Source organism: Porphyromonas gulae DSM 15663, assembly GCF_000378065.1.
In the GTDB taxonomy this organism is placed as follows: Bacteria; Bacteroidota; Bacteroidia; order Bacteroidales; family Porphyromonadaceae; genus Porphyromonas; species Porphyromonas gulae.
The window spans coordinates 1-56886 of the sequence record NZ_KB899152.1; the positions used below are offsets into that span (position 1 = coordinate 1).

The 56886-nt window shown below is 48.7% G+C and carries 45 protein-coding genes, 2 tRNA genes and 1 CRISPR repeat array; of the genes, 25 read left to right on the forward strand and 22 right to left on the reverse strand.

What is annotated here, in order from left to right; translation table 11 throughout:
• The 5 genes from F452_RS12615 to mnmH all read right to left on the reverse strand — a co-directional run.
• Positions 1-2900, reverse strand: a 2900-nt coding sequence (locus F452_RS12615; protein WP_316928566.1) for an RHS repeat protein, incomplete at its 3' end; no start/stop codon positions are given.
• A gap of 2408 nt (positions 2901-5308) precedes the next feature.
• A complete protein-coding gene (locus F452_RS0102810; RefSeq protein WP_018964732.1) occupies positions 5309-5746 on the reverse strand; it encodes a T9SS type A sorting domain-containing protein in 438 nt (145 codons plus the stop codon).
• Positions 5747-6353: 607 nt separating this feature from the next.
• Complete coding sequence (locus F452_RS0102815; protein ID WP_018964733.1) at positions 6354-7016, reverse strand: hypothetical protein; 663 nt, start codon at positions 7014-7016, stop codon at positions 6354-6356.
• A 139-nt stretch (positions 7017-7155) separates the two neighbouring features.
• Positions 7156-7770, reverse strand: a complete 615-nt coding sequence (yedF, locus tag F452_RS0102820; protein ID WP_018964734.1) for a sulfurtransferase-like selenium metabolism protein YedF — start codon at positions 7768-7770, stop codon at positions 7156-7158.
• Positions 7767-8801 carry a tRNA 2-selenouridine(34) synthase MnmH gene (gene mnmH, locus F452_RS0102825; RefSeq protein WP_018964735.1) on the reverse strand — a complete coding sequence of 345 codons (1035 nt, stop codon included), beginning with the start codon at positions 8799-8801 and terminating at the stop codon, positions 7767-7769. Before mnmH ends, yedF begins: the two co-directional genes overlap by 4 nt.
• A 79-nt stretch (positions 8802-8880) precedes the next feature.
• On the opposite strand from mnmH, the gene hflX reads away from it, so the two are divergent.
• The 9 genes from hflX to polA all read left to right on the forward strand — a co-directional run bounded on the left by hflX (position 8881) and on the right by polA (position 23023).
• The gene (gene hflX, locus F452_RS0102830; RefSeq protein ID WP_018964736.1) at positions 8881-10101 is read left to right on the forward strand and encodes a GTPase HflX; all 1221 of its coding nucleotides are present in this window, start codon (positions 8881-8883) and stop codon (positions 10099-10101) included.
• Between the two features lie 131 nt (positions 10102-10232).
• Positions 10233-12320 carry an RNA degradosome polyphosphate kinase gene (locus tag F452_RS0102835; RefSeq protein ID WP_018964737.1) on the forward strand — a complete coding sequence of 696 codons (2088 nt, stop codon included), beginning with the start codon at positions 10233-10235 and terminating at the stop codon, positions 12318-12320.
• A gap of 3 nt (positions 12321-12323) precedes the next feature.
• Positions 12324-14417, forward strand: a complete 2094-nt coding sequence (locus F452_RS0102840; RefSeq protein ID WP_033317131.1) for an alpha-L-fucosidase — start codon at positions 12324-12326, stop codon at positions 14415-14417.
• A gap of 135 nt (positions 14418-14552) precedes the next feature.
• A tRNA-Val gene (locus F452_RS0102845) sits at positions 14553-14627 on the forward strand.
• A 44-nt stretch (positions 14628-14671) separates the two neighbouring features.
• Positions 14672-14746: transfer RNA gene (locus F452_RS0102850), tRNA-Val, on the forward strand.
• A 79-nt stretch (positions 14747-14825) separates the two neighbouring features.
• Positions 14826-15710 (forward strand): DUF3078 domain-containing protein, encoded by an 885-nt coding sequence (locus F452_RS0102855; protein ID WP_018964739.1) that lies wholly within the window; start codon positions 14826-14828, stop codon positions 15708-15710.
• A gap of 178 nt (positions 15711-15888) precedes the next feature.
• On the forward strand, positions 15889-18192 hold the full coding sequence (locus tag F452_RS0102860; protein ID WP_018964740.1) for a cation:proton antiporter: 2304 nt from the start codon (positions 15889-15891) through the stop codon (positions 18190-18192).
• A complete protein-coding gene (locus tag F452_RS0102865; protein WP_018964741.1) occupies positions 18189-20192 on the forward strand; it encodes an alpha amylase C-terminal domain-containing protein in 2004 nt (667 codons plus the stop codon). The genes F452_RS0102860 and F452_RS0102865 overlap by 4 nt, the downstream gene beginning before the upstream one ends.
• A gap of 50 nt (positions 20193-20242) precedes the next feature.
• Entirely contained in the window at positions 20243-23023 is a 2781-nt protein-coding gene (polA, locus tag F452_RS0102870) for a DNA polymerase I (protein WP_018964742.1), read from the forward strand.
• Between the two features lie 100 nt (positions 23024-23123).
• Here polA and F452_RS12620 read toward each other — a convergent pair whose 3' ends face one another.
• Positions 23124-23192 (reverse strand): DUF1661 domain-containing protein, encoded by a 69-nt coding sequence (locus tag F452_RS12620; RefSeq protein ID WP_230587951.1) that lies wholly within the window; start codon positions 23190-23192, stop codon positions 23124-23126.
• Here F452_RS12620 and F452_RS12410 point away from each other — a divergent pair.
• The gene (locus F452_RS12410; protein WP_152566869.1) at positions 23161-23238 is read left to right on the forward strand and encodes a DUF1661 domain-containing protein; all 78 of its coding nucleotides are present in this window, start codon (positions 23161-23163) and stop codon (positions 23236-23238) included. The two genes, F452_RS12620 and F452_RS12410, sit on opposite strands and share 32 nt — an antisense overlap.
• A 234-nt stretch (positions 23239-23472) precedes the next feature.
• Here the strand turns inward: F452_RS12410 and F452_RS0102880 are convergent, their stop codons facing one another.
• The 12 genes from F452_RS0102880 to F452_RS12625 form a co-directional block, all read right to left on the reverse strand.
• Positions 23473-23655 carry a (2Fe-2S)-binding protein gene (locus F452_RS0102880; protein WP_018964744.1) on the reverse strand — a complete coding sequence of 61 codons (183 nt, stop codon included), beginning with the start codon at positions 23653-23655 and terminating at the stop codon, positions 23473-23475.
• Positions 23656-23938: 283 nt separating this feature from the next.
• A complete protein-coding gene (locus F452_RS0102885; RefSeq protein WP_026292136.1) occupies positions 23939-25213 on the reverse strand; it encodes a DUF2851 family protein in 1275 nt (424 codons plus the stop codon).
• A 31-nt stretch (positions 25214-25244) separates the two neighbouring features.
• Entirely contained in the window at positions 25245-26330 is a 1086-nt protein-coding gene (locus F452_RS0102890) for a mannose-1-phosphate guanylyltransferase (protein WP_018964746.1), read from the reverse strand.
• 243 nt (positions 26331-26573) lie between these two features.
• Positions 26574-29807, reverse strand: coding sequence for a UvrD-helicase domain-containing protein (locus F452_RS0102895; RefSeq protein WP_018964747.1), 3234 nt, complete (start codon positions 29805-29807; stop codon positions 26574-26576).
• A complete protein-coding gene (locus F452_RS0102900) occupies positions 29804-30664 on the reverse strand; it encodes a lysophospholipid acyltransferase family protein (RefSeq protein WP_018964748.1) in 861 nt (286 codons plus the stop codon). The genes F452_RS0102895 and F452_RS0102900 overlap by 4 nt, the downstream gene beginning before the upstream one ends.
• 44 nt (positions 30665-30708) lie before the next feature.
• Positions 30709-31635 carry a CDP-alcohol phosphatidyltransferase family protein gene (locus F452_RS0102905; RefSeq protein ID WP_018964749.1) on the reverse strand — a complete coding sequence of 309 codons (927 nt, stop codon included), beginning with the start codon at positions 31633-31635 and terminating at the stop codon, positions 30709-30711.
• Between the two features lie 11 nt (positions 31636-31646).
• Complete coding sequence (locus F452_RS0102910; protein WP_018964750.1) at positions 31647-32378, reverse strand: SDR family NAD(P)-dependent oxidoreductase; 732 nt, start codon at positions 32376-32378, stop codon at positions 31647-31649.
• 5 nt (positions 32379-32383) lie between these two features.
• Positions 32384-32842, reverse strand: a complete 459-nt coding sequence (locus F452_RS0102915) for an adenylyltransferase/cytidyltransferase family protein (protein ID WP_004585592.1) — start codon at positions 32840-32842, stop codon at positions 32384-32386.
• A gap of 21 nt (positions 32843-32863) precedes the next feature.
• Positions 32864-33961 (reverse strand): 4-hydroxythreonine-4-phosphate dehydrogenase PdxA, encoded by a 1098-nt coding sequence (gene pdxA, locus F452_RS0102920; protein WP_018964752.1) that lies wholly within the window; start codon positions 33959-33961, stop codon positions 32864-32866.
• A gap of 42 nt (positions 33962-34003) precedes the next feature.
• Entirely contained in the window at positions 34004-35062 is a 1059-nt protein-coding gene (locus F452_RS0102925; protein WP_018964753.1) for a DUF4837 family protein, read from the reverse strand.
• A gap of 90 nt (positions 35063-35152) precedes the next feature.
• Positions 35153-36211, reverse strand: a complete 1059-nt coding sequence (gene rlmN / locus F452_RS0102930; protein WP_080637677.1) for a 23S rRNA (adenine(2503)-C(2))-methyltransferase RlmN — start codon at positions 36209-36211, stop codon at positions 35153-35155.
• Positions 36212-36291: 80 nt separating this feature from the next.
• The gene (locus F452_RS12625) at positions 36292-36552 is read right to left on the reverse strand and encodes a hypothetical protein (protein WP_235317549.1); all 261 of its coding nucleotides are present in this window, start codon (positions 36550-36552) and stop codon (positions 36292-36294) included.
• 10 nt (positions 36553-36562) lie between these two features.
• On the opposite strand from F452_RS12625, the gene F452_RS12630 reads away from it, so the two are divergent.
• The gene (locus F452_RS12630; RefSeq protein WP_235317550.1) at positions 36563-36637 is read left to right on the forward strand and encodes a DUF1661 domain-containing protein; all 75 of its coding nucleotides are present in this window, start codon (positions 36563-36565) and stop codon (positions 36635-36637) included.
• 207 nt (positions 36638-36844) lie between these two features.
• Here F452_RS12630 and hisS read toward each other — a convergent pair whose 3' ends face one another.
• The 3 genes from hisS to F452_RS0102945 are packed head-to-tail and all read right to left on the reverse strand — an operon-like array spanning position 36845 to position 39598.
• Entirely contained in the window at positions 36845-38209 is a 1365-nt protein-coding gene (gene hisS, locus F452_RS0102935) for a histidine--tRNA ligase (RefSeq protein ID WP_018964755.1), read from the reverse strand.
• Positions 38210-38269: 60 nt separating this feature from the next.
• On the reverse strand, positions 38270-38758 hold the full coding sequence (locus F452_RS0102940; protein WP_018964756.1) for a dihydrofolate reductase: 489 nt from the start codon (positions 38756-38758) through the stop codon (positions 38270-38272).
• Between the two features lie 45 nt (positions 38759-38803).
• Positions 38804-39598 (reverse strand): thymidylate synthase, encoded by a 795-nt coding sequence (locus tag F452_RS0102945; RefSeq protein WP_018964757.1) that lies wholly within the window; start codon positions 39596-39598, stop codon positions 38804-38806.
• A gap of 240 nt (positions 39599-39838) precedes the next feature.
• Here F452_RS0102945 and F452_RS0102950 point away from each other — a divergent pair, with 240 nt between their 5' ends.
• From F452_RS0102950 to F452_RS0102975, 5 genes are all read left to right on the forward strand, one after another.
• Positions 39839-40636: a M48 family metallopeptidase gene (locus F452_RS0102950; protein ID WP_026292139.1), complete on the forward strand. Its 798-nt coding sequence runs from the start codon at positions 39839-39841 to the stop codon at positions 40634-40636.
• A gap of 160 nt (positions 40637-40796) precedes the next feature.
• Positions 40797-41675 (forward strand): hypothetical protein, encoded by an 879-nt coding sequence (locus F452_RS0102955; RefSeq protein WP_026292140.1) that lies wholly within the window; start codon positions 40797-40799, stop codon positions 41673-41675.
• A gap of 369 nt (positions 41676-42044) precedes the next feature.
• Positions 42045-43016 (forward strand): methionyl-tRNA formyltransferase, encoded by a 972-nt coding sequence (fmt, locus tag F452_RS0102965; protein ID WP_018964761.1) that lies wholly within the window; start codon positions 42045-42047, stop codon positions 43014-43016.
• Positions 43017-43185: 169 nt separating this feature from the next.
• Positions 43186-45738, forward strand: coding sequence for a glycosyltransferase family protein (locus F452_RS0102970; RefSeq protein ID WP_018964762.1), 2553 nt, complete (start codon positions 43186-43188; stop codon positions 45736-45738).
• 3 nt (positions 45739-45741) lie between these two features.
• The gene (locus F452_RS0102975) at positions 45742-47673 is read left to right on the forward strand and encodes an LTA synthase family protein (RefSeq protein ID WP_018964763.1); all 1932 of its coding nucleotides are present in this window, start codon (positions 45742-45744) and stop codon (positions 47671-47673) included.
• Positions 47674-47987: 314 nt separating this feature from the next.
• Here F452_RS0102975 and F452_RS13220 read toward each other — a convergent pair whose 3' ends face one another.
• On the reverse strand, positions 47988-48080 hold the full coding sequence (locus tag F452_RS13220) for a DUF1661 domain-containing protein (RefSeq protein ID WP_394358153.1): 93 nt from the start codon (positions 48078-48080) through the stop codon (positions 47988-47990).
• Between F452_RS13220 and F452_RS10670 the strand changes: the two genes are divergently transcribed.
• The 9 genes from F452_RS10670 to cas2 all read left to right on the forward strand — a co-directional run bounded on the left by F452_RS10670 (position 48049) and on the right by cas2 (position 56350).
• Positions 48049-48267 carry a DUF1661 domain-containing protein gene (locus tag F452_RS10670; protein WP_369684653.1) on the forward strand — a complete coding sequence of 73 codons (219 nt, stop codon included), beginning with the start codon at positions 48049-48051 and terminating at the stop codon, positions 48265-48267. The genes F452_RS13220 and F452_RS10670 overlap by 32 nt on opposite strands.
• A gap of 155 nt (positions 48268-48422) precedes the next feature.
• The gene (cas6, locus tag F452_RS0102985) at positions 48423-48986 is read left to right on the forward strand and encodes a CRISPR-associated endoribonuclease Cas6 (RefSeq protein WP_235314619.1); all 564 of its coding nucleotides are present in this window, start codon (positions 48423-48425) and stop codon (positions 48984-48986) included.
• Positions 48987-48994: 8 nt separating this feature from the next.
• Positions 48995-49696, forward strand: coding sequence for a type I-PGING CRISPR-associated protein Cas5p (gene cas5p / locus F452_RS0102990; RefSeq protein ID WP_235317543.1), 702 nt, complete (start codon positions 48995-48997; stop codon positions 49694-49696).
• On the forward strand, positions 49693-51225 hold the full coding sequence (gene cas8c, locus F452_RS0102995; RefSeq protein WP_018964767.1) for a type I-PGING CRISPR-associated protein Cas8c/Csp2: 1533 nt from the start codon (positions 49693-49695) through the stop codon (positions 51223-51225). The genes cas5p and cas8c overlap by 4 nt, the downstream gene beginning before the upstream one ends.
• A 10-nt stretch (positions 51226-51235) precedes the next feature.
• Positions 51236-52249: a type I-PGING CRISPR-associated protein Cas7/Csp1 gene (cas7p, locus tag F452_RS0103000; RefSeq protein ID WP_018964768.1), complete on the forward strand. Its 1014-nt coding sequence runs from the start codon at positions 51236-51238 to the stop codon at positions 52247-52249.
• On the forward strand, positions 52239-54542 hold the full coding sequence (locus tag F452_RS0103005) for a CRISPR-associated helicase/endonuclease Cas3 (protein ID WP_018964769.1): 2304 nt from the start codon (positions 52239-52241) through the stop codon (positions 54540-54542). Before cas7p ends, F452_RS0103005 begins: the two co-directional genes overlap by 11 nt.
• Before the next feature lie 19 nt (positions 54543-54561).
• Entirely contained in the window at positions 54562-55074 is a 513-nt protein-coding gene (gene cas4 / locus F452_RS0103010) for a CRISPR-associated protein Cas4 (RefSeq protein ID WP_018964770.1), read from the forward strand.
• On the forward strand, positions 55071-56087 hold the full coding sequence (cas1b, locus tag F452_RS0103015; RefSeq protein WP_018964771.1) for a type I-B CRISPR-associated endonuclease Cas1b: 1017 nt from the start codon (positions 55071-55073) through the stop codon (positions 56085-56087). Before cas4 ends, cas1b begins: the two co-directional genes overlap by 4 nt.
• On the forward strand, positions 56087-56350 hold the full coding sequence (cas2, locus tag F452_RS0103020) for a CRISPR-associated endonuclease Cas2 (RefSeq protein ID WP_018964772.1): 264 nt from the start codon (positions 56087-56089) through the stop codon (positions 56348-56350). The genes cas1b and cas2 overlap by 1 nt, the downstream gene beginning before the upstream one ends.
• A gap of 245 nt (positions 56351-56595) precedes the next feature.
• A CRISPR array of direct repeats spans positions 56596-56886; the repeat unit is 30 nt; unit sequence ATTTCAATTGCACCATACAGGAATTAAAAC.

The following is a 56886-nucleotide window of genomic DNA, read 5'->3' on the forward strand; positions in this document are numbered from 1 at the left end:
ACATAGGGATCCGGCGAGAGGAAGCGTCCGATAGCAGGGTCGTACAGTCGGGCATTCATATTGACCAATCCAAACCAGGGAAGATACTCGTGCCCTGTATAGCCCCGTCCGAGCAGGAGCAGTCGGTCATAGTCGGTGGACAACTCTTCGCTTCGGGTATAAGATGTACCGTCGGTATGCAGCAATTTTCCCCATGGGCTGTATCGCATGCGGTGTACCACCGTGCCGGAGGCATCGGTAATATCCGTCACGCTGCCTTGATAATCACGATAGATATAATGCAACTTCCACTGTCCGGAATTGACCCGCACATAGACGGCCGGAGCCGAATAGGCATCTCCGCCGATATAGTAACGCTCGATATTCTTCCTTTGCGTACCGTATGAATCAGCTTCATAGTTGCCGATGTAAGTTCTTTTGAAGAAAGGTTGTTTGAGTTTGGGGGATCTTACCGTCATAGTCGTACGACTATAGTCATCGGCATAGGTCAGCGTTGCTGTATAGCCGTTCCCTGAGATCGTAAGCGGCCGGTCGAAGGAGGCGTACGAGATGTTTTGTCCCGTAGTATCAGCAAATGCTTCCGCTCCCATTTTCAACCCCATATTCACTATTCGATATGGGCTTTGAGTAGAATATATGAATTTCCCAATGTTGCTAATTTCCGTGACATTTCCATTAGGAGTATAGGAGAAAGACGTTAGTGTCGCTATGCCGAGGTCGCCGTTCGGTCTGTGTTCCGCTGCTCTGGTCAATCGATTAAGTCCGTCGTAAGAAAAGTTTTCACATCTACCGGAATTCTTATCGCTTCGCATCAGGAGATTTCCCGTTTGAGGATCGAAATCGTAATTGAATCCACCCACGCCGGTCGTAAATCGCTCGGTAGGTAATCCCACGGTCGAATACTTGTATTCGCGAGTGCGGTTGCCGGTCCTTACTTTAGTAGGCAGTCCCATCGCATTTTCCTTCAAAAGCTGCCAGATCAAGCTACCGTCCTGCAGCGTTTTGCGAGTCAGTGTACCACGCGTATACTGATAAGTTTCTGTCACAGTCGCTCCCGTCGGCAAAGTCGCTGTCTTGCCCTGAAGCTGTCCGAGGGTATTGTACGAGAGTTGTTCGATGAGATTTTTTCCTTCGACTGTCTCCTCTGTGCGAATGAGACGATCCAAATGGTCATAATCATATGTGCGCGAATAACCGCTGGTCGTTATGGCTGATTTGACCAAATCCTTGTCATAGGTATAATTGGTGGTGAATTCGGGGGTCACGGTTTTTTGGAGTCTCCCGAATTCATCATACATAGATGTAATAACCTTTTTACGGGCATCTTTGCGGATGGTTGTACGGCGGCGGCCGGTCCACGTTTCAGTCGTCTCTATTCTGCCCGCACTGGGGTCGATGATAGCTCTCTGACGTCCGTATTGATCATATTCGAATAGGGTCTTGACATTGCCGGGGGCTTTTATCTCCGACGGTTGTCCGTCAGGTCTGTAATGGTATGTGATTTCGCCACCGAGATCGGATACCGATTCCAACAGTCCACTTGCATCCGATACGCGTGTAGTCGTGATTGCTTCCTTGGTTTCGGACACACGTCTTGGTGTATATGCCCATGTCTGCACTGCTCCTGATGCCATGGTCTGCTTCACAGGACGTTTATAGCGGTCATACTCACAGGTATTCCAATGTAAAGGCGTATTTCCTTTGAAAGGCAAGGACTCCCGCTTGAGCAGGCCGGCTGCGGTATACTCTTTGGCCGAGTACAGCCAACTGCCGTCGAAACGCAGCACCCCAGTCTTCACCTCACGACCGTATGCGTCATATTCTGCCAGAGTCTTTCCTCCATCGTTCGTTGATGTTATGACCTGAAAGTTACGGGGATATCCGTTTGTCAGTAATTGGCGGCTATATTCTTCCTTGGATCCGTCGGCTTTCCTTATGGAGGCGATATTACCCCAGAGGTCATAGACTGTACGTACCTCATTGCCTCGGTCGTCACGAATAAGGCATGGGTGCCCATACGCATCATACTCCCCGTAAATAGTCTTCTGCCCGAATATATCGGTTTCGCTTGCAAGTCTGCCTTTGTTGTCATAGGTATAGGCCTTGCCCCGGAAATCGGTGGCATCGTATGGAGCACTCTTCTCCGCCGTCATATTGCCTGCATCATCGTATTCTCGCCTTATTTCTCCCGTTTTGAGGGTTCCGTTTTCACCGGTAAATGAGGTGATACTGATAGGAAGAAAGGTATCGTTGTATGCAATCGTTTCTTTCTGCATCCATCGGTTGCCATTTCTTTTATGAGTCGTAGTTTTGGTCAACGGCAGTCCAAGGCGATAAGAATTGCTTTGCTTGATGTGACGGTAGGTTTGCTCAATAATAGTCTGTACCCCTTCGCCATTGTCTTCCGTCGTCTTCACAGGGAAATCTTCAGAATCATAGGTGTAAGTCCTGGACAGCGTGGTGTTGTTGAGCAGATCCGATTCTTGGGAGGAGATGAGCAGGGGTTTTTCCTTCGGCCCTGTCTGTCCATTGCTTTGGTAGACGAAAGTCGATGTTTTGATTTTGGCCGAGCTATTGAAGCCAATTCTTGTTGTGGAGCTAAGAGGGACTCCTTGCTGCAATGGATCATATAGCGTAACGGTTTCCACTCCATCTCCAAAAGCATAATCCCATGAGGCATAGGTTTTCGTCTCCTTGAAACCGCAAAAACCCAGACCGTGACGATTGATCACACCATCCGAGAAGGTGTATTCTGTCAATTCCCGATGCGGCTCCCCCTTTATACCCTTGGAAACCTTGGATACAGTCTTTAGCGGAAAAGAAAGGTAATTATATCCATCCGGAAGAGGCGGGAAAGTATAGCCGGATTTAGGACTAGCATATTCGTTGGTCTCGATCAATCCGGTACTGCTTTGTACCCCGGTAATAAGGTGGCGGGTTTGTTCGTCACAGGAAACTTCAAAAAAAGAACCAGTGTTATTTTTATCAATTGAGATGATCGAACAACTCCGAATCGGACACAAGTTGTTCATTTGAACCAGCTCTAATGGTTCGGTAATATTGCCATGTAAAAAATCTTCTGATAAGATATAGTCATCTGGGTGAAACTCTCCATTACGATTCAAAAAGATTCTTATTCCATAGCTTGGGTTTTGGATCTCTTCATTATACGGGTCTAAATCTTTATGTCGAGCAGTCTCCACAATATCCGGAAGACCGTCTCGATTGATATCCATCAAATAAAAGTTGCTATGTTCCATTTGGTGGACTAAATCAATCTCTCTAACTACAACCTTTTCTCCATCGAAAGATTTAATCTTCCATTTTTTCCCATTGTCTATAAAGGTGTATTCGGAGGCTCGAGTCGGCTTATTTATTTCAGCTGTGTCCGCAGCACTGACGTCATTGGGATATGGTTCGGGAACGATGACTGTAGTATGGTAAGATCTGTAAGGCTCAATAAGTTGGTCAAGCTTGCCATCTCCATTTATATCTGCGACATGTCTGCTACTGACTGGATCGAAAAAGTTGAGATTAGTTTTGTCTACAACAAAATCTTTGATATTATCCGACCATTTGAATGTATTGTACAGAGAAGATGAGGATAGGGTGGAAGATAACAAAACAGCTTTCCCTTCTCCAGAAATATCCATAAAAAAACAACCGCGAAACTTGTGACACCCATAAATATGTTTAGAAATATAACATTTCCCGTTTTTCATATCTAAAAAAGAAATCTTAAACTGCACCAAATCATCGATTGTCGACTCTTCCGGTATGCATATGAGAGCCTCAACGGCTCCATCTCCATCTGCATCTCCATACATAACGGTTATACTTCCCTCGTAAGATTCATGAGATATCCGATATTGCTTTTCTTCTTTTTCGAATACACCATTTCGAAAATAATATATATTGCATTTGAGATCTTTTTTGTCGCAAAGGAAGGGTATTGAATTCTGAGGGTGACTCATGCAAATAATCTCATCTACTCCGTCTCCATTAACATCTGCTACTTGTATGCTTTTTGTATACGGATCGACACTCAACATTATAGGAGAATTGGCAAATTCCTCACTTGGAACAACTGCCATTTGGACATCATGATAAGTCTGCCAAGTGGTATAAATTTTTTTGGGGAAAGCCACAAAACCTTCCTTGTTGCTACCTTTAAAAAAGCGGCCTCTTATGCGTTCAGTACTGCTATTGTTGAAACTGATGAGGTCGAAAACCTCAGTGGTTTTATATATTTTATCCTCTTGAGAGGAGTCGAATCCATATACAAAAGAGAGAGGATTTAATGATCGATTGTCTGTTATGCAAGAAATTTTGTGTAATTGAGATTTCTTGTGAGATTCTTTATAATCCAAGATGTAAGTACGCAACAAGCTTCCTTGCCCATAAGAGCGAATATGCTTGAGACGTAAATTGCTTTCATACGATTGTCCTGAGATATAAAGAACTGCAAAGTCTGGTCTGTCTTCATATTCCAAATCAATACGGTTGAAGTGACTATCGGCTGTCCGTCCTCCGTAAGCGACTCTGGTCAGAAAATATACGTTTCCGGACAACCGATAAGAATAATCTATCCGGTAGCCGCGAGCATCTACATAAGACGATATAGGATATGAGGCACGAGTCGTTGCATTATCATCAGGCAGACCAAATGTCGCTCTCCCTCCGTCCGGCATAAGGACATCAAAAGAAACCAAAATATCATCATTATACTTAGGCTTTATTCGCACTTTTCCTTTTAAAGTTGTTCCGGTTATGACTCTATCTCCATCTAATGAGAAAGCGTATGTACTTGGTGCGGAAAAATCAGCGGCACAGCTATACCCGTCAAAATAAAGCGTTCGATTCACCAGTGTAATCGCAGATGCTCCCACGAGATTCCATCCGACACCTGCAATCCCTCCTGCAATCGATTGGCTGTTATACGAAAGAGCTATTGTTGGCTTCGCTCCGACCGATGGAGCAGTGAAGATCGGTACAGAATAAGTCTTGGCTCCCGAAGGGCTCACTCCGGATTGATAAGAAATCTCGCCCGGATCCACATCCATATAGATGGGGAGGTTGTCTAACCCAGATATGGTTGCTGCTGCGGCATCCGCTGCTGCTTGAGCCTCTCGCAGTTCACGGATCGAGGTCGCTTTTTGTCTCTGCGATAAGGAGTCAAGAACTTCCAGCGAGAGGATGTCGGCTTTGGATGTAAGCGGAGAGCAGAGAAAAAATGAAGAAAGGGAGAGAAGCGAGGCGTAAAGTTTTTTCATACGTCTATCCTAAATGTTTTAAAGTAAAAAAAGTTTTATTTCTTAATGATTTTCCATGTGGACTGCTCTTTACCGATAAAAAGGCGCATCGCGTAGTTGCCGGCAGGAAGTCGACTCATATCAACTTTCGTATCTCGATGATTGAACGATCCCTGTAGGACTAAGGAGCCATGCATATTGAAGATAGCGTACTTCCCTTTATCCTCAAGAGAGCTGATGGATATGGTCAAAACAGATTCTACCGGGTTCGGATACAGTCTTATCTGTGTGTCTCCCAAAATCTCATTGAACTCTTTAGGTTCGTCTCTTTCTTCTTCGCTCGGCTCTTCACCTGTCGCAATTATGGAATTTATAATGATAACTCTTGCAACCCGATTGCCGGATGCATCATAAACAAAAGAGAGTGTCTGCTGAGCTTTCGCTCCCAAGCACCCCAGAAGAGAAAGAAAAAGCGTGAGCAATAAATGTTTCATAGCCAATTATTAATGATATTTTGCTGCAAAGGAAATATATTTTTCATTATTATAAGCGAGATCGTCTTGATTTTGTGTGTTTTGGGATCCTTTTATTCTTGGCATTTTTCTTGTAAGCTTTTTATGTCGCTCTGTGATAACGGCCTGAATGTCATCCTGTGATGGGTGTGGAAAGAATGAGTTTTTAGGGAAAAAGACAGCCCAAAAAAGTTTTCAAGAATGAAGACAAGCTTAGAATCATTCTAAATAAGCAGCTGAAAGAGAGGAGGACGCGAGGTGAAAAAGAGGAGAAAACGGACTTTTGCAGATCGATATTTGCTTTCCAGGATTCTGTCTGACGATCTGTATATAAACCATTTTCGATTTATATATAGATCGTTTCCAATTTATATATAAATCGTTTTCAATAAATATATAGATCGTAAACGGTTTATATATAAAACCCAGCCTCCAAAAGGCCTTTTCGGGGCATGATAAAAAGAAGACACCCGTCAAGTTCGTGACAGAACCTGGCGGGCGTCGTATAGGATAGGAGCGAAAGAGGGTTGCTCCTTATTTATGCTTTATCGGAAAAGCTTGGAGACTTTGGTTGATTTGAGAATGGGCTTTATTTCTCAATTTTAAAAGGCATAAAGGCCGTTAGATCACCGAATTCGAGAACACATGGACTCGGTTTGTCGAAGGGGTTGGGCTTGCCGTCGGCTTCATACTTATCCCCTTTCTGCAAGTGTACAAGCAGCAATCGCAATTGAGCGTCATTCACTTCTTGGTTAACCCGAATATAACCCGTGAATCCGACCGGGGAATCCAAAAGATGTCCATCGATAAAATCCGAATAATAATAGCTGATCCCTTTGTTGATTACGCTTTCATCGCTCAATAGGTTGAAGAAAAACTGATGTTTTTCGATTTGGTCCGGTTTCAGGAATTGTTGGTTGATCGGGTTGTTTTTTCCATCGAACAGGAATATCTCCATCTTATACCATACTCCTTTTTTGAATTTTAGAGGGGCATTGTCCGGCAAGGGGAAAAAGCTCCCATAGAAGTCCGTATTTAAGTGCTGAATAAAAGGATCTGAGGAATGAGCAACGAATGCTGATGGATTGACGTTGATACTGCCGGCTCCCGGTTCAGTAAGAACCCCTTCCGTAAAGCGACAAACCAATTGAGTCGGGGTGTCATGACCTAAGTCGTTTTTCTTGGATCGGCAGGATCCCAAGAGAATGGTCAGTGCTATGAGTCCGAAGATCGTTTTTCCAATTCGTAACATAAGCTGTTATTCGTTTTTTGTGAGTGTTCTTGTCCTTTTCTTCATGTGACATTCTCCTTCCGATTCATAGGGTATTGGGTTCGCATGGATGGAGAATATCCGCGAACAAAGATATACCAATTGTTCGATGAGCAGTTTCTCAAGGATAGATAATGTGGCGTGTGGCTACTTGAAGCTGCATGATGCGGTACATATTGGAGATGGTACCGATGCGTAGTTTGTCTTTCACCTCATAGTAGTCGGCGCAGGTGCCGCATACGATGATGGGGATGCCGTACTTCTTGTTCAGTTCGGCCAGTGTTTCGGCCGTGTCCGTGCCCTCGACGGCCAGCAGCACCCCTGTATTGTAGAGGATGATATGCGAAGGAAGCCGATCCAGCTCGCCGATAGCATTGACGAAAGCGCGCATCAGGATGCTCCCCAATTCGTCATTTCCAGTGCCCATCCGATTGCTTTTGGCCACGATGAGGTAGTCCCCTTGTGCCACCGCGTGTGGATGCTCGGCCGGGCAGGAAGTCGGGGCCGGTTCTTCGATATGGGTCGATACCCGAAAGGTGAGCGTTGTATAGTCGCCCTCTTCGGATTCGACGGCGACGGCTCCCAATTCACCGATATAGTCGCGCAGGTTGCATTTCGCTGTTTCATTGTCAGTCATTACGGAGATTTCCTCTCCGACGGGAGTGCCGTCGACGGCTTTCTTGAGTAAAATCAGAGGGAGGGGGCAGAGTTTCCCCCGAGTATCTACCACTTTCATGATTGTAAACCTTTTAGATGAGATAGTTCCAGTAGTTTGATGGCTGTTTCGTGAGGTGTATCCGTTTCTACTGCCAGTTGGGCAGCGGGGCTTTCCCTGAATTCTGCCAGCGAGTGTGCGTAAGCCTTGTCGTAGTAGTCCAGAGCCAAGGATACGGCCTCTTCCAGTCGTCCTTCCTTGAGGGCTGTTATGGCTTGTGTCGTAGCGGCTCCTCCCATCCGGCGAGCGATATGCTCGAAAGAGCTTGTCAGAGCCTCTGCATCGTACACGCCGTACTCTTTGGCAATATGGGCGATGCGTACGGGACGAGGAACCGACAGCTCGATCAAAGGAGCTTGACGCATGACTTTGTAGAAATCGTCCGGAAGAAATACACGTCCGATAGTCTTGCTCTCGCTTTCCATCCATATCGGACGATTCGGATCACAAGCGGAGAGAGCATCGTGCAAGAGATTCATGAAATGTTCGGTGGTCGGCTGCTGCTCTTGCCCCAAGGCTCCGAAGGCAGACCCTTTGTGGTGGGCCAATCCTTCCAGATCAATCACCTGTTCCCCCATTTGGGAGAGTTCGTTCAGGATGGGCGTTTTTCCTGATCCCGTATAACCGCCTAAGACGATGAAACGCCAAGGGCAAAGCTTCAGAATATCGGGGAAATGCCGGCGGTATGCTTTGTATCCGCCACGGAGACGACGGATGCGAAGTCCGGCTACGGATAGCAGCCAAGCGACACTCTCGCTTCGCATACCTCCTCTCCAGCAGTAGAGGATGATGTCTCTGCCGGCAGCAAGGGAGCGAGCTTCACGCACCATCTCGGCCATACGCGGCCCAACGAACTCCAATCCTCGCTCTATGGCCGCCTGGCGACTATGTCTGACATAGAGTGTGCCTACCTCGGCTCGTTCCGCATCCGCAAACAGGGGGAAACTCTCTGCGCCCGGAATATGTCCGCGGCGGTATTCTTCCGGAGAGCGGACATCCAAAACGAGAGAGTCGGAGCGGTTGGATAAGAAAAAATCGGTGTCAATCAGCATCGGAAAAATGTCATTTCCTTGGTTCTGAGCGACAAATATACAGATTATCCTTTGCGGCCTTTTCCGTAAGTTTGTGTCCATGAAAGAATTTATCATATCGGAGGCACGAACCGAGCCTACTGTCCTTGTCGGACTGATTACCCCCCAGCAATCGGAAACTCAAGTGCGAGAGTATCTCGATGAGTTGGCTTTCTTGTGCGAAACAGCCGGAGCGCAGCCGATAGCCCGCTTCACCCAGAAACTGGATCAGCCCAATTCCGTAACCTTTGTAGGCAAGGGCAAATTGGATGAGATACGTACCTATGTGCAGGAGAACGAGATCGGTATGGTGGTGTTCGACGACGAACTCTCGCCCAAGCAACTGCGCAACATCGAAAAAGAGCTTCAGACCAAGATCCTCGATCGTACAGGTCTTATCCTCGATATATTCGCCCGTCGGGCACAGACGGCTCATGCCAAAACGCAGGTAGAGCTGGCTCAGTACCAGTACATGCTGCCTCGACTGACGGGGCTGTGGACTCACCTCGAAAGACAGCGTGGCGGTGTCGGTATGAGGGGCCCGGGTGAAAAGCAGTTGGAAACCGACCGCCGTATCGTCTTGGACAAAATAGCTCGGCTCAAAGAAGAACTCAGGGACATCGACAAACAGAAATCCGTGCAGCGCAAGAACCGTGGCAAGATGGTACGCGTTGCTTTGGTAGGCTATACGAACGTCGGGAAGAGTACGCTGATGAATGTCCTCTCCAAAAGTGAGGTCTTCGCCGAAAACAAGCTGTTTGCCACGTTGGATACGACGGTGCGCAAGGTGATCATAGACAATTTGCCCTTCCTGCTGAGCGATACAGTCGGGTTTATCCGCAAACTGCCCACACAGCTGGTCGAATCCTTCAAAAGTACGCTTGATGAGGTGCGCGAGGCAGACTTGTTGGTGCACGTAGTGGATATGTCCCATCCGGCATTCGAGGAACAAATAGAAGTGGTGAACCAAACTCTGGCGGAGATAACGGCCGGAGAGGAAAAGCCGATGCTTCTTCTCTTCAACAAGATCGATGCATTCTCTTTCACTCCCAAAGACGAAGACGATCTTACTCCCCGAACGAAAGAGAACATAAGTGCCGAGGAGCTGCAGCAGACCTGGATGGCCAAGCTTGGGAATGACTGCCTGTTCGTCTCAGCGAAGAAAGGCACCGGGATGGATGCTCTGAAAGCACTGCTCTATGAAAGAGCCAAGGCGATCCACATTACGCGCTTCCCCTACAATGACTTCCTGTTTCAGGACTATTCCGAGGAGATGGAATAAGCCGATACCTCTCCATCGGCTTGCAAAATTCTCTACCTTTGATAAATTGTTGGTTTTAAGACCGTGAAAATTTTGCGGCTCTGCGTATCAACCTTTTCGATCATTAATAACAATAAACGATCAGTTGCACTGTGGACGTATCTGCATATCCTTTTTTTCGTCGCGATATGAGTTGGCTCTCCTTCAACGAACGCGTGTTGATGGAGGCGGCCGACCGGACACTGCCTGTTTATGACAGGATAAAGTTCCTATCCATCTTCTCTTCAAATCTGGAGGAGTTCTATACCGTACGGGTGGCCTATCATCAGGCCGTACTACAGAAACGGCGCGACAGGAGTGAGGCCGAAGAGGATTCCGATGCGGATGCTCATATCCTGCAAGCTATTCGAGAGACTGTAATCAGACAGGACGAGCTGTATTATCGTGTTTTCTACGATCAGATCCTGCCCACCTTGGAGGAACACGGTATCCGATTGCGTACGCATGCCCCCACTCATCCGGATCATAAAGCCTACCTGCGTCGTTTCTTCCACGAGGAGATTTTCCCTCTGCTCTATCCGATGCTGTTGCTGCCGAGCAAGGTACGTACGTTTATCCGTTCGGGTAGGGTGTATCTGGCTGTTCGGCTCAAAGAAAAAGAGACGGACGAGGCCTACAGCTATGCACTGCTCAATGTGCCTACCGATGGCCTTCCTCGCTTCGTAGAGTTGCCGCGGCTCCAGACCGACACGTTTTATTACTACTCTTTTCTGGAAGATATTATCAAAGAGCATCTGGATGTAGTCTTCCCCGGGTATGAGGTGATGGACAGCTATTCGATCAAAGTATCCCGCGATGCCGATTTGCTGTTGGATGCACAGCGTCCTGAAGATTTGCCCGGAGAGATTCGCAAGAAGGTGAAGACCCGCAAGCTCGGTGCTCCTACGCGATTCATGTATGATGGGCGCATGCCCGACGAGGTGCTGCGATACATCTGCAGTTCGTGCGACATCGACCCGGAGGAGGCTATTCGGAGTGGAAACTATGTCAATCTGCAAGATCTGGCTATGCTGCCCAATCCGTTTGCCCCCAGACTGGAGACACTCACGCCGGAGCCTCTCCTCTCGAAGCATTTGGAGCAGGCTCCTTCTCTGATGGAAGGCATTCGCAGGAAGGACTACCTGATTCATGTTCCTTACTATACGTACGACTATGTCGTGCGTCTGCTGATGGAAGCGGCCATCTCACCGGATGTGTCGGAAATACGCCTTACGCAGTATCGCGTAGCGGAAAATTCGTCCATTATCAGTGCGTTGGAAGCGGCTGCACAGAGTGGAAAGAAGGTATCTGTCTTCGTGGAGCTGAAAGCCCGATTCGATGAGGAAAACAATCTGCGTTTGTCAGAGCGTATGCGCCGTTCCGGGATTCGGATCGTTTATAGTATGCCCGGGCTGAAAGTTCATGCCAAGACGGCTCTCATCCTTTATCATACGCCTGCGGGCGAACGTCCGCAAGGCATCGCTTTACTCTCTACGGGGAATTTTAATGAGACCACTGCTCGTATTTACTCCGACACTACGCTGATGACTGCCAATACGGACATCGTGCACGATGTGTACCGTCTCTTCCGTATTTTGGATGGGGATCCCGAGCCGGCACGATTCAGTCGCCTGCTTGTGGCTCGCTACAACATGAGCGAGGCCATTACCAATCTGATCGAACGCGAGATAGAAAACGTGAAACGTGGCAAGCGTGGCTATATGCTTCTGAAGATGAACGGCCTACAGGACAAAAACGTCATCACACAGCTTTATCGGGCTTCCGAGGCCGGTGTGGAGATCGATCTGATCGTGCGAGGCATCTGCTGTTTGGTGCCTGATATGCCACAGAGTCGCAATATACGTGTCACCCGATTGGTGGATATGTATTTGGAGCACAGCCGTATCTGGTGCTTCCACAACGGAGGGAAAGAAGAGGTATTCATCTCTTCGGCCGACTGGATGAAGCGCAATCTTTACAACCGCATCGAGACCGCATGCCCGGTGTTGGATTCTGCTCTACGAAGAGAGATTATCGATATATTGGAGATTCAGCTTCGCGACAATATCAAGGCTTGTCGGATCGATTCTTCACTCAACAACATTTACAAACACAATAGCGATGAGAAACCGGTTCGCGCACAGGCGGCCATCTATCGCTATCTCAAAGAAAAAGAAGACGCCACACCTGCTGCAAAATAAATGATGAACAAGACATTCTTCCTTCGTGCCTTGCTGTCGCTGACAGCTATCTGCTCCTTGTCTCTATCGCTCGTGGCACAACGACATTCGGCGGCCTTCGAGCGTTGGCATCACGACAAATTCAGCCTTTTCATCCATTACGGCCTCTACAGTGAACTTGGAGGAGTTTGGCAAGGCAAACCTGTGAAGAACGGATATAGCGAACAGATCTACTCTTTCGGAATACGCGATATGAAGCAATACGAGCCGGTGGCCAAGCGGTTCCGCCCCGGCAGATGGGATGCCGATGCCATAGTGGCTTTGGCTCGGAAAGCAGGGATGAGGAGTATCGTGTTTACTTCCAAGCATCACGATGGCTTCTGCATGTATGGCTCGGCTGAGACTCCATTCAATATCGTGGAAGCCACACCTTCGCGTCGCGATGTAATGAAAGAATTGAGCGATGCTTGTCAGCGTTCGGGTATGAAGTTCGGCGTTTACTTTTCTCTTATCGATTGGCATTTTCCGGAAGCCAATCCGATCAGCGATCACAACGCAGACCGGATTACCCCGGCACATCACCAATACAATATGCGTCAGGTGAGAGAGATCCTCACAGGTTACGGCCCCGTCAGCGAATTGTGGTTCGATATGGGATCGCTTACGCCCGAGCAGAGTGAAGAGCTGTATCGTCTGGTGCATGAGCTGCAGCCCGACTGTATGGTCAGCGGACGCTTAGGCAATGACCGAGCAGACTTTGCCGTCATGGGAGACAATGAACTTCCTACCGAGCCGATTGCCATTCCTTGGCAGACGGCGGCATCCATGTTCCCCGAGACATGGGGCTATCGTTCATGGCAGGAGAGAGGCACTATTCGGGACAAAGCGCGTGAGAAGTTCGAAGATCTGGTGCGAGTGGTGTGCCGTGGGGGCAATTATCTGCTGAATATAGGCCCTGAAGGTGACGGATCCGTCTTGCCATACGAATCGGAGGTGTTGCTGGCCATGGGCGAATATCTCGATATGTATGGAGAAGGTATTTACGGCACGGAACGCTCTCCTTTTCCCGAACTTTTGCCCTTTGGCGAGGTTTCGGTTCGCGATTCCATGCTCTATCTGTTTGTCCGTCCGGACATGGCCGGCAAGGAGATATTCATTCCGGTAAATGGAGAGTATCTGGAAGAGGTGAGCAATTTGACCAACGCTTCACCGCTCGATATGAACATTCGCAAGACCGGTGTTCGTATCCGGATGCCTGCAAGCATGCCAAAGTCTTTCCTTGTGCTGGCTCTGGCATTCAATAGAAACGATTTTGTACTGGCAGACCGCCCGCAGAGCTATCCCTTGCATACGGCCAATAGCTCTCGAATATACGGGCATAGCTGCTGGGACTACTATACGGGATTCAAGAGTGTAACGGGTATGAAGTGGCAGGCGGTTTCTGCTCCCCATATGATTATATATACGGACAAGGAAGCCGGCAAGACACTACGCCTCTCGGTAGGATCTCAAGACCGAGAGATCACGTTGGCTGGTGGAAAGTCCGAGGTTGTAACGGCTTCGCACGACAGCCTGTCATGGGGCAAGCCCTATGTTCGGCGAGTGGGTGGGGTATTCGGAATGATTCCTGACAATATCCTCCGAGGCGATTCCATCCCTCTACCCTTACCCAAAGGGTGGGAAGAAATGCCTATAGGACAAGTGGAGAAAAAGCCTTGGGGAGAGATCAGCTCCTGCCTGCTGGTGCAGGATATTGTGTCCGATAAGGAGCAGACTGTGCCCTGCCACCTCACTTTCGGCAATGGCGTATATGTGACGCTCAATGGCAAGCAAATCACTGCCGAACTGATTCGGGAGACCGGTGTGCCTCATGAGCTAACTGTCTGCCTGCCATTGCAAAAAGGGAAAAATCGGTTGGCCGTGAAGTTTATGAACAGATTCGGAGAAGAATTGATACGAGGCATCAGCTGGCCTAAGTCATACACTCGCTATATATTGCCCATTGAAGGGTTTCCATTGGTGAAAGCCGGAAAGTCGGGGATCCCCATCGAGCTTCGTCCGGCGTCCGTTCGGTATCAGGGTACGCCTGCATCTATTCCTAATATAGTCCTGCTTTAATCGGGTAAGCGGGGGCTTGAGACGAAAAAAGATGAGGTAAAAACGAGAATTTGTTGTACAGTTAAAAATATCCTTTATCTTTGCGCTGTCTTTCAGGAAGTCAATGGATTTTTCTTTGCAGAGACATTGCCAAGAGGGCCTATAGCTCAGCTGGTTTAGAGCATCTGCCTTACAAGCAGAGGGTCATAGGTTCGAATCCTATTGGGCCCACTCGATGGCAAACAAAGCAACGATGACCGAGAAAGATGATAAAGGGGCCTATAGCTCAGCTGGTTTAGAGCATCTGCCTTACAAGCAGAGGGTCATAGGTTCGAATCCTATTGGGCCCACCTTTTTTTTAAAGCCGTGCAAGCATCGATGATTCTTGTGTGGCTTTTTTGTTTTAACTAAAAAAGAAGAAAAAAACAGATGAAACGACTGATTATTTTTCTGGCAATGGGTGGCTCGCTGTTCACCCTTGCGAAAGCACAAGTAGCAAACACTGCATCAGACGCTCCCCAAAAGGACTGGACTATAAAAGGTGTGACCGGACTCAATGCCTCCCAAACCTCTTTGACGAATTGGGCAGCCGGTGGAGAAAACACGGTGGCGGGGAACCTCTATTTGAATATAGATGCCAACTACCTGAAAGGCAAATGGAGTTGGGACAACGGTCTTCGCACAGATTTCGGTCTGACCTATACGACGGCCAATAAATGGAACAAGAGTGTAGACAAGATCGAACTCTTCACGAAGGGTGGCTATGAGATCGGCCGCAATTGGTACGGTAGTGCTCTTTTCACTTTCCTTTCACAGTATGCTAAAGGATATGAGAAGCCCTCTGATCACCTGACAGGAGTAAAGCATATCTCTAATTTCTTTGCTCCAGCTTATTTCACTCTTGGTGCCGGTGCGGACTACAAACCCAATGAGAAGTTTTCTCTCTACCTCTCTCCTGCAACAGGTAAGCTGACGGTAGTGGCTGACGACTACCTGTCCGGCTTGGGTGCTTTCGGTGTGAAAGCCGGTGAAAAGACCCTGTTCGAGCTTGGTGCCTTGGTAGTTGGTTCGGCCAACATCAATCTAATGGAGAATGTCAGCCTGATAACCAAGGCTTCGTTCTTCACGGCTTATACACATGACTTCGGCAACATCGACATCAACTGGGAGGCTATGCTGGCAATGAAGATCAACAAGTTCCTCACAGCTACGGTAGCCACCAACCTTATCTACGACGATGACGTGAAGATCAACGATGGTCCGAAAATCCAGTTCAAGGAAGTTGTAGGCGTGGGTGTTGCGTACACTTTCTAAATAAAGAATCTCAATTTCTGACAGCGAAGGCTGCGACTGCCTGCAAAGGATGGTCGCAGCCTTTGATGTTTTTGCTTGGATTGACTTCGTTAGGAGAGTAGATGCCAAAATAAAAATTACGTCCGAGAATCTTAGCTTTTTAGTACCTTTAGGCTGTGATAATATTCAGATCTGCTACATGAAACAATCGGGGACGACTGCACGCAAGCTAACGATATTCTATGTCGGTATGCTTCTTTTCTTTTTGATCGGACTTTGGCTTTTCGCCACTATCGGGAAAGAGCTTGAACCCAATATGGCTGATCAGGTTGTGTCTGTCCATGGGCGAGGCGGATTGTCGGGTGCATTCGATTCTTTCAGCGAGTCCGTACACCATCATTTCACCGGTACTATCGGTATCCTGTTATTGCAGATCATCGTTATTCTTACGGTGGCGAGGCTCGTAGCTTGGTTCTTCGGAAAAGTCGGCCAGCCTACTGTAATCGGAGAAATCGTGGCCGGTATATTGCTTGGCCCATCTCTTTTGGGAGCCGTTTGGCCTCAAGCTTATGAAGCTCTTTTCCCTTTGTCCAGTTTGGCCAATCTGGAACTGCTCAGTCAGTTCGGCCTCATCTTGTTTATGTTTGTCATCGGTATGGAGCTCAATATAAATGATATCAAGCCTCGCTTCAGCCAGTCGATGATCATCAGCCATGCGGGTATCTTTATCCCCTTTCTCTTAGGTTTGCTGATCAGCTACATGACATACAAGGATTATGCTGCCGACACCACAACCTTCCTCCCTTACGGCCTCTTTATCGGTATCTCGATGAGTATCACGGCTTTTCCCGTATTGGCCAGAATCATACAGGAGCGCCAATTGGGGAAGAGTCACCTCGGGATGCTTTCTATCAGCACAGCTGCGGCAGGAGACATTTCGGCTTGGTTGATGCTCGCCGGAGTAATGGCTATTACCCAAAGCGGTAGCTTTCTCAGTGCCATATACAACTTCCTCTTCCTCATACTCTACCTCTTGGTTATATTCGGACTCATACGGCCTTTCTTCAAAGTAATCGGACGGCTCTATGACAACCAGGAGGTCGTGAGCAAAACGATGATCGGCTTTATTTTCGTTTTGCTGTTGGCTAGTGCCTATGCCACCGAACTATTGAGTATGCATGCCCTGTTCGGTGCTTTTATGCTCGGCTTGGTGATGCCGGAAAACCTCAAATTCCGGAAGATTCTGACAGAGAAGGTTGAAGATGTCTCCCTTACCCTGTTCCTCCCCTTATTTTTCGTTAGTTCCGGTTTGCAGACGAAATTGGGATTGCTCGATAGTGCTTCCCTCTGGCTGCTCACCGGCGCGTTCACCTTGGTGGCGATCATCGGTAAGTTCGGCGGTACCTATGTGGCAGCGAGGATCTGTGGAGAGAGGAAGAAAGCATCGCTTTACTTAGGAGCGTTTATGAATACGCGTGGCTTGATGGAGCTTGTCGTGCTGGCTATCGGACGCGAGTTGGGTATCCTCCCTCCGGTTATCTTCACTATTCTGGTGATGATGACGCTGATCACCACTTTCATGACCACTCCTTTGCTCCGACTTATAGATCTTTTCTTCAAGCGTGAGACCCAGCTTGAGAATGCAGCACTCCAGAAAGAAAACAGCGGAGCGGTATTGCTTTCGTTCGGACGAGCTTCGAGCGGTGCCCATCTGCTCCATGCTACAGATCTTTTGATGCATCGGAATGATGAGAAACCCTCTGTTACGGCTCTTCATATCACGGTCGGAAGCGACACGAATCTGACCTCTTCGGAAGTGTATGAGGAAAGAGCTTTTGCCCCTATTCTTGAAGAAAGCGATCGGAGGAAGCTCCCGATCAGAACTCTGCACCACCATATTTTCGAGCATCCTGAAGCAGAAGTGGTTCGTACGGTCAATGACGGTGGCTACAGCTTCCTGCTGGTCGGTGCGGGTATCAATTTGTCCGACCGAAAGAGCGACAAGGAGTTGTTGTATTTCCGCAGAAAGTTGCAGAAGAAAATAGGCCCTATCTCCATTGCTCCTCCCGAAGCCCTGTTGAATGCGCATGAGATGCTGAGGGATAAAATGCATTACTTCATCGAGCAGACGCAATGCAGTGTGGGTATTTTTATTCATCGTGGATTCAAGCATGCGGGTAAGGTCTTGCTCCTGATGGAGAACGAAGGTGACGAGGAACTCCTCGTCTATGCCCGTTCACTGGCTCGCAACAATGGCAGTGTGCTCGATGTGCTGCCCGAGACCGACGGTTTGCTTCCGGCTCTATCCACGGGAGAAAACAGACTGAAAGCCGGATTGCCATCGACAATCAATATCAGTAGCTACCACTTTATGCTCGTCAGCTACCGCTATTGGTTGCGCTTTGCCGATGAGTGTCCGAGCGTGATCGAGCACTTGCCCTCCACTATTATTATCCATCATCGAAATAACCCCTCTTCGACATTGAAAGCTGCAATGGCATGAGAATAATCGAACAAGATCCTTGGCTGCGCCCGTACGAATCAGTAATAGAAAGCAGACTGAAATACGCTCGCAAACGAGAGACGGATTTGACCGGAGGAAGATCCGGTGGATTGAGCGACTTCGCCAATGGACATCTTTATTACGGACTTCATCAGGAGGGGGATTCGTGGGTGATTCGTGAGTTCGCTCCCGAAGCCACCGCCGTATATCTGATCGGCGAACTTTCGCGCTGGCGTAGATTGCCGCAGTTTCGGTTTGCTCCTGTGGACGAAGTGGGTTCATGGGAATTACGGATTCCAAGCCGATTGCTTCCTCACGGCTCTCGTTACAGGCTCTTCTTCGAATGGCCCGGCGGTGAAGGAGAGAGGATACCGGCTTGGTGCAACCGTGTAGTACAGGATCCTGAAACTTATCTCTTCTACGCCCAAGTGTGGATGCCGGGTCTTCCCTACGAAATGAAACACCCTCGTCCCAACCGTAAAGACGAGCCGCTGCTGATTTATGAATGCCATATCGGGATGTCGTCCGAGGAGGAGAAGGTCAGCACATACGAAGAGTTTCGGCGCGATGTCCTCCCCCGTATCTGCAAGGACGGCTACAACGCCATACAGCTCATGGCAGTACAGGAACATCCTTATTACGCATCGTTCGGCTATCATGTGTCGAGCTTTTTCGCTCCGAGCAGTCGTTTCGGGACGCCCGAAGATCTCAAGCGTCTGATCGATGACGCCCATGGCCTCGGTTTGTACGTGATCATGGATCTGATACATTCGCATGCGGTCAAGAACGAGGTCGAAGGCTTGGGTTTGTATGACGGCACGCATACCCTTTTCTTCCATGAAGGCCGCGGACTTCATCCGGCATGGGATTCGTATTGTTTCGACTACGGTAAGGACAACGTACTGCACTTCCTCCTCTCCAACTGCAAATACTGGCTGACAGAATTTGGATTCGATGGCTTCCGTTTCGATGGTGTGACCTCGATGCTCTACTATAGCCATGGACTCGGCGATACGTTCGACAATTACGACAGCTATTACAACGGCCATCAGGACGACGATGCCATTGCTTATCTGATCCTGGCCAATAAACTTATTCACGAACTTCGCCCCGATGCAATCACGATAGCCGAAGAGGTAAGCGGCATGCCCGGATTAGCTCTTCCCTTGGCAGATGGCGGATATGGCTTTGACTACCGTTTGGCCATGAATATCCCTGATTTCTGGATCAAACTCATCAAAGAGCATCGTGACGAAGACTGGAATCCCGGCGACATCTGGTATCAATTGACCAATCGCCGTCAGGAGGAAAAGACGATCAGCTATGCCGAGAGTCACGACCAGGCTTTGGTCGGGGACAAGACAATCATATTTCGCCTGATCGATGCCGATATGTATTGGTATATGAACAAGCAGAGTTCTGTACATAGCGTGGACAGAGGCATCGCACTGCTGAAGATGATCCGTCTCTTCACCGCCACGACGATGAATGGTGGTTATCTCAATTTCATGGGCAACGAATTCGGGCATCCCGAATGGATCGACTTCCCTCGCGAAGGGAATGGCTGGTCTTATAAGTACGCCCGCAGGCAGTGGAGTCTGGCCGATAGCCCTTTCTTGCGCTATGCAGGTCTGCACTTGTTTGATCAGGATATGATAGCCATGATACAATCGGTAGAGAGCTTTCACAAGCTCCCTTTGCGCGAATACTGGCTCAAGAGTGAAGAGCAGGTGATCTGTTTCGGTCGAGGCGATTTCTTCTTCGTTTTCAATTTTCACCCCGAACGTTCTTATTCGGATTATCCCATCCCTCTTCCGGCCGGTAAGTATTCGGTAGCGATGAGCACCGATGCACGGAAGTACGAAGGTTTCGGCCGTGTGGACGAATGGGTGGAGCACTTTACCCTTCCGGATGGGAGTAAAGATCGGCTTACTCATGGACAGCATCTGAACCTCTATCTGCCGGCTCGCTCTGCTCTCGTTCTGAAGCTTGCCGACTGACAGCTTGCCCTCTCCTTTTTTCAAATCCCTCCCTCTAACTAAGATTCGATATGACCGAGCGACTTTTTCTTCTTGATGCTTATGCCCTCATCTTTCGTGCCTATTATGCTTTCATCCGTAGCCCGCGGATCGATTCTACAGGTCGTGACACCGGAGCCGTGTTCGGCTTTGCCCTGACCTTATTGGATATACTGGAGAAGGAGTCGCCGGAGCATATCGCCGTGGTATTCGATCCTCCGGGAGGCAGTTTCCGTCATCGCGAGTATGCAGAGTACAAGGCTCAACGAGAGGAAACGCCGGAAGGTATTCGTATCGCCATCCCTTTAATTAAAGAGATGTTGGCAGCTTTCCGTATTCCTGTTGTTGAAGTGCCGGACTTCGAAGCGGACGATACGATAGGTACTTTGGCCAAACAAGCCGAAGAGCAAGGGCTTGCCGTCAGGATGGTAACACCCGATAAAGACTTCGGCCAGCTGGTGTCCGAGCGCATCAAGATCTATCGGCCTAAGACGGGAGGAGGCTATGAAACGTGGGGGCCGGCAGAAGTCTGCGAAAAGTTCGGACTCTCCGCCCCCGAGCAAATGATAGATTACCTCGGCCTCGTAGGGGACAGCTCGGACAATATACCCGGATGTAAAGGCATCGGAGCGAAAACGGCCGAGAAGCTACTGGCCGAGTATGGAAGCATAGACGGCATATACGCCCACCAAGATGAATTGAAAGGAGCTGTGGCCAAGAAAATTCAGGAGGGAGAAGAGCAAACGCGCTTCTCGCGATACTTGGCCACCATCCGCACGGATGCTCCCATCGCCTTCGATGCCGAAGCCTATCGACGTACTTCGCCGGATATGGCAGCCGTTCGCGAGTGCTTCGCCGCACTGGAATTTCGCACCTTGCTAAAACGGTTGGAAGGAGCACGAGCCGATGCTCCTGCTACAGATCTGTTTGCCGGCGTAGTACAGGATCAAGAGCCGCCCACGGATTTGTTCGGAGATGGTACTGACGATACCGGGCATCCACTGAAAACGTTGCTTGATGTACCACACGAATATACGATTCTCGAAACCGAGGAAGAGATAGCGGATTGCATCCGAATATTCTCTGCCACGCCTCGTTTCTCATTCGACACAGAGACCGACTCGAAAGATGCACTTCGGGCCAATATCGTTGCCGTCACGCTATGTGCCGAATCGGGACGGGCTTTCTTCATACCCCTACCGGAAGGCGAAGAAGCCGGAAGGCGCAGGTTAGACCTCTTGCGTCCGCTTTTTGCCGATGCTGCTATCGGCAAAGTCGGCCAGAATATGAAGTACGACATCCAAGTGCTCTCCCGCTACGGTGTCGAAGTGCGCGGACAGCTGTTCGATACGATGATAGCCCACTATCTCCTCTTGCCCGATCTCCGGCACAATATGGACGAGATGGCAGAGACGCTTTTGGGCTATCGCACCATTCGCTATTCGGATCTGGTCGGCAGCGACAAGCAAGAGATGCACATCCGTCAGGTGCCATTGCAGAATCTGGCGGACTATGCCATGGAGGATGCCGACGTCACATGGCAGCTATACGAACGCCTCAATACGATGCTCTCCGAGGAAGGGATGACCTCCTTGTTTGAAAGCATAGAGATGCCGCTCGTACCGGTACTTGCCGATATGGAATGCTCCGGAGTAAAGCTGGACACGGAAGTCCTCCGGCGCACGGCATCGGGTCTTGGCGAGGAGATGCAGCGGATAGAAGACGAAATCTACCGTTTGGCCGGACACTCATTCAACATCAACAGCCCTTCACAAGTCGGAACCGTGCTCTTCGAGGAACTGCAAATCACAGAAAAACCTAAGAAAACGAAGTCCGGCAGCTACTCTACCAACGAAGAAATTCTGGTCAAGCTACAGGAAAAGCATCCCATCGTGCGACTTATCCTCGACTATAGAGGAATCAAGAAATTGCTCAGTACCTATGTGGAAGCCCTGCCGGAGATGCGCTACCCCGATGGCAAGCTGCATACCTCGTTCAATCAGACCGTCGCCACCACGGGACGTCTCTCCAGCAGCAATCCCAATCTGCAAAACATTCCGATCCGTACCGAAGTCGGGAGGGGGCTGAGGGCTGCTTTCGTGCCGGACAATGACGAATGTATTTTCATGAGTGCGGACTACTCTCAGATCGAGCTGCGACTGATGGCGCATCTGAGTGAAGATGAGAGCTTGATACAGGCTTTCCTCCATGGGGAAGACATCCACCGAGCCTCGGCAGCCAAAATATACGGCCTGCCACTTGCAGAAGTTACGGACGACATGCGTCGCCATGCCAAGACGGCCAACTTCGGGATCATCTACGGTATCTCTGCTTTCGGGCTTAGCGAGCGGCTCAATATCTCCCGAACCGAAGCCAAGGCTTTGATCGAAGGTTACTTTGCCTCTTACCCGGGGGTTAAAGCGTATATGGATCGGAGTATTGCCGAAGCCAAGCGACAGGGCTACGTCACCACACTGTTCGGTCGCAAGCGATTCCTTCGGGACATAAACAGTGCCAATGCCGTAGTCCGCGGTTATGCAGAGCGAAATGCGATCAATGCTCCCATACAAGGCTCTGCTGCCGACCTGATCAAGCTGGCGATGATCAGAATACACGAAGAAATCATTGCACGCAAGCTACAGAGCCGGATGATCCTGCAAGTGCATGACGAACTGAACTTCAACGTGCTCCGTCCCGAAGCTGCAGAAGTCCGCGAGCTGGTTCGCTCGTGTATGGAGGGCGTGATGCCCTCTTTGCGCGTTCCTCTGATAGCCGAGATCGGCGAAGGTACCAACTGGCTGGAGGCACACTGACGCTTTTCCCCGAGAAGAAGCATATACCATAGTCATAGAAAAAACGAGCATAGACGGGTCTTTCTTTCGTAGCCGGTTTATGCTCGTTTTTTTCTTTGTTTCACGTCTCGAAAACGTGGTGCGGGAAAGTTTTTCTTTTGGCGCGGGAATTAAAATTTTTACGCGCCAAAACGAAAAAAATCTCGCTCCATTTCTCACAGAAACACGAACCATAGATCTATCGAAACACGCACGAAAAAAAAGATCATGTTCCGAGAAGTGTAAAAAGAAGCAGGTAGAGGGGAGATGGGCGAGAACGCTAATCATCGTTCCCTTGCCGAAAATATATGTGCCGGCAATCTGTACACGACTTTTCTATGAATACGGAACGCCCGTCGGCTTAGGCTGAAAAGCCTATAGCTGACGGGCGTAGATCGGATCAGAAAGGACAGGGCTTCGCCGCCCCTGCATTAACCGTTGATCTCGTCCAAGATAGCTTGGATATCGTCCTGGCATGAGCCACATACAGTTCCTGCTTCTGTAGCTTCGCCTACTTCGTCCACGGTCTTCAATCCTTTTTCTCTAATTGCATTTTCAATCTCCCCACGTGTAATTTCGTTGCAGTGGCAGATAATTTCATCTTGCTGTGACATAATTCTTCTGTTGTAATAAATCGTCGTTTGTTACTATGCTTTGAAAACGTTTCAAAATTACAAAAACAATCCACTTTTTCATCTATGCACCGATAGACAGTGTCTATGAAAACGTATATGCAGCAGGATGTAACGCGCTATGGCAAAGCGATAAAACTCACAAGAGACCTCTCATGAAAAAGTAAGATGATTCGCATTTTCCCGTGAGCGAATCTCGCTTCCCGGATCGCCTGTGAATGATGAACAGCTGCGTCTTGGCCTGCTTCGCGGTACCAACTTCCTTTTAGCCTTTGCAGTGGCTCAGGAAACGATAGCCCCAGCGGCAAAAGAAGCATTTGCGTCGCTCACAGTATTCGCGATAGAGCTGGATGAGGCCTTGACTTTCGGCAGCATCGGTGGGTCGGCAGGCTTGAGAGAAAGCGCGAACCAACCTGTTGTTTTCGGGTTTGATGCCTCGCAAGAAGTCTATTGTCAGCTCGCGGTAGTCCGCTACGTTCTGCCGTCTCAACCAAGCGTAACGGAGTGGAGCTGCTACATTGATGAGCAGCGAGTCCGCAGACATTGCAGCGAGTGAATTGGCGGAGGCAGTAGAGGCAGGCTTGCCGAAGCGATAGTGCGAAGCCCAATAAGGCGATACCTCCACACTAAGTTTGTGCACCAGTTCCTTGGCCGACGCAGTCTCCACAAATGAAGAAAACAGAAACTCGCAACGGTGCAGGATGGCGGCCAACTGTCCCAGTCGGCGATGGACAAAAGAGGACGGACGGGTGCGAAGCAGACGAAAGACCGAGGAGTCGAGAGGCTGCAAAGCGAATTTATGTTGCAAAAATGCGTATTCAGCAGCCAGCTTCTCTGCGTACTCGTCCGTAGGATCGGCCAGAAGGCCGGCTTGTCCCAGCAGGAGAGCGTCCACTTGCAAGAGACTGCTGCGGTGCTTGGCAATGGCGGCAAAGGGCAGGCTGCGAGCAAGCCGTTCGAGGGCATCGTTGTTCAGCCCGAATCCGAAGTGACGGGACAGCAGTATGTAGGCCGTTGCATTCCAATCCATGGAGGTGGACAGGTAGAGCCGATCCACCTCGGCAGCCTTGCGCTCCAATCGTTCTACGACGAGCGTATCCAGCCAGTCGTGGACTTCGAGGCTATCGAGTTCATGGAGTCTGTCCTTACAGCCCGGCAAAAGGGATGTTCGGAGCATAAAGTCGGCGTTTGCCCTAAGCCCTTCGTCTACATACATAACGCAGACGGGGACAGGTTCACCACTGATTCGGTGCCGTATCGGGAGGTCATCCGTCTCCACCACATGGAGTACTACATTGTCATAAGCGGGATCGAGATGATGCCCGTGGCGAATCCAGTCCGAGGCCTTGCGATGAATCTCTACATTGCCGGCCCAGAGGAGATCGCCCACTTTCACTTTGGCATTGAAGAAATCGGGGCCGCTATCCCGATTGAGCATCCCCGGATCGATGACCTCAGGCTCCAAAAAGAAAGCGTCCGCCCCATAGCTCAACGAGCTATAGAGGCGGTGCAGCCATACGTATTGTAAGAAATGCTCCACAACCTTGTCGAAGCCCCTCTATACAGTTATATCAGTTGTACTCTTTGTCGTATTTCAGAGCGGCATCGGCCACGAAGTGCTTGATGCGCTGTTCCTCCTCGGCCCGACAAATGAGCAAGACATTCCCGCTTTCGGCCACGATACAGTCGCTAATACCCTGTACGACGACAAGCTTCTGCGGGTTGTCCGTGGTGACAATGTTGCGTTCGGCTTCGTAGAAAATGGTCCGCGTCTTGAGCGATGCGTTTCCCGCATCGTCTTTCTCTGCCAGCTCGTACAGAGAGCCCCACGTGCCGAGATCTGCCCAACCGAAATCCACGGGCATGACCAGCACATTATCCGCTTTCTCCATCACGCCGAAGTCGATAGAGATGCTGGGACAATAGGGGAAAGCCTGATCGATGAAGCGCCGTTCGTCGGGTGTATTGAAGTGTGCCAATCCGTTTTCGAGGGCAGAGGTTACTTCCGGCAGATGCTTGCGGAAAGCGGCGAGGATGCTCTCCACATTCCAGACGAACATTCCGCTGTTCCAGAGGAACTCACCGCTGGCGAGGAAGATGCTTGCCATCTCGGCATTAGGCTTCTCCGTAAAGGTTTTTACCCGGATGAAGTTTCCTTTCTTTTCCTCTGCCATTTGGATATATCCATAGCCTGTCTCCGGACGGGAAGGGCGGATGCCGAGTGTGATGAGATTGGCATGATCGGCTACGAACTCCAATGCTTCCGATGCTGCGCGCACGAATTCGTCCTCGCGCAGGATCAGGTGGTCGGAGGGTGCTACGATTATATTGGCTTTGGGATTGCGCGCATAGATATGATAGCTGGCGTATGCGATGCAGGGAGCTGTATTGCGGCGGGTAGGCTCGCATAGGATCTGATCTGCTCCGATCTCGGGGAGCTGTTCGCGTACCTTGCCGGCATAAAGTTCATTGGTGACGACCAGAATATTTTCCCGGGGGATGAATCGTGTGAAACGATCGTATGTCATCTGCAGGAGCGAACGTCCTGTACCGAAGAAATCGAGGAACTGTTTGGGATGGGATTCGCGGCTAAAGGGCCAAAACCGACTTCCTATTCCCCCTCCCATAATGACGCAATAATTGTCTTTCACAGCCATAGTCATTATTCTTTTTTTAAGTTCTTACACAAAGCTACTCAAAATAATAACGCCATGTCCCAAGAAAATCGTACTTGTGGCTCCTAAATTGATTCACAGTCCAGAGGGGTGTTTTTTCTTAGCTGACATCGTTTCGCCGATCTTTTAGGCTTATTTTTCAAAAGTGCAATGCGGCGATACCGGAAGGAATAATGAGTAAGAAGGAAGAGACGGAGGAATATGGAGCTATGAGGTTCCGGTCCGCTATGCTCCATCCACCGAAAGCACCTCGTTGTTCGGCAGGTACCACAGGTAGCCGCGGACGGATGGATAGCCCATCGAGACGAGCAGCCGGATATAATTCTCCATCTGTGCATGATGAATTTTGCGCACTGCTCCGAACTTATAGTCTACGATGTCTGTGTGATCGTCGTAGAGAATGATCCGATCGGGACGACGCTGCCCCCCTTGTGGAAGGAGAATATCCTGTTCATTGAGAACTCGTCCGCTCCCATCGAACCAACGAGACAACCGACTGTCCGAAGAGATAACAGATAGACGATCGGCCAATTCGATCGCCTCATCTCTCGTGACGATTCCTTCCGACACATAACGCTCAAGAGCAGGCTCGATGTCCTTGGCGAGAACGATGTCGGCAAGGATTCTGTGCATCACATGGCCGTGGTAAAGCGGTTTGTGCCTGTGATAAAATTCACTGCCTTCAGGCCGGATAGCCAACCGGTCGGCTACAGCCGAGAAGCTTCCTTTGGGCAGGGTAAAAGGTAAGCCCGAAGAGGGGTGATCTGTCGTTTTTTGTCTCGTGGATATGCCCGGACTTCCCCAGCAGTACATACCGGACTCCGTCTTATTCTCGTCCAAGGAGGCGAGAGCCAAATGCATAAGATCTCCCACGGTAGAGAGCGATTCGGGCTTTGGGGAAGGAGGTAACCACAGATGCATCTCGTCCTTGGCTCGTGTCGTAGCCACATAAAGAAGATTGAGGTTGTCGAGTAGAATATCAGCCCTTTCGCGGAAGTAATCTGTGGCAAATATTGTTTGTGCCATCTCCTTCTTATATCTGATCGGCACTACGGGCAGGATATTGAAAGGACTGCGGGCTGGATCGATCTTGCACCAGAGGATGTGCCGATGTGCAGCTTGGTCGTCCAGATTCCAGTCCAAGAAAGGAATAAGAACAACGCGGAAGCCCAGGCCTTTGGCCTTGTGAATGGTCATTAGTGTGACGGCCTGACTGTTGGGAGCAGAGGAAATACGGCTTTTGGCATAGCCCGTTTCGTCCCACCATTGCAGGAAAGAGTGCAGATCGGCAGATCGTTCATGACCGAAATCGTTGATCAAATCCAGCCAAGCAATTAGATAGGGCATCTCACTTTCGGGCAGGTATGAATGGAAAAGAGAGACCAATCCTTCTGCCAATTCGTATAAGGAGCGACGACGAAGGTTGGCAAATTCTGCAAGCTCTGCGGCACTGAAGTTGCCCTCCTCTGTAGGAGCTAAGCCTTTCTCCTTGCGGAGTTCTTCGTACGACAGGTAGGCGATCTGTCGTAAAGCATCGGATTGGGGGCGGGATATAAACTTGAGTAGGTTCGATAGAAAACGAATTGATGCTGCTCCACTCAGCGACAAAGATTCGTCCGACATCGGGATAAGGGGATAGTCCACTTCATCCTGTTCGGGCTGATAAGAGAGCATGGTACGAGCTATCTCTCGTGCCTGATAGGTTTTGCGTGCCAGAATCGCAATGTCTGAGGGAGCATATCCTCTTTTTTGCAGACCGATGATAAAACGGGGAAGATCCTGCAAGATGCGCTCCTCCCACGAAAGCTCGGCTTCCGCTTCATCTGATGATGCCGGCGGTGGAAGATAAATGCAGACGTTTCCATGCCGGTCAGCTTTGGCCGGTGGTACAAGCTGCTCCACATCGGCGTAGGTCTGCATGAATGTGCGGTTGATCTCCTCCGGCAACTTCGGATCGGGCATTGCCATCGCCTCGGTTTCGCGAGTCATAGCCTCACAGAGGATTTGTGGCAGGTGCTTGTAGAGGGAGTTGTTGAACTCGATTATTTCGGGAGTGCTTCGCCAATTATATGGTAGATTGACCCTCTCCGATGTTTCGGCAAAATCCCGACTGACGACCTCTGTGAGCAGTCGCCGATCGGCATTGCGGAAGCGGTATATGCTCTGTTTGGCATCGCCGACGAGGAGGTTGTACTTGCCGTGAGCCAGACTCTCAGCCAGCAGAGGCTTGAAGTTTTCGTACTGTAAGCGGCTGGTATCTTGAAATTCATCGATCATTTCGTGCTCGATTCGTACCCCGATCTTGTCATAGACAAAGGGGGTCTCGCTCCCGTCGATGATCCTGTGCAATAGAGACGGAGCATCGGAAATCAGCATTTTGTTCTCTTCTTGTCTGATCCCTTCGATTTGTCGCCAGAGATCGGAGATGATACCAAGCCGGTTGAGAAAGGGAAGTGACTGCTTGGCCGTGGAATACTCTTGCCATTCCCTGCCGAGATAGAGTCCTGCCATTTCGTTCAGAGACTCTTTGAGGCCGGATTGGTAGGTCGAGAGAATGGCTGCTTGGGTAGTGGCAGGAGTGGATTTGGCGTAGAGGGTAGTTTCCGGATCACCTTTGGCCATCGCCATAAAGGTCTTTGTGGGAGGCTTGACTTCTCCGCCTTTGAGCACTTTGGCAAACTCCAAGATACCACCTTTGGTACCTCCTTTGAAATCGTAGAAGCTGATTCCGGCTGCGGTGACGATCTCTTCCGCTCGGCGTGCAATAGACAGACGTCGCTGTTCGAAGCCTTCCATCAGCTTGTTCATCTCGGTTTGGTAGCGATGAATGGCAGCTTTAGTCGGTAGTTTGCCCTCCTCGGATAGCAGGAGTAGCTGCTCTTTGAAAAGCTCGTCGCCCAAGCTGACGATCTCCCTGCGGATGTTATGTCCACGCCCCTCTTCGATCAGGTCTTCAGCCAGACGCCTGATCCAATTCTCGACGTCGGAAGTATCTTTTTCTCCCAAGCTGTGCAGCAGGCGGACGACAGCCTGTTCGAGTACGGCCTTCTGCTCCATCTCGATGCGGAAACCTCCCGGCAGTCCCAATTCATGCGAGAAAGCACGCATCACTTCCTGAAAGAAGGAGTCGATGGTCTTGACTCGCAAAGAAGAGTAGTCGTTTAGTATTTCGGTCAGGACTTCCTGTGCTCTGACTTGTAGCTGCTCGGTAGTCAGAGCCAACTCCTGCATCAGCTCCTCGGCGAAAGGGGATGATCCATCCACTGCCAGACCGTATAGCTCCTCGAGAATACGCTCCTTCATTTCGGCGGTGGCTTTGTTCGTGAACGTGACAGCCTGTATATAACGGAAAGCCCCGCGCGTACGCAGGGCTAAACGAAGGTATTCGCCGGTAAGTGTATGAGTCTTGCCGGAACCTGCCGAAGCTGTGTAAATGCGAAGTTGCTTGGAGCGTTTCATTTGTTTTTCTTGTGTCCGGGGGCAAGGCGATAAGTCCGGTCGTAGAGGAAGAGAGCCAGCTCGCGCGGATTCTTCTCGAAGCGAGCAATGGTCTCCAGTGGGATCGGATCGCCGATATAGACATCGAAAATATGCCCTCGCTTGTTGAACAGTTCAGCCGGGATGCGTGGAGTCCGAATAGCCCAGCTCAGCCATCCGAGGAAGTGGAAGTACCAGGAATTGCGGCCGCTGAAGAAAATCGGATAAACGGGCACCTGACTGACGAGGATCATCTTGGCACAACTGGCTTGCCATTCGCTGTCCATCACTCGATTGCGATTGCCTTTATAGACGGATATTCCTCCGGCCGGGAAGAAGCCGACGGGCTGACCTTTTTGAAGACGGTTCAGTACCTCCTTCACTCCGGATACATTGTGCTTGCTGTCAAGTCCTCCGGCCATTCCTTTGAGTGGAGCCACCGGTATGAAGCTGTCGCGCAGGCAGCTGATCATGGACAGAAAACCATTGACCAATACGCTATAATCGGGACGCACCGATCCGATAATATCGATCAACATAATGCCATCCAGAGAGCCGAACGGGTGATTGGATACCGTTGTGAAAGCACCGCCCTTGCGCATCTCTTCCAAATGCTCCGCCCCGTGCAGCCTGTAGCTGACATTGATGGCAGGGTCAGTCAGTGCAGCATGGGCAAACTCTGCTCCACGCAGATTGATATGACGGGCATGAACGGCATTGATGTCCGTTATCTTGAGGGCTTTCAGCAACCTGCGTGTAAGTCGTCGCTCCCCTCCCAGTACGGGAAAAAGACGAAGTACATCTTCTTCGGTAAGGACTTCCGGACGTGAGTCTGACATGAGCGATCGGGAATTAAGGATATTCGAGTTGCCTGAACATATGATTACCGCCTCTCCTTCAGATGCTGTCTGCACATGGCTTCGTGGCGTCTGATACCGAGGATGAGCACAATATTCAGGATCAGTATCTCGAATACGAAATAGAGCCAAACGTGACCGCTCAAGACGATAAGAAAAAGAGGAATGGTGCGCCCGTTGAACGTAAGGAAGTCCACGATATTCATGATTCGGCGACTATCCCTGCGCAAGTCCTGACGGAGCGTTTCGGGGATGGTATTCTGCGGATAATCCGCTTCCAATTGGTCGAGAAGTCTTTGCAGTCGGGGTGTCGCACGCTCCTGTATCAATGTATAATAATAGTACAGTGAGCTGAAAAAACGATTCGCTCCTCGTGGCATCACCTTTACACGGCGGCGTATGGATGAGGATCGTTCGAACTCTTTTCCCTTCTCAGGACTGATGAAAAAGAGATGGAGCGTTTTGTAGTAGTCCGTAACGGCTGCTTGAACCAAATGGCTGATTCCCGAGAGTAGACCCACGGCAATCAGGATACCGGTGGTCATCGGACCTAAGGCATCGGGATACTCTGCCGTCAAGCGAATGATGAAGCAGATATAGATGCACGCGAACCAAATGTCTCCGGCAATGCCATCGAGAATGCGCCCGATCTCACTCTTGATTCCGGTCAGACGAGCCAGCTGTCCGTCGATGCAGTCCATGATATTGGCCACTATCATACATAGAATACCGGCGACAGTCCAACGGAGATCGTAAGGAGTATGTACGAAGCACAGCCCACCGCCCAATCCGACAAAGATGGACAGGATCGTAACCATATTGGGCGTTACCCTTGTACGACTGAGAAGCTTGGCAAAGTAAAAACCTATCGGACGGTAGAATTTCCGGTCAATTATATTTTCCGTCTCCAGTGATTTGAGAGAGGCTTGGTACTCCTTATCGTTTTCGTTCATGTCTGAGCTGTTCAGCGGAAGCTGTAGCCTCCATCAAGAGTCAAGACCTCACCATTGCAATAAGCGTTGGCAAGCAAAAATAAAAAAGCTTCGGCTACTTCGTCCGGTGTCGCAAAGCGATGCAAAGCAACCTTATTCTCGATATTTCGGCGTATTTCGGCCGGTTTGTTCTTCTGCCACTCCGTATCGACGAATCCCGGTGCCACGGCATTCACACGGATGCCATAGGGTTCTAAGTGCTTCACCAGATTGCGAGTCAGGGCGTGTACAGCAGACTTGCTCACCCCATACGGCAGAGCCATGCCATGTGGCTGGATTCCCATAAGCGATCCGGTAAAGATGATACATCCCTTGTTGCGCTCGATACGCGGCAGGAGGCGTTGGATCAGGAATGTGGGGAAATGGACATTGGCGAAGAATACGCCCTGCCATTCGTCGATGGTCATCTCCTCGAAAGGCGTACGGCATGTGATACCGGCATTCATGATAAGAGCTTGCAGGGTAATATCGCTCTGCTCAAGGGCTTCCGCTATCAGGTCGATACCTTTCGCATCGGTAGCATCGGCTTGCAGCAGCTCAACCGAGGGAGCTGTCTCTGCCAATTCGGCTACCACTGTGCGCGCCCTGTCCTGATCGTGTCCGTATGTGAGGATGAGGGAGTACCCTTTGCTTGCCAAGAGGCGGGCTACTGCCAGACCGATCCCCTTGGTTCCTCCCGTAATCAATGCGTATCCGACCGCCATAGTTCCTACATGTTTTGGACAGACTTGGGCTTATGCTGACGCTCTTCGTTCAGCGTCTTGGCATAGCTATCGTGTATGGTCTCCTTGATTTTGGTAGAGGAAACGCCCGTCCCGTAGGGGAAATAAAAGACCTGAACGCCGAGATCTTTCAGATAGTCGTATTTGCCATTCCAGTCATCCCCCACTACGAAAGCGTCTATATTCAGCTTTTTGACGATCTCCGTGTGATCCAACGTATGCTGCGGAATCACGATGTCCGGTGTCTTCAGGGCTTCCAGGATTTGCAAACGCTCGATGAAAGGAATAATGGGCGGTGCCTTGTATGAAGCGACCAGTTCGTCCGTGCTGACGCCAACGATAAGGATGTCTGCCAAACTACGCGCATAGTTGATCATGCGCAAGTGATTGTAGTGGAACATGTCGAATGTCCCGGAAGTGTAAACAATAGTCTTATCCTTAAACATAGAGTCTATAGGGTATTAAAATTAATGCTCATCATCTGTTTGCGGCAACTTTTCATTGTCATTGCCTCGCTCGAAATAGCTCTTTCGGAGCGGATTGCGCGTAGCCAAACGCCACGATGCACGGGCGCGATAGATGTCGATAGCCTGATAGACGGCTGCGCGGAAAGAATCGGGCGAAGCCTCGCCTTTGCCCACGATGTCGAAGCCTGTACCATGATCCGGCGAAGTGCGTACGATGGAAAGCCCTGCCGTCACATTGACCCCTCTATCCATGCAGAGAGTCTTGAATGGGATCAGCCCCTGATCATGATACATGGACAGAATGCCATCGAAATGCATAGCCATATCCGATCCCCAAAAGCCGTCCGCGGCATAAGGGCCGAACACTAACAATCCCTGCTCTTCGGCCTCCTGTACTGCCGGCCGGATCGTATCGCTTTCCTCGGTGCCGATCAGTCCGCTGTCGCCGGCATGCGGATTCAGAGCCATGACGGCTATCCGCGGACGTACTATACCGAAATCCATGCGCAGACTGCGATCGAAAGCCTTCAGCTTGTCCAGTATTTGCTCCCGAGTGATAAGCGATGGCACGCGTGCTATCGGCTCGTGCATCGTCACCAAAGCCGTGCGGAGCTTGTCCTGTGCCAGGATCATCAGCGCATCTTCGCCCTCTATGCCGGCTTCGGCTTGCAGATATTCCGTATGGCCTTTGTAGGGGAAGATGTCCTGTGGCATGGCAGCTTTGTTGATCGGCATAGTCACGAGCACGTCCGCATCGCCCTGCTTCACGGCTTGGACTGCCATGCTGAGTGCCATTGCCGCATAGGCTCCGGCCTGTGGCGAGCAGACGCCCATTTCCACTTTGGCATCTTCCGGCAAGCAGTTCACCAGATTCACCCGTCCCTCTACGGCTTCGGCAGCAGAGGATACCTGGTGCCAGCTCTCCAGTTCGAGTTCCAAGGTCTTCCTGTAATAGGCTGCGACCTTAGCTGATCCGTATATGACAGGTGTGAAGAGGTCCAGTATCGAGGCTTCGGTAAAGGTCTTTAGTAGGATTTCATATCCAATGCCATTGATGTCGCCATGAGAAATGGCCACTTTCAGCTTCTTATTCTCCATTACGTTGAGTCTTCGTGTAAGTTCGGCAGTCGTTTCGGATATTTATTTGAGTGCAGTCCAGCGTGCCTTTCTGATGATAGCCGGATCGAACTCTTTCTGGGCTTTGGGGCGCATACTATACAGAGCTGCCTCCATCTGCCGCATCAGATCGCGTTTTTTCTCGTTGGGGTGATATACGAAACCCTCTACCACTACTACCCTGTCTCCATCCACAAAGGCTTGTGCCACGAAAGGACCGGACATCATCTGCCCTCCCTCCATACGCCAGATGCCGTGCACTTCGCCTCGCTTTTGATCGCCCGGGTAGACGTAGCGATGCTTCAGCAGCATCCGCTCCGTGACGGGATAAGACCCTGCATCCGAACCTTCTATATTGGCTTTGAGCACGGAGTCGCGCACCTCTACCATACGGTCCAGCCCCAGATCCGATGCTCCGCGATAGGGATAGGTGTAGACCAAGAGGTCTTTCCGGCGGCGCATCTGATTGTTGGACATCCACAGGAAGTCCTTGCCCTCCTTGTGACTGAGGATGTCGGCGGGCACATTGATATGGTGTCCGAACATACGCTGCACGCGTTGGTCGGCATCCGCACTGCAGTCCTTCTGCCATAGCTGACCGAAGAGGAATAGTTCGTGACGGATAAAGAGATTCTGTATGGCCGATTTGTTGGATTCGATGTAGGCTGCCAGAGAGTCTGCCGCAGGACTGTTGATCAGTACGACCAACTGCCCGTTAGCCCACTGGTCATAGCCGTATTTGAGCGAAGTCTTGGTGAATATATCAGGGTTGATGTCGATCTGCAGTACATTGCGGATGTAGCGAAGGAATCCCGTAAAATCCTTTTCCGACACACGGGAAACGGCCATGATCGGCTCGTTCTGGTTGAGTGCCGGAGCTACCTCGGTCATGACCTCGTAGATGGCTTCGCCGACGGGCGAACTCAGATGTTGGTCGTCCATCACCAGCATCATTTCTCCCGGAGAGCCCGTGGAATTGGTGAACGACTTGCCGGCCGTTCCGCCTCCATTGCAGGCAAAGAACATAGCAAAAGCGGCGAAGAAAGTCGGCAGACCGAACAATAAACGGATATTGGGTTTCATTGAGCCTATTCGCTTTTTTGAGTTTTTCATCCTGAATACAAGTCCAAAGGTAGTAATAATAGTTGTCGCTATGGAGCTTGCACTTCGCCTTTATGGGCTTTTGGGCCGGGAGGACTCCGCTTTGCTCGTGGATAGCATACCGCAGGCCGCGAATATATCTTCCCCTCGCGATGCACGGGTGGTACAGGTATAGCCATGCGATTCCATACGTTTGCGGAAAGCCTCCATGCGAGCGGTATCCGAAGAGCGGAGCGATACGGCAGGGATTTTGTGGAAGCGGATCAGATTGATCCTGCAGGGGATGCCGCGGAGGATGGCGGCCAGTTCGTCGGCATGGCGCATATCGTCGTTCAGACCATCGAAGACGATGTATTCGAACGACACTCGTCTTTGTCCGCTGAAGTCGTAAGCCTTGATCCGGTCGAGCGTCTGCAAAATGGGGAAAGCCTTTTCTCCGGGCATCAGCGTCCTCCTCTCTTCGGGGAAAGGGCTGTGCAGGCTGACTGCCAGATGGCACCGGCTCTCTGCGAGGAAGCGCTCCAAACCTTTGGCTCCGATCGTAGACACTGTGATGCGCTTCGGACTCCAGCCCATACCCCACGGCTCGGTCAGGGCATTGAGACTGCGAAGCACTTCGTCCGTATTATCGAGGGGTTCGCCCATGCCCATATAGACGAGATTGGTCAGCTCGGCCGCCTCTTCCACGGAGAAGATTTGGTTCAGGATCTCGGCTGCGGAGAGATTACCGTTCCATCCCTGTTTGCCGGTCATACAGAAGAGGCAGTCCATCTTACAGCCGACCTGCGAGGAGATACAAAGCGTGGATCTGTCGCCATCGGGGATAAACACAGATTCCACGAAACGCCCTTCTCCTACGGGGAAGAGATACTTCTTGGTCCCGTCCACCGAACATTGGACATCCGACCACGGGTAGCGTCCGAGGTCGTAGGCCTCTGCCAACTTCTGCCGATTGGCCTGCGATATATTCGTCATCTCGGCAAAATCGGTAGCACGCCGCACATAGATCCATTCGGCCAACTGCTTGCCTGCAAACCGCGGCATACCCATCCGGAGAGCCACTGCGGTCAGCTCTTCGAGCGTCATGCCCAAAAGCACAGCTCTCTTTCCGGTCTCTGTCTGTTGCTTCACTTCACCACTCTATATTATAATGTAACCACAAGAAGGAGCTTCATCTTCTTCTTTCTCATCCGTCGGGGATTCGGCGACGATCAGACCGATCCTCGGATGTACTCCTCTCTATACAAAGGTAATACATCCCATGCTAAACCCTCCCATTTCTCTCTCTCGATGGGATTGGTGCGATGAAGAGGATACGTGTACATGCAAGGAGTGGGTATCGGTGCTTCCCGAGCTTGATCTCCGGATAGCAGGGACGTAAGAAAAGGAAACGAGAGAGAGCGTAAAAACAGAAACACGAACCAAAAGTCGGCGGATTGTGGCGCGTTTTTTCTGAAAAAGTGGCGCGAGATTTTTTTCGCTGTGGCGCGTCAATTTTTTACTTCCCGAACCCAAACGAAAAAATTTTCGCGCCACGTTTTTACGAGTGTGGAATAAGAAAATTTTGGGCTGTAAACTCCCGAATGACGAGAAAGGTGCAGTGCGCCGAAAAAACTCCTGTGAGCAGGGGGCGAAAGATCGGACACTCTGCACAGAGCCGATAAGAGAGGGGCTGAAATTCTCTGCGGATCTCAGCCCCTCTCACCCTTATGATAGTATTCGATAGTAGTCTTGCTCTCCGGATCTGTGCGCGCCGGTGAAGTATCAGACGATAGCCGCTACAATGGCTGCTGCATCGGCCGATAGCATTTGCTGCTCTCCCGTCAGCATGTTTTTCAGATTCACTTGGCCGGTCGCGCGTTCGTTTTCCCCGACGAGTGCCACGTATGGAATGTTGGCTGCATTGGCATAGCTCATCTGTTTCTTGATCTTGGCAGGCTCGGGATACAGCTCTGTGCGGAGACCTTGCTCCCTGAGCTTTTGGATCAGTGGGAGCAGGCTGTCGGCATCCTCTTCGCTGAAATTGACAAAGAGCAGCTGTGTACCGGTCAGCTTCTCGGCAGGGAAGAGATCCAGCTGCATCATCACATCATAGATACGGTCTGCACCGAAAGAAATGCCCACACCGGACATGCCTTCCAGACCGAATATGCCGGTGAGGTTGTCGTAGCGACCACCGCCGGTAATGCTGCCCATCTCGGCGTCGAGTGCTTTCACTTCGAGAATGGCTCCGGTATAGTAGGAAAGACCACGAGCCAGAGAAATATCCACCATCAGCTCGGAATGGAGCTGCACGCGCTCCACTTTGTCCAAGATATAGGTCAGCTCTTCTATTCCCTTCAGCCCCGTTTCGGAGGAGGCAAGAGCCGATTTGAGCCGGTCGAGCTTCTCCCGATTGTCCCCTTTCATCTCGATAAAAGGGCGCAGGCGTTCGATAGCCTCTTCGCCGAAGCCTTTGGAGCGCAGCTCGTCGTTCACCTTGTCGAGGCCGATCTTGTCGAGTTTGTCTATCGCCACGGTGATGTCCGTCAGTCTGTCGGCTTCGCCTACCACTTCGGCGATGCCGGAGAGGATCTTGCGGTTGTTCAGCAGGATACGAGTCCTGATGCCCAATCTGCGGAAGACTTCGCTGATGATCTGGATCAGTTCTACCTCATTCATGAGCGAATCCGAGCCGATGACGTCTCCATCGCACTGGTAAAACTCACGATAACGACCCTTCTGCGGCCTGTCGGCACGCCATACGGGTTGGATCTGATACCGTTTGAAGGGGAAATTGATCTCATTGCGGTGCATCACCACGTAGCGAGCAAAGGGGACGGTCAGGTCGTAGCGAAGCCCTTTCTCGCAGGCTTTGGCTGCAAATCGGAGAGAATTTTTCTCCGCCAGTTCCTCCGCACAGAAGTCTGCCAAGACATCGCCGGAGTTGAGTACCTTGAAGAGCAGGCGGTCTCCCTCCTCTCCGTACTTGCCCATCAGCGTGGAGAGCATCTCCATCGTTGGGGTTTCTATTTGGCTGAATCCGAAGAGTTCATACACTTCGCGTATGGTGTCGAATATGTAGTTGCGCCGGCTCATTTCGACCGGACTGAAATCGCGCATCCCTTTGGGTATAGAAGGCTTTTGCATTACGTATGTATTAGTTGGTGAATGATCGGTTACAAAAACAGAGGGAGGGGAGTCTCCATATCAATAATCGCGGATAAGCTCCAGCAGGGTGGTGGCATATCGGTTTTTCTCGTCGGCCGGATATTCCGTGCGGCTCAGCTCCACCCATTCGCTCATGTCTAATTCCGGGAAAAAAGTGTCAGCTTCGGGAAAGTCGGCATGCACGCGTGTCAGATAGATTTTGTCCGTGTAGGGTAGCATCTGCTCATATACTTGTGCTCCGCCGATGACAAAGGCCTCTTCCTCATTGCCCACCAGCTCCAGTGCCGCTTCGGGCGAGGCTGCCCATTCGGCTCCGGGAAAATCCTGCTGCGTCCTGCTTAGGACGATATTGCGTCTGTTGGGCAAAGCTCCTTTGGGCAGGGAGCGGAATGTGTGGCTGCCCATGATAATGCTGTGTCCTGTGGTCGTTTCCTTGAATCGCTTCAGATCGGCCGGCAGATGCCAGAGGAGGTCATTTTTGTATCCGATAGCCCCATTCTCGGCTATGGCAACGACGATTGAAATCATATTGGATAGGTGAGGGAAAACTGAATATCGGTGGAAAACATTCCGTCAGACTGCTACAACGCCCGCAATGTGCGGATGCGGATCATACCCTTCGAGTCGGAAGTCTTCGTACCGGAAGTCGAAGAGATCGGATACATCCGGATTGAGAATCATTCGGGGCAATGCTCTCGGCTCACGACTCAGTTGTAGCTGTACCTGTTCGAGGTGGTTGAGATAGATATGGGCATCGCCCAATGTATGTACGAATCGTCCGGGTTTCAGCCCTGTGACATGAGTGATCATCTGTAGCAGCAGGGCATACGAAGCTATGTTGAACGGTATGCCCAGAAAAGAATCGGCACTGCGCTGATAGAGTTGCAGGCTCAGCCGGCCGTCAGCGACATAGAACTGCATGAAACAGTGGCATGGAGGCAGATGCATATCGGCAAGCTGGCCTACATTCCACGAGCATACGATAATGCGTCGGCTGTCCGGTTCCTCGCGCAGCTGGCGCAGTACCTCCTGCATTTGGTCTATATGCCCTCCCCGATAGTCCGGCCAACTGCGCCACTGGTAGCCATATATAGGCCCCAAATCGCCGTTCTCGTCAGCCCATTCGTTCCAAATACGTACGCCATGCTCCTGCAAGTAGTGCACATTCGTGTCACCTCGGAGGAACCAAAGCAGTTCGTATATAATGGACTTCAAGTGCAATCGCTTGGTCGTAAGCAGGGGAAATCCCTCTTCAAGGTCAAAGCACATCTGATGGCCGAATACGCTGATCGTACCCGTACCCGTGCGGTCTTCTTTCCGTACTCCCTCGTCGAGGATGCGGCGAAGCAGATCCAAATACTGTTTCATACCACGCAAATATACGTATTTCTTGTAGGCAAATGGATTTTTGGCACCACAGCAGACTCATTGTAAAATACTTGAATATGCTACAACCGAAAGAGCCGATTGGAAGAAGAAATGGAAGATCATGGAGCTTTCACTTATTTGACCTGTTTGCCGGAGTATTGCTGTTTGTTCACAACTCCTTGTATCTTTGGCTCGTAACTAATGAAATAGTAATAGTAACGAACAAAAAAAGAAGATCTTATGAAAATAATGAATGTGATTTTAGCCTGTGTCTTAGGCCTCCTATTGGCCGGATGCAGCACCGTGCCGATCACGGGACGCACTCAGATCATGCTGGTACAGGACTCGGAGATCCTGTCCTCCAGTGCCTTGCAGTACAAGCAGTTTCTCAGCAAGGTGAAAATCTCCAAGAATGCGACATCCACGGCACAGGTGCGACGAGTGGGACAAAAGGTGGCAGCTGCCACGATGCACTATCTGAAGCAAAACGGATTGGGAGACATGGCCTCACAGATGAAATGGGAATTCAATGTCGTGGAAGACAAGGCTGTGAATGCTTTCTGTATGCCGGGTGGAAAGATTGTGGTCTATACCGGACTGCTCAAGTTGGTTGGCTCGGATGCCGAGTTGGCCACAGTGATTAGCCATGAAGTCAGCCATGCTGTGGCAAGGCATTCCAACGAACGTATCAGCCAGGAATACTTGCGTCAGATGGGGGGCAATCTGTTGGGTGCTGCTGCCTCCAATAAGTCGGCCGCTTTGCAGACAATTATCGGTCAGGCTTATGGCGTTGGGTCGCAGGTGCTGGTTGCTCTACCGTATAATCGGAAGCAAGAATATGAAGCCGACAAAATGGGGCTTGTCTTCATGGCGATGGCCGGTTATAACCCGAATGCTGCCATTACTTTTTGGCAGAAGATGGCAGCCCAGGGGAGCGGACAGGTAGAGTTTCTGAGCACGCACCCGAGCGATGCCAATCGTATTGCCGCCATTCGTCAATATATGCCCGAGGCAATGAAGTATTACAAAGGCAAGTAAAACAGAGATCCTTTGAGTGGACATTCATTTCTGCATGTCCACTCAAAGTCTTGGGCTGAAGAATTCTTTTTAGAAGAAATATATTTTTATCTTTGTATGTCACCCTGTTAAGAGTGGGAGGTTAGCAAGAAAATAAACTTACACACAAAAGAGAATTACTATGAAACAGAACTACTTCAAGAGAGTCTGCTCACTGCTTTGTTTGGTTGTGCCGATGCTCATCCTTCCATTACAGTCGGCAGCTCAAGATGCTATTCCAAGCGAAGAAGCGGAGTCATTGGCTTTCGTTGTGCCGGCTGAGGATGTTGAAATTGGAGAGTCAGAGGTAGAGGCTCCGTTGGAAGCCGCCAGTGCTGAAGAGATTGTAGATCAGGCTGTCCGTTCTTATACCTACACGGTCTATCGCGATGGTGTGAAGATCGCTTCCGGACTTACTGAGCCTACATTTATTGACGAAGATGTTCCTGCCGGCGAACATACTTACTGCGTAGAGGTACAGTATCAGGAAGGCGTATCAGACAAAGTATGCGTGGACGTAGAAGTGAAGGACTTCAAACCGGTTACCAATCTGACCGGAACCGCTTCCAATGACGAAGTTTCTTTGGATTGGGACGGTGTGGAAGAAAAAGCAGAAGAGCCGGCGAAAGAAAAAGCAGTCAGCTACAATGTCTATAAGAATGGAACTTTGATCGGCAATACAGTCGAGACTCATTATGTAGAGACCGGCGTGGCTAACGGCACATACATTTACGAAGTAGAAGTAAAGTATCCCGATGGCGTATCTCCGAAGGTAGCTGTAACCGTGACCGTGACCAATAGCTCGTTGAACAATGTAGAAGGTCAAGTGCCTTACACGTTGCGAGTAGAAGGCAAGAAGATCATAGCTGAGACAAATGGTGTGATTACGCTGTATGATATCAGCGGGCGTACTGTAGCAGTGGCGTCCGACCGATTGGAATATACCGCCCAAACAGGCTTCTATGCCGTACGCTTCGATGTGGGTAATAAACCCCACCTATCCAAAATACAAGTGAGATAAAGCAAACGCTTTTCCCAACAGCTAAAACAAAGAGGCTGTCTCGAAAATCATATTTCGGGTAGCCTTTTTGCCTTTTATGCTACTGTAGCATACTAATCCCGTTTCGTGATGCTCTCATTCGGTTTCATCGCGATATGACGGAGATTGTGCGAACCTTTCTGCCTAATTGATTTTCGCGGCTGATCTTCGAACCGTAATTTCTCAGGAAATAAGAAAGGTTGTTATGTCTATTTGATTACCCGTATTATGAGACTTTTTCAAAATGAGAGAGGATGAAGAGTTTGGCTTTGTACGATTTGCTTGGGGCATAGGGATTAAATTAGTACTATTGCAAGAAGGGCGGTACATTAAAGTAGCCCGGCCGATCAGATGAAGAAAGAAGAATTACGATTGATTTTTATGGGAACGGCCGATTTTGCTGTTCCGCCGCTGCGAGCATTGGTCGAGAATGGATACCAAGTCAAAGCTGTGGTTACTATGCCGGACAAGCCTATGGGCCGAGGGCACAAGGTGAGTCCCAGTGCGGTCAAAATCTGTGCACAGGAATTAGGTTTGCCTATTCTCCAGCCGGTCAATCTGAACGAAGAGACTTTTCTCGATGAACTACGGACTTATCAGCCGCACTTGCAAATCGTAGTGGCTTTCCGTATGCTTCCTCGCTCCGTATGGCAAATGCCATCCATGGGAACAATCAATCTGCACGGCTCCCTCCTTCCCCAATATCGCGGAGCGGCTCCCATTAATTATGCTATACGCCACGGAGAGACCGAAACGGGGGTGACCACTTTTCGGCTCCGGCACGAAATTGATACGGGTGAAGTGCTTCTACAAGAGAAACTCTCGATTGGAGATGAAGAAACTTTCGGCGAATTATACGAGCGCATGGCTACTCTCGGAGCCTCCGTATTGGTACGCACAGTGAGTTTGTTCCTTGATGGGGAACCCATCTCTACGCCGCAAGAACAGCTTCCGGGCTATGCCGATGCTCGACCGGCTCCGAAGATTTTCAAGGACGACTGTCGTATCGACTGGAATAAACCGGCTGAGGAGGTACACAATTTCATCCGTAGCATATCGCCTGTTCCTACGGCTTGGACCAAGCTCCACAGGCCGGGGATGGAATCCATCGTTCTGAAAATCTACCGCACCCGAGTTATCGAACGCGAACCTCGCCACAGAGGCCGATTCGGCACCATCATATGGGATAAGAAAAACCTCGATGTGATGACGCGCAAAGGGGTGGTACGCATACTCTCTCTCCAAATGCCCGGCAAAAAGCAAATGGATGCAGCCTCTTTCCTCAATGGCTTCGCCTTGTCCTCAGATATGTATATAGAATAGAAAGACGAGCCCGGCTCGAAGGGTTGGTTTCTTCATATTTTTCACCTCTTGCACACAATGTCGATGTGCAAGAGGATACTTCTCTGCGCAATACTCAGAGCTGTAATTGATTGTAGGCTGAGCCAATCATATGGTTTTTTAACTTTGTAACCGAAAAACAAACGACATCATGAAACAAAACGAAAAGCCTACAGCCGGTGCTGAGACAGCCGGGACTGCATCCACGACAAAGGGGAGAAAGCCTGATTGGCGCAAAATCCTGCCTTATGCTGCGGTCATACTCCTTTTCATAGCCCTCGCTTTGGCCTATTTCTATCCGGCCACATTCGACGGGCGTGTACTGTTCCAGGGCGACGTGGCCGGAGCCAGTGGTACGGCTCAGGATGTGCGCGATTGGGAGACGCAGACAGGAGAACGCTCCTATTGGACCAACAGTCTCTTCGGAGGGATGCCCATGTATCAGATTTCGCCAAGCTATCCCTCTACCCATACGCTCCAAACCATACAGGATGTTCTGACCCTGCGCAAGCCTTTCTATCTATTGGGCACCTATGCCTGGATGCTTTTTGCCATGATGGGAGGATTCTTCCTTTTTCTTAGATCGCTCCGTATCAGGATATTGCCGGCACTCATAGGCTCCATCGCATGGGCCTTTTCTTCCTATTTCCTGATTCTGATTATGGCCGGACATATATGGAAGCTGACAGCCCTGTGTTTCATCCCTCCCACACTTGCCGGTATGATCTGGATTTACAATAGGAAGTGGTTGGCAGGGGGTAGCGTGATGGCTTTTTTCACAGCCCTGCAAGTCCTGGCCAATCATGTGCAGATGAGCTATTACTTCCTGTTCGTCATGTTTTTCTTGGTGTTGGCATTTCTGGCAGAAGCAATTCGAACAAAACGAATCCGACACTTCCTCCTTTCCTCGGCAGTGGTCGTCATTGCAGGATTGGTGGGTGTAGCTGTGAATAGCACCAACCTTTTCCACACCTACCAATACGGCAAAGAGACCATGCGTGGAGGTAGCGAACTGACACTCAAGCAGAGTGGAGCACCTACGGATCAAGCGACGCATGAGAATAAAAGCGGGCTGGACAAGGCCTATATCACGCAGTGGAGCTACGGTATAGGCGAGACATGGTCGCTTCTCATTCCTGATGTCAAGGGGGGAGCCTCAGGCTATTTGGGTTATGACGAGAAGGCCATGAACACTGTGAATCCGGCCTATGCTCAGTCGATAGGACGGATGAATCGCTATTGGGGTGACCAGCCTTTCACGGCAGGGCCTGTATACGTAGGAGCTTTCGTTCTCTTTCTCTTTGTCCTGGGTTGTTTTATCGTCAAAGGGCCTGTCAAGTGGGCTTTGCTGGCTGCCACCATCCTGTCTATTCTACTCTCTTGGGGGCACAATATGATGTGGCTGACGAGCTTCTTCATCGACCATTTTCCTCTGTACGATAAGTTTCGCACGGTATCGTCCATCCTTGTCATTGCCGAATTTACGATTCCGGCTTTGGCCGTTATGGCTTTGGTGGAGATAATCAAAGAGGGAAAGCCTCTCCTTAAGCGCGAGCGTACTGCTTGGATTGCAGCTACACTTCTGACCCTTGGGACATCTCTTCTTTTTGCCCTTGTGCCCTCCCTGCTCGGTTTGCTGAGCGGACAGGAGGAAGCTATGTTCCGAGAGGCTGCAGGTCATCCTGAAGCAGCAGCTATCAAGACTGCCCTCGTGGATATTCGCTCCGGCATATTATCGGCCGATGCATGGCGTAGCTTCGGCATATTGGCTGTATGCGGTATCCTGCTGTGGCTCTTCTTCCAAAAGAAACTCAAGGCAACTGCACTACTGGTATCTTTTGCCGTGATCACGCTTGTCGATCTATGGACGGTGGACAAACGCTACCTGAACGACGAGCATTTTATCGATCCCGAACTCGTCAGCCAACGTGCTGCACCTCTGACAGAGGCAGACAAGCAAATCCTTGCAGACAAGTCGCTCGGGCACCGCGTTCTGAATCTTACCGTGGACACCTACAGTGATGCCACCACGAGCCGCTGGCACCGGAGCATAGGTGGGTACCACGCTGCCAAACTCCAGCGCTATCAGGATTTGATCGAACACCAGCTGAGCAAAGGCAATCAAGAAGTAATCAATATGCTCAACACCAAGTATATCATCGCCCCCGGAGAAAACAACCGGCCTACTCCCATGTTGAATCCGGACGCTTACGGTCCGGCATGGCCGGCCGGCAGTATCCGCTGGGTAGGAAATGCCAATGAGGAGATGATGGCTTTGGACAGCAATCGACTGACGCGTGACGTGGCTGTGGTGGACGAGCGATTCTCTTCCGAATCACTCAAAAGGCTACCGACTCTGACCGACAGCACTGCCTCTATAAGTCTGAAAGAGTACGCCCCGAACAGACAGGTGTACGAAGCTGTGAGCACACAACCCATGCTGGGCGTATTTTCCGAAATATACTATCCTCATGGCTGGACAGCGACTATCGATGGCCAAGCTGCTCCGATCATTCGTGCCAACTACGTACTACGTGCTCTGGAGGTGCCTGCCGGTCGTCATAAAATAGAATTTCGTTTCGACCCGAAGAGCCTGCACATCACAGAAGCTATAGCCAAGACAGCCTTGGCACTGCTCCTGCTGGGGATTGTGTGTGCGATGGCACGCCCCTTCTTCTTGCGCGGAAAGCGTCCGACAGCCTGACATATGAAGACGTTGCTCGATCGAGGAGAGCTTTTATTTCCGAAAAGAAGAGGTTTCTGCTACGTAATAGGAGTATTTGTCCTATTTCTGCTCTATTTCCTCTTTCAGAAAGTCGTATTTCTGCTCGTCTACTCCGGTCAGCTTGCCGGAATAGGCACTTCCGGCGGAGATATTGCGGCCATTTTCCTACACGGGCTTAGGCATGATACAGCCGTAGCAGCTTACCTGACAGTACTCCCCCTATTGTTCGCCGGCATTAATACCATTGCCGGCCGGGGAGAAAAGAAAATCGGGCGAATACTGAGACAAATCCTTAAGCATTATTACACACTCATAAGCTTTTTTGTCGGACTGATCTATACCGTGGATCTGGTACTTTTCGGGTATTGGGGTTTCCGACTTGATGCCACTCCCCTTTTCTACCTCCGCCAGCCACAGGAAGCCATGGCCAGTGCCACAGCACCACAACTCTTGATCGGTCTCTTGGTCACGGTTGTATTCGTTTGCATACCGGCTTTCGTTCTACATCGATTTCATCGCAGGTACTTTCCGACAAAAGTACCTGCACAACTGCATATCGCCGGCATATGGAAACCGATTCTGGGTGGAGGTTTCCTATTCCTCCTGATCAGAGGAGGAGTGGGAGTGGCTACGCTCAATGTCGGATCCGTCTTCCACAGTCCCAAGCAGCTACACAATCAGGCTGCCGTCAATCCTGTTTTCAGTTTTCTATATGCCTGCATGCATAGCGAAGAAGACTATTCGAACTATCAATTCTTGTCAGAAGAAGACTGTAACAAAGCCCTCGAGCAACTTCGTCTATACGGCTGTTCGGACGGAAGCGAAGTAAGAGAATCGGCCTCTGACAGCACAGAGAGGATACTGAGTACAGACAGGCCGAACATCGTACTGATCCTGCTGGAAAGCTTCTCGGCTAATGCCGTGGGATGCCTCGGTGGTAGCCCGGGGCATACACCCTGCATCGATTCGCTGGCACAGAATGGGATCCTCTTTAGCCGAACCTTCGCAAGCAGCTTTCGAACGGACAGAGGCACAGTGGCCACACTCAGCGGCTACCCTTCGCAGCCGAATTCGTCCATCATCAAATACCCCAATAAGGTGCGCAACCTGCCGGGCATAGCTGCTTCATTGCGTGCCGCCGGCTATAGCACCCACCATCTGTACGGAGGAGATGCTGACTTTACAAATGTCCGTAGCTACCTATATGCCACAGGATATGACGAGGTAACCGACGTCAGCAGCTTCCCGATCAAAACGAGGTTGAGCAAATGGGGTACGCCGGATCATATCAGCTTTCCACGCCTATTGGATGATTGTCGGCGATTGGAGAAAGAAAAAAAACCTTACTTCTACAGCTTCCTCACACTTTCCAGCCATGAGCCGTTCGATGTCCCTTCTCTGCATCATCCGGATCCGTATCTCAATAGCGTCTTCTATACGGACAGCTGTTTTGGCGACTATGTCCGCAGCATGCAGCAGTCTCCTGAATGGAAAAATACACTCATCATAGCCGTTTCCGATCATGGCTACCCCTATCCTGCCGACCAAGCTATGCCCGACCAGCCCGGCCGATATGGGATCGTGATGTTGTGGACAGGAGGAGCCATCTTGCGACCGATACGCTTCGAAGAAGTAGTATCGCAGTCCGATCTGCCTGCTACGCTGCTGGCCCAATTAGGGCTTGCTCATGATGAATTCGTATTCTCCAAAGATGTTTTTCGGAGCAGTAGTCCCCATTTCGCTTATTTCTCTTTCCCCGGTTTAGTCGGCTTGGCCACTTCCCAAGGAACTACTATCTACGATTTTGCCGGCGACAAGATTGTCTATGGACACGAAGCCCCTCTTGCCGAGCAACGCACCATAGCGGCCAAAGTGATGCTGCAATCGGTGATGAAGGATATGCTATCGCGTTAATAACCATCCCTTTCCATCGTAATCAGATACGAGTTTCACCTCAGGGTATCCGGCTTGGGATAAGCCTCTTATACATGATCGGCTCTATTCGGGGCTCTGCTGACATGATCTCAAGACCGAAGCAACTCCAATCATAGCAGCTTGTGATCCAACCGGCTCGAATCGCCCTCTTATCGAACACTCCGAAAGAGGATATTATCCCCTCTCTATTCTCAAGATGAAATACCTGAAAGACAGACTTGCAACGGCTGTCTTGATCTCCCGCTAAAGGTTCGTACAAAACGATAGGACACACCTCGTTATATCCGGTTCATTCACGAACTCATTTTTTTCGTGTTTACGCCCAAAAAAATGTGGTTCGAGAAAATTTTCGCTGTGGCGCGAGATTTTTTCACTTCCCGCGCCACAGCGAAAAAAATCTCGCGCCGCTTTTCCGGAAAACACGCGCCACAATCGGAGCGTTTTCGGTTCGTATTCTATACCCCTGCCCTCGCCCCCTCTCTCTTTTTCAGTGTGGTTTTCTCAAAATTGCCCGTAGCTATGGATCCTATATATCCGATTTCCTCGCAAATAAGCATAAAAAATATGTGTTGATTACAGCTTTTATAGTAACTTTAGGCCATTAAATGTATTATAACCTATAACCCATGCGAATAGAACTAACTATCCAGGCAGACGATTCTTTAGTCTCTTTTTCTCACCAACATTTGCTCGTCGGCACTCTTCAAAAATGGCTCGGAGAAAACGATATGCACGGCAAAAGCATCTCCTACTCATTTTCCCGTCTCAATGGGGGCAAACTCGTGTCAGAACTCAACAGTATTCTCTTTACCGATTGGGCCAATATGTTTGTCAGTGCTCATGATCCGGAGCTTATCAGACGCATGCTGACAGGGATCCGTCGAGATCCCGCAATGTTCAAAAGCCTCTGCGTCCGGGAAGTGACCGTTATCGAAGATCCCGACATGACCGATCGCGAAATTTTCTTTCCTGCCAGCCCTATCCTGCTGAAGCGTTGGCGCAAGGACAATGGGTTCGACCATATAGTCTATACGGACGAAGCAGCCAATGCCCTACTGACAGAAAATCTTCGCAAAAAACTTCAGGCGGTAGGAGTCGATGACCCTACTGCCACGGCATCCTTTGTCCCGGATCAGGGGAAAGCCAAGGTGATGCTTATCGATTACCGGGGAGTGAAAAACAAAGCCAGTTGGTGTCCCATCCGCATAATAGGGAATGCCGAGACCAAGCTGTTCGCATGGAATGCAGGCATCGGCAACTCGACCGGCATCGGCTTCGGTGCCATAAAATGAAATATAATATGAAAAATATAGATCTATCCATACTGGGGAAAGACCCGGATTTATCTGCATTGATAGCACTCCACATTGAGCCTCACTCTCCAATTTCTATGGTAAGTGAACTTCCCGGATCATACTACAAAGCACTTTTGTACCCTGACAAGCATATTCTTTGCGGTTTGTTCGAGAATATTTTGGGATGGCATCTTAGTCGTAAAGATCGAGAAGTAATAACAAAAGAGATAATGAGTATAAGAAAAAAAGAATGCATCTCCCCCACTATTCGCTCGACCTTCATACCATTATTATCCGATTTCTTCGAGTTAGATAGTGTTCGTATTGTTTCCACCGATAGCCCGTTTTTTTATAACGATTTATGGAAACGTGCTTTTAGGAGGCAAGATTCGGGGAAAGTTCATTCCGGAGGCACTCAAAACATTGACTATACGCTAGTCGTAGAAAAATATAGGTTTATGTGTGAAAAAGAGAGGTCTCCGCAAGAAAAAGAAAAATTTCTGAAAGACAATATAGATAGAATATCTTTCTTCTATACCACTCCTACAAATAGGGAATATCTTTTTTTTGAAGGAAGCTATGAATGTGTGATTAAAATGGATCCTCAACTGGTTGATTTGTTGTCAAAAACCCTCTCTTCACAAAACATAGGGTATTTGGGCAACAGCGAAGGTTGGGTTACACTTTACCTTGTAGAAAACTCATGAATACAAAGCATTTTTATATCCGATACGGATGCGCAATAACCCTGTATGACAATGAATTGTCGGAGAGGGAAAAGATAACTCCAAAAAAATTGAGATTCAGTATTCAAAAAGGGCTTTCTGCTTTTAGGGTTGAACCTCAACAATCTAACTTTTCAGAATCAAAGATCCGTTTCTCTTTTGTCAAAAGAAAAGATGAAAACAAAAAGAAGGGAGTATTTCTATCTCCACATATTATAACAAAAGATGAACAACAAGCCTCAAATGTTTGGGCGAAAACGTCTGAATTTCTTGAAATAGATTATTTAGGGAAGGACAATGAACGGGAACACTTACTTAGAATAGACAAAAAGAACGGTAAAGTGAGTAAGTCTAATATCCCAATTGCAGGAGAATACCTGACTTTTGGCGAAAATGATATTATCGGACGAGGCTCTGCAAGAATATCTGTGGAAGAACAAGCATATGGAATGATTACTACACTAACGCCCTTAAAACCTGCGTTGCAAGTAGGGAAAAATAATTTTTGCATTATCCCTGATATTCCACTCAACCAAATGGTCGATTTCATAGCTCTCCTTGACAAAATGCAAATGACTCACTTGTCTGGAGAGGCAATGTTAGGAAGCATAGATAATAAAGGGGTTTTTCAATGCCCGAAAATCTTTAGAGGAAATTTTCCTAATTCACCACAAAGCGACAGAATGGGAGCAATTGCTTTGTTAGGGGCTATAGGAGAATTTGCCAAGCTTGCAGAATTTTCAACTCTTGCTCAAAAGGTACTAGATTCATTGAAAGGAGCAACCTTGTATCTGATTACATACGGCGATGCAATGCCATTTACTTTTCATCATTATATAATAGATCTAGCCAAAGAAGGGAAACTACACTCTATAGTGGATAGCTTATTTCATAGTCGGCTATATAAAAAAGGAAAAAGGGATAATCAAAAGAATAATAAAGAAGATCCCGATTATGCCCCATTTGACTTTTTCGCTAATCGTTTTTTGCAATCATTCAATAAGGCTGCTTTCGATGACTTTTTTAGATTCAGAGTAGAATACCCAAATCAAATCAAAATATTATTTCAAATGTTTTTTACCAAAATGGAGAAATTAAAACCTGACGTTATTGCATCTGCCCAAGCATTGGGTAGTTGGCTCAACCAAGTTGCATATTTCGCTGCAAAAGAAGAAGCCGATTCAAGAATCTCTCCAGGAAATATCTTTGAAGAAAAGGCTAAATTTTTAGTAATGATGGAGAGCAGTATTTTTGCGGCAAAGCGAGGGGACGCACTCATTGCTCAAATCCTTATCTTGGCAGGAAGACTATCAAAGAATGAAGCTCCTAAAGAGGCATTGCTTTTCATGGAGAAGACCATTACGGGAGAAATAGATTTATCTGTAGCAAAGAATCTTCTAATTGCATATATGCGTATTCGCAGAGAGGAGAAACAACGAGATTTGAACAGCGTTAAAAGCGATGACACAATACCATCTGATATAAACATTGATGACTTAACAAACACATAATACTTCATATATGGAAACAAAAAAAATTGCAGGAATTTTAGTAACAATGGTTGCTCCTTTTGAAAATCACATGGCAAATGGCGGTGAAAAACTTTTCGGAAATGCGAGCTCAATTAAGCGCAGGCCGGATGGGCGTGTGTATGTATCGGGACAAATGCAAAGACACGTATTGTTCTCGGCCATTGATAGACTGAATCATTTGGATAAAGCAAAGGGGACAACATTTGTATCTAATGGAGATGGCATTACAAATAAGATTGAAGTTGATTTGCGTGCTGATCTTGGTGGGTTTATGCATACGAAAAAGAAAGATTATTCTGATAGGAGAATCGCCCCTCTGTCTGTCACACCTGCCACGGCTCTTGATACAAGTTCTGTAGGAAGAGACCTCTTGGTGAGAATTCGTCTTGCAAAAAACTCTGATACTAAACAAGCATTAGCAACAAGAGAATACAGCGAACAGGATAAGATGAATATGAACTTCTTCCTTGACATAACATCTGTTGGTGTCAGCAAATCTTTTGTTTATAATGGTGGATTAAATTTAGGAACAAAGTACTTCAAACATATCACTGACGACGAGAAAAAGAGGAGGGTGAAGCTATTCTTAGAGGCAACTCGAATAATGAATGACTACGCCAACCAAGCTCGTAATGCAGTTTGTGGTGAGCCAGAAAAAGTATTGATCGTTTTTGATGATAGACTGAGCAGGAAAGCCTGTCGGTACTATACTGCAGGTGAAAAGGAGCAGGCAAACATTATCAAAGAACTTGATGAGTGTCAAGTAAAATACTTTATAGGCGATGATACTTCAGATTATAGCGTAGCCGATGCTTATCGTGACGCGATGAATTACCTTGATAGGGCAACACTTGTCGATTTAGCAGAGGGCGAAGAGATAATAACTTTTGCAGAAGCCTTCGAGTGCAAGGAAAAAGAACCTCAAGGGAAAAAGTCTAAAAAAGGAAAAGACAAGGCCACTTCTGCTCAGAATCTCTTTGCAGAACAACAAGATGATCAATAAAGAATCGCCGATTTTAGCAAAGCCCTCCGGGATTACGTTGGACGTTCATGCCGAAAACGTAATTCAAGAGGGGGCATTGCTACTAAAAGGTCTTGGTTGCACAAAAGAAAAATACTTCCAAACCACTGCCAAACAGATTGTGCAGCGAGTGGAGTTAGCTTGTAAATACCATGACCTAGGAAAAAGAAATAAGATATGGCAAGATGCTTGTAAAAAAGACTATAAGGCATATCTTATTTGGAAGAAAATTCATCCAAATCGATCTTTCGAAGATTACACTATCGAATGTAGAGAAGAGGCCGGGAAATTTTTACGACAAACACATGTTCGACATGAATTTTATTCAATAAAAGGGCTTCTCAATAACAACCCTCCACCCTGGCTGAAGATTGCGATCGCTGCACATCATCGTAAGCTAAGCATGAAGCATGAAGAACGATGGCTAAGCAGTGATGAAGACATTTGCTCTGTATGGAAGGATATCAGAAGATTGTCAAATTGCTTCTTTGATGATCGGAATAGCGTTCTGTCCGACATTGTAATCAAGCAATATGAATTTGCAGGACCACGAAGCTTGCTTCAATTAGCTGATCATAGAGCAAGTGCAAAAGAAGAGTCTAAAGACGTCCCCGATCCGGTTGCTTTTTCCTATACCTTTCCTAAAGAGTGGGAAAAAAGACCTGTTCAAAAGCTGGTAGAAAAGCATTGGAGAGACGAACTTCTTTTAGTACGAGCACCCACTGGTGCCGGAAAAACGGATGCAGCACTCTTGTGGGCTTCTCTTCAAATCAAACACAGAAAAGCAGACCGCCTGATTATTGCTATGCCTACTCGTTTTACATCAAATGCACTGGCTCTAAACGTATCTTCGACCCTTTCTTCTACAGGCCTGTATCATTCCAGTGCATGGACACAGAATTTCAGTAGCAAAATAGACAACGGGGAAATAGCTTTAGAGCAGGCAAGATACTATCATAATCAAGCTCGCTTACTACAGACCCCTATAACGGTATGCACCATAGATCATCTCCTCTCTTCATTGACTCTTTGTGATGAAGAACATCAGACCATTACTTTTGCACTGGCAAATGCATGTCTCGTTATTGATGAGGCGGATTTCTATGATCAATTTACACAAGCTAATATATTAGTATTACTAGAGGTTCTAAAATATTGGAAAGTACCAATATTGCTGATGAGTGCCTCATTACCGGACAATTTAGTACAAGAATATCGGAAGATTGGCTATTGTATTAAAGACATACTTGAAGACACATCAGACATAGAGAGAGCACGTTTTTCTTTAATAGAGAAACGTGATGTGTCAGAAATAAGCCAAATGCAAGACTTATTACAATTAAGCCTTGATAGAGGTAGTGCGATTATTTTTGCAAATACTGTCGATAGAGCACAAGAATACTATCAATGGTTTTTAGAGAATGGTCATGAAGAAGATGTAATACTTTATCATAGTAGGTATACTGAAACAGATAAAATTGAAAAGGAAGCACAATTGCTTCTTAGATTAGGAAGAAGTGCTTGGGATAATGGTCGAGCAAATGGGATTGCCATATTGACACAGATTGGAGAAATGAGTGTGAATATCAGTGCAGATATAATGATTTCTGATCTTTGTCCTATTGATCGATTGACCCAAAGATGTGGCCGTCTGTGTCGGTTTTCGAGAAAGATTGGAGACTTATATATAATCAGACCTATGCGCGAGGGAAATTTATTTCCAGCCCCTTATTATCAAAATGTCGGCCCATCACAAAAATTAGAGCCGAATGATGCATTAATCAAAACGGATGAACTATTAGAAAAAGGGATGTATTCTGCGGATAATTTAGTTCAATTGCTAAACAAAGTATACGCTAATCAGACAGTATTCTCCACAGAAGCGATCTACAATGCAGATCGCTTGAGAGAGATGTTCAAAGCGAATTGGTTGATCAATCCAATGGAACATCTTAAAGAGGAAATAGGCTCTACAAATTTTTGGCGAGCCCGAAATATAATGCCACGATGTAGAATATACATAAAAAGGCCATTACAATCATTTCGGAATTACTCGGATTTCAGAAGATGGGAAACAGATGTAGCGATAGATGTCCCTATTTATGTCATTAAAAAAGCTATGCGTATGAGGGATACCGTTTGTTCTCGAGTAAAAGTGATTATTGGCAAAGATGATTATACATTGGTAGTAATAAATGCCAAATGCTACAATAATGTTAGAGGACTGTTTTTCTCTGAATCAGTCCTCGAAGAACCTAGCTTTGAGTTCTTGTAATATATCAGGTTAATCAGCTATGAATACAATATCAGGTACGCACTTCAACTATTATCAGGTTTGTCGGAGAAAGCTATGGCTTTTCTCTGCAGGTATTACGATGGAGCATACATCTGATTTAGTGTACGAGGGGAAATTGATCCATGAGACAACGTACCAGCAACGACCGGAGCGATACCAAGAATTGGAGTTGGACGGCATCAAGATAGACTTTTATGACCCCAAAAACAGAGTGGTTCACGAGGTCAAAAAGTCCAACAAAATATCGCTCGCCCACAGGCTCCAACTTCTTTATTATCTATATGTATTAGAGCGCAACGGGGTATCGGGAGCAACGGGGATATTGGAGTATCCGACTCTGCGAAAAAAGGAGGAAGTGATTCTTTCTGACATAGATCGCGAACGGATCAGAGAGATCGAGCAGGAGATCCTACAGATTATCAGTCGCGAGGATTGTCCTCCTGCTATCGACTCGGGGATCTGCAAAAACTGTAGCTATTACGAATTCTGTTTCTCGGGAGAAGAGCAATGAAAAAGACATATTATCTATTTAACCCCGGCGAATTGTCCCGAAAAGACAATACCATCCGCTTTGTCCCGATCCAAGAGGGAGAAAACGGACAGGAACAAGCAGGACAAGCTCGCTACATTCCCGTTGAAGGAATTAGCGATTTCTATGTGTTTGGCTCTTTGAGGGCCAATAGTAGCTTATACAATTTCCTTGGAAGCAACGACATCGCAGTCCATTTTTTCGATTATTACGAAAATTACACCGGTTCTTTTATGCCTCGCGACTTCTTGCTATCAGGGAAGATGCTCCTGGCACAGGCTTCGGTGTATAAGAACAAGAAGAAACGATTGTTTCTGGCCAGAAAGTTCATTGAAGGTGCAGCCTTCAACATGCAGAAAAACTTAGCCTACTACAACAATCGGGGAAAAGATATGCAACCGATGATGGAGCTAATCGACAAGTATTCGTCACGTCTGGAGGAAACGACAACGATAGAGGCTCTTATGGGTATCGAAGGCAATATCCGGCAAGCATACTATGATGCTTTCAATCTTATTATCGATCCTTTCGAAATGGGGGCGCGGAGCAAACAGCCCCCTCAAAATGAGGTAAATGCACTCATCTCTTTCGGCAATATGATGTGCTACACCTTGTGCCTGAAGGCAATCCATCAAAGCCAACTGAATCCCACGATCAGCTTCCTGCATACGCCCGGAGAGAGGCGATACTCTCTATGCTTGGATATATCGGAAGTGTTTAAGCCCATATTGGTAGATCGCACGATTTTCAAAGTCATGAACAAGCGAATCATACAGGCCAAACACTTCGACAAGCAACTCAATAAATGTATCCTAAATCCATCGGGAAAGAAGCTTTTCGTACAAGCCTTCGAAGAAAGACTTTCTGAAACGATTCGACATCGTAAGCTCAATCGCTCCGTCAGTTTCAGGCACCTGGTCAAGCTCGAATGCTACAAAATAGCCAAAGACATACTTGGGATCGAAGAGTATCAACCCTTTAAGATGTATTGGTAATGTATATTATTTTAGTGTACGATATCGGGGAAAAGCGCGTTGGCAAAATGCTAAAACTGTGCAGAAAGTATCTGAATTGGATTCAGAACTCTGTGTTCGAGGGGGAAATATCGGAAGTCAAACTCTTAGAACTGAAGAACAGAGCTGCCAGAATCATGGAAAAAGAGGAAGATAGTCTGATCATATTTTCTTCCAGACAAGAACGTTGGTTGGAAAAAGAAATAATCGGCAAAGAGCGAGCTGCGACAGATATATTCCTATAATACAGCACGATACAGTTCCCTTCATCTATCTTTTGAAGCGTCGATTCGAACAAATTCGTCCAGCCTTTTGTCATGATTAACCCTTGGCGATCTTTGAAATGATTGATAATCAATAAAATATATCAGTCGTCACACCCCTTGGTTTTTCATAGAATCGGACATCGACAACTATAATGTCTGAATATTGGGTTTCGCTTTCTCGTAACCCTCTCACATTCAAACCGAAAAACCTATATTTGTGACGGATTTCAATTGCACCATACAGGAATTAAAACGCCTTTCTTCTATGGGAAAAAGAGTTTTAGCGATAGATTTCAATTGCACCATACAGGAATTAAAACAGGTTTTAATTATTTCAGACATTGTTTGATTGAATCATTTCAATTGCACCATACAGGAATTAAAACGACGCTGTTTGCCGGTGTGAGGTACAAATTTGTGATTTCAATTGCACCATACAGGAATTAAAACGGTGTCCTCCGCGAGAAAATAGAAAATGCCTGTTTATTTCAATTGCACCATACAGGAATTAAAAC

What these genes read in the sequence shown, in the direction of transcription:
- F452_RS0102840 (WP_033317131.1), top strand. Translation starts at nt 12,324, where the DNA reads ATGAACAAGACATTCTTCCTTCGTGCCTTGCTGTCGCTGACAGCTATC.
- F452_RS0102890 (WP_018964746.1), bottom strand. Translation starts at nt 26,330, where the DNA reads ATGGCTGTGAAAGACAATTATTGCGTCATTATGGGAGGGGGAATAGGA.
- cas6 (WP_235314619.1), top strand. Translation starts at nt 48,423, where the DNA reads ATGCACGGCAAAAGCATCTCCTACTCATTTTCCCGTCTCAATGGGGGC.
- cas1b (WP_018964771.1), top strand. Translation starts at nt 55,071, where the DNA reads ATGAAAAAGACATATTATCTATTTAACCCCGGCGAATTGTCCCGAAAA.
- F452_RS0102855 (WP_018964739.1), top strand. Translation starts at nt 14,826, where the DNA reads ATGAAACGACTGATTATTTTTCTGGCAATGGGTGGCTCGCTGTTCACC.
- hisS (WP_018964755.1), bottom strand. Translation starts at nt 38,209, where the DNA reads ATGCAAAAGCCTTCTATACCCAAAGGGATGCGCGATTTCAGTCCGGTC.
- cas4 (WP_018964770.1), top strand. Translation starts at nt 54,562, where the DNA reads ATGAATACAATATCAGGTACGCACTTCAACTATTATCAGGTTTGTCGG.
- F452_RS0102950 (WP_026292139.1), top strand. Translation starts at nt 39,839, where the DNA reads ATGAAAATAATGAATGTGATTTTAGCCTGTGTCTTAGGCCTCCTATTG.
- cas2 (WP_018964772.1), top strand. Translation starts at nt 56,087, where the DNA reads ATGTATATTATTTTAGTGTACGATATCGGGGAAAAGCGCGTTGGCAAA.
- yedF (WP_018964734.1), bottom strand. Translation starts at nt 7,770, where the DNA reads ATGAAAGTGGTAGATACTCGGGGGAAACTCTGCCCCCTCCCTCTGATT.
- F452_RS0102975 (WP_018964763.1), top strand. Translation starts at nt 45,742, where the DNA reads ATGAAGACGTTGCTCGATCGAGGAGAGCTTTTATTTCCGAAAAGAAGA.
- F452_RS0103005 (WP_018964769.1), top strand. Translation starts at nt 52,239, where the DNA reads ATGATCAATAAAGAATCGCCGATTTTAGCAAAGCCCTCCGGGATTACG.
- F452_RS0102925 (WP_018964753.1), bottom strand. Translation starts at nt 35,062, where the DNA reads ATGAAACCCAATATCCGTTTATTGTTCGGTCTGCCGACTTTCTTCGCC.
- F452_RS0102945 (WP_018964757.1), bottom strand. Translation starts at nt 39,598, where the DNA reads ATGAAACAGTATTTGGATCTGCTTCGCCGCATCCTCGACGAGGGAGTA.
- F452_RS0102860 (WP_018964740.1), top strand. Translation starts at nt 15,889, where the DNA reads ATGAAACAATCGGGGACGACTGCACGCAAGCTAACGATATTCTATGTC.
- F452_RS0102865 (WP_018964741.1), top strand. Translation starts at nt 18,189, where the DNA reads ATGAGAATAATCGAACAAGATCCTTGGCTGCGCCCGTACGAATCAGTA.
- F452_RS0102905 (WP_018964749.1), bottom strand. Translation starts at nt 31,635, where the DNA reads ATGAACGAAAACGATAAGGAGTACCAAGCCTCTCTCAAATCACTGGAG.
- cas5p (WP_235317543.1), top strand. Translation starts at nt 48,995, where the DNA reads ATGAAAAATATAGATCTATCCATACTGGGGAAAGACCCGGATTTATCT.
- F452_RS0102955 (WP_026292140.1), top strand. Translation starts at nt 40,797, where the DNA reads ATGAAACAGAACTACTTCAAGAGAGTCTGCTCACTGCTTTGTTTGGTT.
- F452_RS0102815 (WP_018964733.1), bottom strand. Translation starts at nt 7,016, where the DNA reads ATGTTACGAATTGGAAAAACGATCTTCGGACTCATAGCACTGACCATT.
- F452_RS0102880 (WP_018964744.1), bottom strand. Translation starts at nt 23,655, where the DNA reads ATGTCACAGCAAGATGAAATTATCTGCCACTGCAACGAAATTACACGT.
- F452_RS0102910 (WP_018964750.1), bottom strand. Translation starts at nt 32,378, where the DNA reads ATGGCGGTCGGATACGCATTGATTACGGGAGGAACCAAGGGGATCGGT.
- cas8c (WP_018964767.1), top strand. Translation starts at nt 49,693, where the DNA reads ATGAATACAAAGCATTTTTATATCCGATACGGATGCGCAATAACCCTG.
- F452_RS0102915 (WP_004585592.1), bottom strand. Translation starts at nt 32,842, where the DNA reads ATGTTTAAGGATAAGACTATTGTTTACACTTCCGGGACATTCGACATG.
- polA (WP_018964742.1), top strand. Translation starts at nt 20,243, where the DNA reads ATGACCGAGCGACTTTTTCTTCTTGATGCTTATGCCCTCATCTTTCGT.
- mnmH (WP_018964735.1), bottom strand. Translation starts at nt 8,801, where the DNA reads ATGCTGATTGACACCGATTTTTTCTTATCCAACCGCTCCGACTCTCTC.
- hflX (WP_018964736.1), top strand. Translation starts at nt 8,881, where the DNA reads ATGAAAGAATTTATCATATCGGAGGCACGAACCGAGCCTACTGTCCTT.
- F452_RS0102900 (WP_018964748.1), bottom strand. Translation starts at nt 30,664, where the DNA reads ATGTCAGACTCACGTCCGGAAGTCCTTACCGAAGAAGATGTACTTCGT.
- fmt (WP_018964761.1), top strand. Translation starts at nt 42,045, where the DNA reads ATGAAGAAAGAAGAATTACGATTGATTTTTATGGGAACGGCCGATTTT.
- F452_RS0102970 (WP_018964762.1), top strand. Translation starts at nt 43,186, where the DNA reads ATGAAACAAAACGAAAAGCCTACAGCCGGTGCTGAGACAGCCGGGACT.
- F452_RS0102810 (WP_018964732.1), bottom strand. Translation starts at nt 5,746, where the DNA reads ATGAAACATTTATTGCTCACGCTTTTTCTTTCTCTTCTGGGGTGCTTG.
- F452_RS0102940 (WP_018964756.1), bottom strand. Translation starts at nt 38,758, where the DNA reads ATGATTTCAATCGTCGTTGCCATAGCCGAGAATGGGGCTATCGGATAC.
- F452_RS0102895 (WP_018964747.1), bottom strand. Translation starts at nt 29,807, where the DNA reads ATGAAACGCTCCAAGCAACTTCGCATTTACACAGCTTCGGCAGGTTCC.
- pdxA (WP_018964752.1), bottom strand. Translation starts at nt 33,961, where the DNA reads ATGGAGAATAAGAAGCTGAAAGTGGCCATTTCTCATGGCGACATCAAT.
- cas7p (WP_018964768.1), top strand. Translation starts at nt 51,236, where the DNA reads ATGGAAACAAAAAAAATTGCAGGAATTTTAGTAACAATGGTTGCTCCT.